Source organism: Lachnoanaerobaculum sp. (genome assembly GCF_057250505.1).
In genome coordinates, this window is sequence record NZ_DBHIEQ010000009.1 from 1 (window position 1) to 48,081 (window position 48,081).

42 protein-coding genes, 1 tRNA gene and 2 pseudogenes are annotated in these 48,081 nt (G+C 38.0%); 35 read left to right on the forward strand and 10 right to left on the reverse strand.

Annotated features, from left to right (window positions below; all coding sequences use genetic code 11):
- Positions 1–153: 153 nt before the first annotated feature.
- From ACO6FI_RS05340 to ACO6FI_RS05360, 5 genes are all read left to right on the forward strand, one after another.
- Positions 154–498: a cupin domain-containing protein gene (locus ACO6FI_RS05340; RefSeq protein WP_485456445.1), complete on the forward strand. Its 345-nt coding sequence runs from the start codon at positions 154–156 to the stop codon at positions 496–498.
- Between the two features lie 12 nt (positions 499–510).
- On the forward strand, positions 511–1,119 hold the full coding sequence (locus tag ACO6FI_RS05345; RefSeq protein WP_485456446.1) for a hypothetical protein: 609 nt from the start codon (positions 511–513) through the stop codon (positions 1,117–1,119).
- 1 nt (position 1,120) lies between these two features.
- Positions 1,121–1,684 carry a hemerythrin domain-containing protein gene (locus tag ACO6FI_RS05350; protein ID WP_485456447.1) on the forward strand — a complete coding sequence of 188 codons (564 nt, stop codon included), beginning with the start codon at positions 1,121–1,123 and terminating at the stop codon, positions 1,682–1,684.
- 132 nt (positions 1,685–1,816) lie between these two features.
- Positions 1,817–2,740 carry an adenylylsulfate kinase gene (locus ACO6FI_RS05355; protein ID WP_485456448.1) on the forward strand — a complete coding sequence of 308 codons (924 nt, stop codon included), beginning with the start codon at positions 1,817–1,819 and terminating at the stop codon, positions 2,738–2,740.
- A 9-nt stretch (positions 2,741–2,749) separates the two neighbouring features.
- Positions 2,750–4,459 carry an alpha-amylase family glycosyl hydrolase gene (locus ACO6FI_RS05360; protein WP_485456449.1) on the forward strand — a complete coding sequence of 570 codons (1,710 nt, stop codon included), beginning with the start codon at positions 2,750–2,752 and terminating at the stop codon, positions 4,457–4,459.
- A gap of 59 nt (positions 4,460–4,518) precedes the next feature.
- Here ACO6FI_RS05360 and ACO6FI_RS05365 read toward each other — a convergent pair whose 3' ends face one another.
- Together ACO6FI_RS05365 and ACO6FI_RS05370 are read right to left on the reverse strand one after the other, a co-directional pair.
- Positions 4,519–6,096: a vWA domain-containing protein gene (locus tag ACO6FI_RS05365; RefSeq protein WP_485456450.1), complete on the reverse strand. Its 1,578-nt coding sequence runs from the start codon at positions 6,094–6,096 to the stop codon at positions 4,519–4,521.
- Between the two features lie 114 nt (positions 6,097–6,210).
- On the reverse strand, positions 6,211–7,062 hold the full coding sequence (locus ACO6FI_RS05370) for an AraC family transcriptional regulator (protein WP_485456451.1): 852 nt from the start codon (positions 7,060–7,062) through the stop codon (positions 6,211–6,213).
- Positions 7,063–7,214: 152 nt separating this feature from the next.
- Here ACO6FI_RS05370 and ACO6FI_RS05375 point away from each other — a divergent pair, with 152 nt between their 5' ends.
- From ACO6FI_RS05375 to ACO6FI_RS05425, 11 genes and pseudogenes are all read left to right on the forward strand, one after another.
- Complete coding sequence (locus ACO6FI_RS05375) at positions 7,215–8,591, forward strand: MATE family efflux transporter (protein ID WP_485456452.1); 1,377 nt, start codon at positions 7,215–7,217, stop codon at positions 8,589–8,591.
- Positions 8,592–8,609: 18 nt separating this feature from the next.
- A complete protein-coding gene (locus ACO6FI_RS05380) occupies positions 8,610–9,959 on the forward strand; it encodes an ABC transporter substrate-binding protein (RefSeq protein ID WP_485456453.1) in 1,350 nt (449 codons plus the stop codon).
- A gap of 74 nt (positions 9,960–10,033) precedes the next feature.
- Positions 10,034–10,940 (forward strand): annotated as a pseudogene (locus tag ACO6FI_RS05385) (carbohydrate ABC transporter permease).
- Between the two features lie 2 nt (positions 10,941–10,942).
- A complete protein-coding gene (locus tag ACO6FI_RS05390) occupies positions 10,943–11,800 on the forward strand; it encodes a carbohydrate ABC transporter permease (RefSeq protein WP_485456454.1) in 858 nt (285 codons plus the stop codon).
- Position 11,801: 1 nt separating this feature from the next.
- Positions 11,802–12,953, forward strand: a complete 1,152-nt coding sequence (locus ACO6FI_RS05395; protein WP_485456455.1) for a glycoside hydrolase family 88/105 protein — start codon at positions 11,802–11,804, stop codon at positions 12,951–12,953.
- 125 nt (positions 12,954–13,078) lie between these two features.
- Positions 13,079–14,524, forward strand: a complete 1,446-nt coding sequence (locus ACO6FI_RS05400; RefSeq protein ID WP_485456456.1) for a glycoside hydrolase family 28 protein — start codon at positions 13,079–13,081, stop codon at positions 14,522–14,524.
- On the forward strand, positions 14,521–15,546 hold the full coding sequence (locus ACO6FI_RS05405; protein WP_485456457.1) for a pectinesterase family protein: 1,026 nt from the start codon (positions 14,521–14,523) through the stop codon (positions 15,544–15,546). The genes ACO6FI_RS05400 and ACO6FI_RS05405 overlap by 4 nt, the downstream gene beginning before the upstream one ends.
- Positions 15,547–15,567: 21 nt before the next feature.
- Entirely contained in the window at positions 15,568–16,377 is an 810-nt protein-coding gene (locus ACO6FI_RS05410; protein WP_485456458.1) for a sugar phosphate isomerase/epimerase family protein, read from the forward strand.
- 228 nt (positions 16,378–16,605) lie between these two features.
- A complete protein-coding gene (locus tag ACO6FI_RS05415) occupies positions 16,606–17,010 on the forward strand; it encodes a YbgA family protein (RefSeq protein WP_008755262.1) in 405 nt (134 codons plus the stop codon).
- The gene (locus ACO6FI_RS05420; RefSeq protein WP_485456459.1) at positions 16,994–17,362 is read left to right on the forward strand and encodes a TIGR02328 family protein; all 369 of its coding nucleotides are present in this window, start codon (positions 16,994–16,996) and stop codon (positions 17,360–17,362) included. The genes ACO6FI_RS05415 and ACO6FI_RS05420 overlap by 17 nt, the downstream gene beginning before the upstream one ends.
- A 23-nt stretch (positions 17,363–17,385) precedes the next feature.
- Entirely contained in the window at positions 17,386–17,934 is a 549-nt protein-coding gene (locus tag ACO6FI_RS05425) for a GNAT family N-acetyltransferase (protein ID WP_485456460.1), read from the forward strand.
- Between the two features lie 44 nt (positions 17,935–17,978).
- On the opposite strand, the gene ACO6FI_RS05430 is transcribed toward ACO6FI_RS05425, so the two are convergent.
- Positions 17,979–19,022, reverse strand: coding sequence for a cell wall-binding protein (locus tag ACO6FI_RS05430; protein ID WP_485456461.1), 1,044 nt, complete (start codon positions 19,020–19,022; stop codon positions 17,979–17,981).
- 348 nt (positions 19,023–19,370) lie between these two features.
- Here ACO6FI_RS05430 and ACO6FI_RS05435 point away from each other — a divergent pair, with 348 nt between their 5' ends.
- Genes ACO6FI_RS05435 through ACO6FI_RS05450 form a run of 4 tightly spaced genes read left to right on the forward strand, consistent with a single transcriptional unit; the run spans position 19,371 to position 23,682 of the window.
- Positions 19,371–20,297 (forward strand): metal ABC transporter solute-binding protein, Zn/Mn family, encoded by a 927-nt coding sequence (locus ACO6FI_RS05435; protein ID WP_485456462.1) that lies wholly within the window; start codon positions 19,371–19,373, stop codon positions 20,295–20,297.
- Positions 20,298–20,314: 17 nt separating this feature from the next.
- On the forward strand, positions 20,315–21,025 hold the full coding sequence (locus ACO6FI_RS05440; RefSeq protein WP_485456463.1) for a metal ABC transporter ATP-binding protein: 711 nt from the start codon (positions 20,315–20,317) through the stop codon (positions 21,023–21,025).
- Between the two features lie 3 nt (positions 21,026–21,028).
- Positions 21,029–21,916, forward strand: coding sequence for a metal ABC transporter permease (locus ACO6FI_RS05445; protein WP_485456464.1), 888 nt, complete (start codon positions 21,029–21,031; stop codon positions 21,914–21,916).
- Positions 21,913–23,682, forward strand: coding sequence for a metal ABC transporter permease (locus ACO6FI_RS05450; protein ID WP_485456465.1), 1,770 nt, complete (start codon positions 21,913–21,915; stop codon positions 23,680–23,682). Before ACO6FI_RS05445 ends, ACO6FI_RS05450 begins: the two co-directional genes overlap by 4 nt.
- Before the next feature lie 79 nt (positions 23,683–23,761).
- Here the strand turns inward: ACO6FI_RS05450 and pckA are convergent, their stop codons facing one another.
- From pckA to ACO6FI_RS05465, 3 genes are all read right to left on the reverse strand, one after another.
- Positions 23,762–25,369 (reverse strand): phosphoenolpyruvate carboxykinase (ATP), encoded by a 1,608-nt coding sequence (gene pckA / locus ACO6FI_RS05455; RefSeq protein ID WP_485456466.1) that lies wholly within the window; start codon positions 25,367–25,369, stop codon positions 23,762–23,764.
- Between the two features lie 199 nt (positions 25,370–25,568).
- Positions 25,569–26,249 carry an adaptor protein MecA gene (locus ACO6FI_RS05460; RefSeq protein ID WP_485456467.1) on the reverse strand — a complete coding sequence of 227 codons (681 nt, stop codon included), beginning with the start codon at positions 26,247–26,249 and terminating at the stop codon, positions 25,569–25,571.
- A gap of 95 nt (positions 26,250–26,344) precedes the next feature.
- Positions 26,345–26,415: transfer RNA gene (locus tag ACO6FI_RS05465), tRNA-Gly, on the reverse strand.
- A gap of 222 nt (positions 26,416–26,637) precedes the next feature.
- Between ACO6FI_RS05465 and ssnA the strand changes: the two genes are divergently transcribed.
- The 11 genes from ssnA to moaC all read left to right on the forward strand — a co-directional run bounded on the left by ssnA (position 26,638) and on the right by moaC (position 39,716).
- Positions 26,638–27,981, forward strand: coding sequence for a putative aminohydrolase SsnA (gene ssnA / locus ACO6FI_RS05470; RefSeq protein ID WP_485456468.1), 1,344 nt, complete (start codon positions 26,638–26,640; stop codon positions 27,979–27,981).
- Positions 27,981–30,968 carry a putative selenate reductase subunit YgfK gene (gene ygfK / locus ACO6FI_RS05475; RefSeq protein ID WP_485456469.1) on the forward strand — a complete coding sequence of 996 codons (2,988 nt, stop codon included), beginning with the start codon at positions 27,981–27,983 and terminating at the stop codon, positions 30,966–30,968. Before ssnA ends, ygfK begins: the two co-directional genes overlap by 1 nt.
- A gap of 59 nt (positions 30,969–31,027) precedes the next feature.
- Positions 31,028–32,419: a dihydropyrimidinase gene (gene hydA, locus ACO6FI_RS05480; RefSeq protein ID WP_485456470.1), complete on the forward strand. Its 1,392-nt coding sequence runs from the start codon at positions 31,028–31,030 to the stop codon at positions 32,417–32,419.
- Positions 32,420–32,625: 206 nt separating this feature from the next.
- Positions 32,626–33,657: a molybdopterin-binding protein gene (locus ACO6FI_RS05485; RefSeq protein WP_485456471.1), complete on the forward strand. Its 1,032-nt coding sequence runs from the start codon at positions 32,626–32,628 to the stop codon at positions 33,655–33,657.
- Between the two features lie 17 nt (positions 33,658–33,674).
- Entirely contained in the window at positions 33,675–34,703 is a 1,029-nt protein-coding gene (locus tag ACO6FI_RS05490) for an XdhC family protein (RefSeq protein WP_485456472.1), read from the forward strand.
- A 2-nt stretch (positions 34,704–34,705) separates the two neighbouring features.
- Positions 34,706–35,677 (forward strand): GTP 3',8-cyclase MoaA, encoded by a 972-nt coding sequence (gene moaA / locus ACO6FI_RS05495; RefSeq protein ID WP_485456473.1) that lies wholly within the window; start codon positions 34,706–34,708, stop codon positions 35,675–35,677.
- A 1-nt stretch (position 35,678) separates the two neighbouring features.
- The gene (gene mog / locus ACO6FI_RS05500) at positions 35,679–36,608 is read left to right on the forward strand and encodes a molybdopterin adenylyltransferase (protein ID WP_485456474.1); all 930 of its coding nucleotides are present in this window, start codon (positions 35,679–35,681) and stop codon (positions 36,606–36,608) included.
- 26 nt (positions 36,609–36,634) lie between these two features.
- On the forward strand, positions 36,635–37,546 hold the full coding sequence (gene modA, locus ACO6FI_RS05505) for a molybdate ABC transporter substrate-binding protein (protein WP_485456475.1): 912 nt from the start codon (positions 36,635–36,637) through the stop codon (positions 37,544–37,546).
- Entirely contained in the window at positions 37,539–38,207 is a 669-nt protein-coding gene (gene modB, locus ACO6FI_RS05510) for a molybdate ABC transporter permease subunit (RefSeq protein ID WP_485456521.1), read from the forward strand. The genes modA and modB overlap by 8 nt, the downstream gene beginning before the upstream one ends.
- 1 nt (position 38,208) lies before the next feature.
- Entirely contained in the window at positions 38,209–39,240 is a 1,032-nt protein-coding gene (locus ACO6FI_RS05515; protein WP_485456476.1) for a sulfate/molybdate ABC transporter ATP-binding protein, read from the forward strand.
- Between the two features lie 11 nt (positions 39,241–39,251).
- Positions 39,252–39,716: a cyclic pyranopterin monophosphate synthase MoaC gene (gene moaC / locus ACO6FI_RS05520; RefSeq protein ID WP_485456477.1), complete on the forward strand. Its 465-nt coding sequence runs from the start codon at positions 39,252–39,254 to the stop codon at positions 39,714–39,716.
- Positions 39,717–39,762: 46 nt separating this feature from the next.
- Here moaC and ACO6FI_RS05525 read toward each other — a convergent pair whose 3' ends face one another.
- From ACO6FI_RS05525 to ACO6FI_RS05535, 3 genes are all read right to left on the reverse strand, one after another.
- Positions 39,763–40,641, reverse strand: coding sequence for an SH3 domain-containing protein (locus ACO6FI_RS05525; protein WP_485456478.1), 879 nt, complete (start codon positions 40,639–40,641; stop codon positions 39,763–39,765).
- Between the two features lie 157 nt (positions 40,642–40,798).
- Positions 40,799–41,824 (reverse strand): hypothetical protein, encoded by a 1,026-nt coding sequence (locus tag ACO6FI_RS05530; protein ID WP_485456479.1) that lies wholly within the window; start codon positions 41,822–41,824, stop codon positions 40,799–40,801.
- 72 nt (positions 41,825–41,896) lie between these two features.
- Positions 41,897–42,265 carry a RidA family protein gene (locus ACO6FI_RS05535; protein ID WP_060930289.1) on the reverse strand — a complete coding sequence of 123 codons (369 nt, stop codon included), beginning with the start codon at positions 42,263–42,265 and terminating at the stop codon, positions 41,897–41,899.
- A gap of 191 nt (positions 42,266–42,456) precedes the next feature.
- Between ACO6FI_RS05535 and ACO6FI_RS05540 the strand changes: the two genes are divergently transcribed.
- Positions 42,457–43,752: an SPFH domain-containing protein gene (locus tag ACO6FI_RS05540; protein ID WP_485456480.1), complete on the forward strand. Its 1,296-nt coding sequence runs from the start codon at positions 42,457–42,459 to the stop codon at positions 43,750–43,752.
- Positions 43,753–43,868: 116 nt separating this feature from the next.
- Here ACO6FI_RS05540 and ACO6FI_RS05545 read toward each other — a convergent pair.
- Positions 43,869–45,143 (reverse strand): annotated as a pseudogene (locus ACO6FI_RS05545) (IS110 family RNA-guided transposase).
- Between the two features lie 291 nt (positions 45,144–45,434).
- On the opposite strand from ACO6FI_RS05545, the gene ACO6FI_RS05550 reads away from it, so the two are divergent.
- The 3 genes from ACO6FI_RS05550 to ACO6FI_RS05560 all read left to right on the forward strand — a co-directional run.
- Positions 45,435–45,911 carry a methylglyoxal synthase gene (locus ACO6FI_RS05550; RefSeq protein ID WP_009446670.1) on the forward strand — a complete coding sequence of 159 codons (477 nt, stop codon included), beginning with the start codon at positions 45,435–45,437 and terminating at the stop codon, positions 45,909–45,911.
- Position 45,912: 1 nt separating this feature from the next.
- Positions 45,913–46,248, forward strand: a complete 336-nt coding sequence (locus ACO6FI_RS05555; protein ID WP_298051491.1) for a zf-HC2 domain-containing protein — start codon at positions 45,913–45,915, stop codon at positions 46,246–46,248.
- A gap of 10 nt (positions 46,249–46,258) precedes the next feature.
- The coding region (locus ACO6FI_RS05560; protein WP_485456481.1) for a DNA polymerase at positions 46,259–48,081 on the forward strand (1,823 nt) is incomplete at its 3' end.

Genomic DNA, 48,081 nt, shown 5'->3' on the forward strand with positions numbered 1-48,081 from the left:
AAAGATTTATAGCACAGTACTTAATTTAAATATTGTATCGTGAATAATTCAGGATAAATTTATATATTTAACATATGTTACGGAAAAAGATATTTAAAAGGGTTATACTACAGTAGCAATAGAGATTTGGATTTAACCATAAAGGAGGACTATATGGATAAGTTTTTAAAGAATATAAATCATGAAGAAGTTTTAAAATTAGCTGATTTGGTTGAAGCAAGTGAAGGTCAGGTAGTTTCAAAGACATTGGCACAGAATAAATATGTAAGTATTACAGTTTTTGCATTTTCAAAGGGTGAGGAGATATCCACTCACGAATCTGACGGTGATGCTTTGGTGACAGTGCTTGAAGGTAGCGGAAAGTTTATAGTGGACGGTAAGGAATATATACTTAATACAGGTGAAAGCCTTGTGATGCCGGCAAGAAAACCGCATTCAGTTCATGCGGTAGAGAGTTTTAAGATGCAGCTTACAGTGGTTTTTCCGCTTGAGAGGTAAAAGGAGAGAAAGATGAGTGCAATTTTAGGACCAATACATCATTGGCTTTTTAGAAAGATTAAAATACAAAACGATTTGACAAATGCTATTATAGACGTAGCAAAGGATAAGGAGCTTAATGTGGCCCCTCTTGCAGATATAGATGAGAAATTTTCTTCACTTCCTGAGGGGGACCTTGGAAATATTATAGACCCGACCAATATCCACGGTTGGTTACAGGATAAGATAGCTATAGTTGAGAGAAGATTGGCATATGTTACAAAGACTCTTACAGACAACAATCCTGATGCGATAGGAATTATATGTGAGTGTGCAAGGATATTCGGTGTGGAAAATGCGGTAGAGCCTAATGCGACTCCGGCAGACGGATTTGAATACTATGAGAATACTTTTGTCAGCGGAATGCCTTGTGACGGTGTAAATATGGTTGTCAATGAAGACAGCGATGAGATTACATGGCAGGAGACTGTGGATATTCATAAGCAGTACTGGGATGAAGTAGGTGTGGATGTGGCATTGTTTTATGAGATAAGAAATGCCATGATTGAAGGAGTCTTTGCAGGCAGTGATTTGTCATACTATAACCTCGGCAACGGCTCATATAAGTTGGTTAAGGAGTGATATGTACGGAATAGATATTTTAGTTGAAGAACATAAGAATATAATAGAGTTTTGTAAAAGCATGAAGTCTATGTGCTGTTCTATAATAGAGGGAGAAGATGTAGATGTAAATCTTGTAAAGGCATGTGTAGCATTCGGTAAGAACTATGCAGACCACCTTCACCACGGCAAGGAGGAGAAGATTCTCTTTAAGGTAATGCTTGAAAAGCTCGGCCCTGTAGCGGATAAGCTTATAAGAAACGGTATGCTTGTAGAGCATGACCTTGGAAGACTTCATATGAATGAGCTTTTAGAGGCGATAGACAGATATGAGAAGGATCCTTCCACACTCAATAAGCTTGATATAATCACAAATGCCTCAGGATATGCCACACTTTTAAACAGGCATATCGGAAAAGAAGACGAGGTGGTTTATACATTTGCGCAGAGAGCTCTCTCGGATGAGGACAAGGAAAGAGTGAATGCAGAAACAAAGGAGTTTGACGAAGCTCCTGAGAATAAGGCCGACGTAGAAAAATACTTGGATTGGCTGAAAAACTTTAAGGAAAAGTATCCTGCAAGATAGACTCCTGTTTAAAAATACATAGAAAAACCGGCAATATTATGGTACACTCCGTGTGAAAGGATTTTCATACGGAGTGTTTTTTGGATACTTGTACAGTCCATTACAGCACAGTTTAGTATATGAGGTGAGCATATGCAGGATTTAAAAAATTGGAAGCCGCCGGTACTGCCTGAGGAAATTGAGCAAGCTGATGTGCCGGGAAGTAAGGTTGTAATAACCGAGTATCATATTGACAGAGCGGGAAGGATTTTTCCTTATTTACTTGAGGAGATTGAAAAAGTTAAGAGCAAAAATGACAACGGAAAGGTAGTTGTATCCGTGTCAGGATGTTCAGGTGTGGGAAAATCGGGAATATCGGCAGTTCTGTCCTATTATTTAAATGATATCGGGATAGGAAGCTATATATTGGGAGGAGATAATTATCCGCGAAGAATCCCTGAGTACAATGATGCGGAACGTTTACACCTGTTTAGAGAAGGCGGATTAAAAGGACTGGTAAAGGACGGTGAGTATACAAAAGAGCGTTTTGACATAGTTCATAAGCTGCAGGAAGACGGAAATGATGCAGACCCTGAAAATATAAAAAAATATCCATGGTATGAATCATATATAAACGGCGGACGTAATGCGCTGAAGGAGTACCTCGGTACAGCAAATGAGCTTGCATTTAATGAAGTTGAAGATGTTGTCAAGCAATTTAAATCAGGTGCCGACAAAATCTGGTTAAAGAGAATGGGAAGAAGCGACACACAGATATGGTATGATGATGTGAATTTCAAGGACATCGGAGTTCTTTTGATTGAATGGACACATGGAAACAGTGATTACTTTGAAGGTGTAGATATACCGATACTTTTACACAGTACCCCACAGGAAACTTTGAAATACAGACTTTTAAGGAATCGAGACTGCGGAATAGACAGCCCGTTTACGGCAATGGTACTTAATATAGAACAGGGAACACTAATAGAACAGGCACATAAGGCAAAGATAATTATTCTTCCGAACGGCGACAGACTAAGCTACGAAGAATATTGTAAATATATAGGAATGTAGGTGAAGAGCATGAAAAGAAATGATAACGGCCCTATGCTTAATGCATACCCTGACAGCCTTGGCGGAAGCTTAAGTGATATTGTAAATTTCCTCGGTAAAAAAGAATTAAAGGATGTTTTCTCTTCATTTTACATTCTTCCGAGTCTGTTTAATACAGATTTAGACAGAGGATTTTCGGTTATTGACTACTCTTTGAATGAACTTTATGCAAAAAGAGAGGATTTGGAAAAACTTGAAGAACTTGGAATAGATTTAAAACTTGATTTTATTTTAAATCATGCTTCGGTACTTTCCGAGCAGTTTCAAGATATAATAAAAAACGGCGAAAAGTCAAAGTATAGAGATTTCTTTATAGACTGGAACAAGTTTTGGGAAGGCTGCGGTGAAATGACTGAGGAAGGCTATATACAGCCAAGGGCCGATCTTATAAAGGATATGTTCTTTAGAAAACCGGGACTTCCGATACTTATGGTTCGCTTCCCTGACGGAAAGGAAGTTCCTTATTGGAATACTTTTTATCAGGAAGTAAGGTATCCGACTTTGGATGCTGTAGATATCAGAAATATTACAGGTGTACAGTATAGCATAGCAGACGGATTGGTAAATTTATTAAATAAAGGTCTTTGTGAGGGCAAATCTCCTGCAAATATTTTAAACGAGTCAAATATCTACGCAGATAAGCTAAGCGATGATAAAAAGAAAGAGCTTTGTGAAAGATTGGAGTCTGAGAGAAAGTATCTCGGACAGATGGATCTTAATATCAAGTCGCCTCTTGTTTGGGAGTTTTATGACAATACTTTAAAGACTTTGGCAAATTACGGGGCCAAGATTGTAAGGCTTGACGCATTTGCCTATGCTCCAAAGGGAGTCGGCGAGAAAAACTTTTTAAATGAGCCTGCCACCTGGGATGTGCTTACAAAGGTGAGAGAGTTGGCTGATAAGTACAATGTGAGATTACTGCCTGAGATCCATGCAAGCTATGAAGAAAAAATCTATGAGAAGATAGCAAATAAAGGCTATATGACTTATGATTTCTTCCTTCCGGGACTTATAATAGATGCATTTGAACAGCAATCAGGCGAAGTCTTAAAAAAATGGGCCGATGAACTTGTGGAAAAGAAAATACAGGTAGTAAATATGCTGGGTTGCCACGACGGAATACCTTTGCTTGATCTTAAGGGACTTATAAGTGAAGAAAGGATTCAATCTGTTATAGATACTGTAGTAAAGCGAGGCGGATATGTAAAGGATTTACACGGTCAAAAGAATGTATACTATCAGGTGAATGCAACTTATTACAGTGCACTTGGAGATGATGATAAGAGAATGCTCCTTGCCAGAGCTATCCAAATCTTTATGCCGGGCAAGCCTCAGGTTTGGTATCTGGATTTATTTGCAGGAAAGAACGACCATGAAGCGGTAAAGAGGGCAGGAGCCGGAGGCCATAAGGAAATCAACCGTACAAATCTGACTGCTAAAGAGATGGAAGACGGTCTACAAAGAGAAATAGTAAAAAAGCAGCTTGAGTTATTAAGACTTCGTTCCACATTTGCGGTATTTTCAAATGAAAGTGAGTTTACTATGAAATGTGATGAAAGTAAAATATTTATGGAGTGGAAGAATAATGAGGAAAGAGCGGTACTAAAAGCCGACCTTGCCGACTGTGCTTTTGAGATATTTGTCGAAAAGAACGGTGAGAAAGTTTATCAATATAAATAAGATTTAGTAAAAAAGAGTAAAACCGACGGTGAAGGTTTTACTCTTTTTATAATTATATGTTATTGTTCTTTCACCAATGTAGCCATCTTTTTTACAAGTAATAAAAATTCCAACTTACTTGTATCATTTTTGATATCGGGAATTGAATCAAGTAATGACACAACGCTGTCATAACTTGAGCTACCCTTAAACTCCGAATCACGAAGCAACATGCCGGTCTCTGCTACTGCAGCGGCGAACTTCATATTATCTGACATCTCGGTTTTGATGGATTCAGTTGTAACAGGGTAGTTCAGCTCCTTACTTGTTTCGGAATCAGGCTCCTTATATCTTACTGCAATATTTAAAAGATCATTTGAATCATTGGCGACACCGGTTTGATATTTAAGGTCTGAACCTATTTCCATAGGTGAATCATTGTCAACTATTTCATATAATACGGTTACTCTATGTCCTGAGCCTATTTCACCGCCATCTTTGGTATCATCCTTAAAGTCCTCATCATCCATGATACGATTTTCGTAGCCTATCAGTCTGTATCCCTTTATAAATTTAGGGTTGAATTCCAACTGGAACTTTACATCCTTTGCTACAGTAAAGAAGTTTGCACCAAGCTCTTCTGAAAGTACTTTCTTTGCTTCAAATCTTGAATCGATATATGAATAATTTCCGTTTCCGTTGTCAGCAAGTGCTTCCATCTTGTTGTCCTTTATATTCTCAGTACCGAATCCCAGAACGGAAAGAAAGACACCGCTTTCTTTTTCTTTCTTTATAAGCCTTGTAAGTTCGCCTTCACTTGTGATTCCGACATTTAAATCACCGTCGGTAGCAAGTATAACTCTGTTATTTCCGTCTGCTTTAAAGTATTTTCCGGCAATTTCATAAGCTGTCTTTATACCTTCAGATCCTGCAGTACTTCCGCCTGCTTCCAAATCCTCTATAGCAGCCATTATTTCTTTTGAGTCGGAACCCTTTGCACCTTCAAGCACAACCTGATCGCTTCCTGCATATGTAACTATGGAAACTGTATCATTTTCTTTTAACTGCTCACAAAGAAGTAAGAATGCATTTTTAACAAGAGGTAATTTGTCGGGTTCTTCCATAGATCCTGATACATCTATAAGGAATACAAGGTTTGAAGGTTTCTTTTCAAGTTCATCCATGCTTTTAGCCTGCATTCCGACCATCATCAGCTTGGTGTCGGGATTCCATGGACATGCGGAAATCTCAGTAGTTACAGAGAAAGGCTCACCATCATTTGGCTGCGGATAGTCATAGTGGAAATAATTGAGCATTTCCTCAATTCTTACCGCATCAGCCGGCGGTAATTCTCCGGAATTTATGAAACGCCTGATATTTGCATAAGACGCCGTATCCACATCAGCTGCAAATGTGGAAAGTGGTGAAGTATCTACAGCTTTGAAGTTACTTTCATCAACAGCATTGTATTCCTCTGTATTATAATTTGCATCATAACTTACATAAGGAGTGGCATATTCAGCCACCTTTCCGGTATCATAAATTGCACCTTCGGTTTTAGGTTGTGGGCCTGAACATCCTACAAGTAAGGCAGGGGTGCTGAGGGCAAATATCAACATACCTGTACTTACCTTACAAAAACTTGATCTATTTTTCATATACTCATCCTCCTAATAAAATAATCAAGTGTAAAGCTTATAATAATAGTAACATTAAATACAATATAATAAATGTAGAAGAGCGTAAGTATTTATTAAAAATTTGGACATAATTTATTCATTAATCTGTGCTTCGCTTGATTTTCTGTAATGTCTTGGAGAAAGACCGTAGGTTTTTTTAAAGGCGTCCTTAAAGTAGTTGCTGTCATTGAATCCGCAGCTGATTGCTATATCTGTTACAGTAAGTTTTGTGGTGGCAAGCTTGGTGGCGGCCTGTTTTAATCGTATATAGTTTAGATATTCTTTAAATCTCATTCCTGTGGTATTTTTAAATTTTTTACTGAAGTAGGTATAACTTAGACCTGCCATATCTGCAATATCATTCAGAGTTAAAGGTTTATCATAATTGTCCGTGATATACTTTGCCAAGGTCAGCATATGCTCGTCAGTGGTATTTATAATAGCCGGTGTAGAGCGATTAAAAGAGCAGAGTCTGATACAGTAAAGAAATAATTCTTTTAATAAAAGTCTGAGAGTTTTTGAGCTGTGTTCATCATCAAGTTTATCCTCAGAGAGCATACTTTGAAGATGTTCATTTATTTTAGCTTGATAGGCTGTAGGAACATGGAATACCTCTTTACTTGAAAAATAGTTTTTAAAAGTGTCATTGTTCATATAAATATTGTCGACAAGGTCGCTGTATTTAAAGTAAATATTTATCCTCACACATGGTGTATCTGAAGTATACTTGGTATAATGCATTTCTCTTGGTGGAACAAGCAAAAAATCTCCGGCATTCATCTCAAGCATTTGATTTTCTATAAAGAATGTGCATTGTGAAGTTTTGCAATAATACAGTTCATAATACATATGAAAGTGATTGTCAGGCATATTAAATTTATAGCTGTTATTTCTGGTAGCGATGTTCACATAAATTCTGTCAATATCGGAATTAGATACTCTCATATAGCCTCCTCAAATTAGTATTCAAAAACATTATAACACAGTACTTAAACTTAAAATAACAAAAAAACAGTACTTTGCTTTGTTTTGCACTATTTTTAGTTGGTTTTTAAGCTTAAATTATTGTATAAATTAGTTAAATGAAAGGCAAAAGTATGAGTGAAAGTATCAAATGTAGCAGGGATGAAGCATTTAGAGAGAGAAGTTTAAATGGTGATATGCTTGCATTGGTTATTTATACAGGTATGCCACCGGCGATATATCAGGGACTTAGTCAGTTGTTCAAAATATTTGACACAATAATGGCGGCGCATATAAATGCCGAATCGGTGTCTGCGGTTGCATATTTGTCACAGCTTATAGCTTTATTGTCTGCCATATCCGGAGGTCTTTCAGTAAGTGCAGGAATAAAAATTTCAAGCGCGTTTGGAGAGGGCGACTATGATATGGTCAAAAAAAGAGTAAGTACTGTTTATATGACAGCTGCAGTATTTGCGGTTTTGATGTTGGCTGTATTCATTCCGCTGACAAAACCGTTTTTAAAACTGGCGGCAACACCTGATATACTTATAAAAGCAGGTGTATCATATTTCAGTATTGAAATTTTTACCATGGCTGTCAGTTTTATAAATAATATTTATATTGCAGTGGAGAGGTCAAGGGGGAATACATCAAGAATACTGTGGATGAATATGCTTGTACTGGTGTCAAAGCTTATACTTACAGCAATATTTGTATACATATTCAACGGCGGATTGCATATGATTGCAATTGCCACCTTATTGTCTCAGAGTATATTGCTTATATTTGCAATATACAACAGTCTTGGAAAAGAAAGTATTTTCTCATTTGATTTAAAGTTTGTAAGCTTTAGAAAAAATGTGGTAAATGATATGTATCTACTTTCAATTCCTGTTGTGGCGGAAAAGATATTCTTTTCTTTGGGAAAGACCCTTATAAACAGCATGAGTACCGTATACGGAGCTTTGATGGTTGGAGCATTGGGAGTATCAAATACTCTTGGAGGAATTACAACATCACCGCAAAACGGATTTCAAGACGGCAGCAGTGCAATAATAAGCCAGAACTTCGGTGCAGGCAAATATAGGAGAGTGTTAAGCGCATTTTATAATACTGCAATTGTAAATACCGTAATGGGATTTATAATATGCACGGCAACTTTACTGGGACTGGATTTCTTGAGTAATATTTTTGCAGGAGGAGATATTCATTTTGCAAAAATGATCAAAGAAGTTTACAGATACGAAGCCGTAGGCTCGTTATTCATGGGAGTCAATGCGGCAGTGATGTCATTACTTTACGGTTTGGGAAAGACAAGGATAACAATGATTCTTAATATATCAAGAGTCTTCGTATTCAGAATACCGGTACTTTACTTTCTTCAAAATTTTACAAATTTAAAAGATGCAAGTATAGGTATAGTAATGATGGTAAGCAATGTTTCTATAACAGTGATGTCTGTGACAGTGATTTGCTTTGTTATAAGAAATTATAAAAATAAATATTTATAATAAAAAAAGAGGAGAATTATGATGAAAAAGTTAAGTTTGGCAATGGCTGTTTTATTGGCAGGTTCATTAACAGCATGTACCGGAAATGCAGGTAAGGATGTTTCAAAGGAAGCACAAACCGGAGAAACTACAACAGCAAAGAGTGAAGACGGATCTTCAGGTCCTGTTACAATCACATTTAACTGGTGGGGTGGAGATTCCAGACATGAGGCAACAAAAAAGGCTGTAGATGCTTTCATGGCAAAGAATCCGGATATCAAGGTTGAAGTAAACTTCGGTGCATGGACAGATTGGGAGACAGCAAGAGCCTTGGAGTTCCAGTCAGGTACTGCAGCGGATCTTTCACAGATAAATATGGACTGGATCAGCAACTATGATGCAAACGGTGATACATTCCTTGATTTAAATACTGTATCCGATATTATCGACCTTACCCAGTATGACAGCGCACTTCTTGACAGATCAAAAGACTCAAAGGGTGGTCTTGCAGGTATACCTATAGCCGAGACAGGAAGAATCTTCTATTGGGATAAGACAACCTTTGACGAGGCGGGAATTGATACACCGAAGTCACTTGCAGATCTTAGAGCGGCAGGTGCCACATTTAAAGAGAAACTTGGAGATGACTATTATCCTTTAGCAATGGATTATTATGACAGAGCAATTTTTATGACATACTATCTTCAGGCTAAATATAAGGAAGCAATCTTCAGTGATGAAGGAAAGTTCAACTTCACACAAGATCAGATAAAGGACGGTATAGAGTTTATACAGTCACTTGAGGCGGATCATGTTATTCCTTCAATAAAGACTGTAGACGGTGACGGTGCCGCAAGCTTTGATGTAAACGAGAAGTTTATCAGCGGAAAATATGCAGGTATTTTAGAGTGGGACAGCTCGGCAAGCAAGTTTAAAAAGGCATTGGGAGATGCGAGAGAACTTGTTGTAGGTGAAGAGTTTAAGGATCTTGCAGACGGAAGCAATACAGGTGTATTCACAAAGATATCAATGCTTTATGCAATATCTGCAAAATCACAGCATCCGAAGGAAGCTGCAAAGTTGCTTAACTTCCTTGTAAACGATCCTGAAGGTGTAGAGATAATCGGTACAGAAAGAGGAATACCGGCTTCAAAGGCGGCTCTTGAGCAGCTTACAAAGGCAGATAAAATAAATCCTATGACAGGCGAAGCACATAAGAAGGTGCTTGAAGCGACAGAGTTCAGTATGAGTCCTAAGTTTGACGATTCATTCCTTAAGGGTTCAAGCGGACTTTATAAAGAAGTATTCGGCGGCGTAAGCTATGGAGATTACAGTGCCGAGGACGGAGCAAAGACGCTCTTTGACGGATTTATCAAAGTAAGCAACTAAGTTTACAAAATAAATATTTTAATCTGACAAAGGGGGCCGTAGTTTTACAGCTCCCTTTTATAAGGAGAATAGTTTTGAAAAATAAGACATTTAAAAAAGTTTTGAAAAATAATATAGGTTTTCTTTTTATATTACCGTGGCTTATAGGATTCTGCGTTTTTAAGCTCTATCCTTTCGCATCATCACTTTATTTCAGCTTTACGGATTTTCACCTGTTTAAGGGAATATCAAAGTATACTGTAGAAAATTATGTAGATGTATTTGCAAATAAAAACGAGCTTAAGGCTTTGATTGTGACTTTTAAATATGCATTTATAACGGTACCGCTAAAGCTTGTGGCTGCATTGTTTATCGCATATATATTAAACTTTAAGATAATTTAAGATAAAGGGTGTAAACATTTTCAGAACCGCATACTATATCCCTTCAATTCTTGGAGGTTCTGTAGCTATTTCAGTACTTTGGAAAGCACTTTTTAAAGATGAAGGACTTATTCAGACAGCATTTGCAATGGTTGGACTTCATGCACCAAGCTTTTTCTCTGATCCGAACTGGGCATTGTTTTCAATCTCACTGCTTAGAATGTGGCAGTTCGGTTCGGCAATGGTAATATTCCTGGCAGCTTTAAAGGGAGTTCCGGCAGAGCTTTATGAGGCGGCATCAATTGACGGTGCAGGAAAGTGGAAACAGTTTTTCTCCGTTACGGTACCGCTTATCACACCTGTAATATTTTATAATCTGATAACTCAGCTTGTACAGGCATTTCAGGAGTTTAACGGACCTTATATCATTACACAGGGTGGTCCCAGAGGTTCAACTACTTTAATGTCACTTTTGATATACAACAATGCATTTAAAAACTATCAGATGGGTAAGGCAAGTGCACAGGCCTGGGTGTTATTTGTTATTTTACTTGTTTTGACAGCGATAGCATTTTATTCACAAAAACGTTGGGTTTACTATGCGGATGAGGAGAGATAAAAATGAGCCTGAATACAAAAAGAACTATACAAATTGTGATAAGGTATACTGTTTTGATAGCGGTAGGATTATTTATGATATATCCGCTTTTATGGATGGTCGGAGCTACATTTAAGCCGAATAATGAGATATTTTCAGGGCTGAATATTTTTCCTAAGAAAGCTACATTTGAGGGATATATAAATGCAATGAAGAACTATGGCGGTGATATAAATATATGGAAGGCAATGTTAAATACCTATTCATATGTTATACCTGCTGTAATATTTACAATAGTTTCATCCACTTTGACAGCATATGGCTTCGGAAGGTTTAAATTCTTCGGAAGAAGTGTATTATTTGCAATACTGATGTCTACACTCTTTTTGCCACAGGTGGTTTTGAATGTACCCCAGTATATTATGTACAATATTTTCGGCTGGGTAGGCTCAAAGCTTTATCTGCCTCTTATTGTTCCTTCAATGTTTGCTACCGAGACGTATTTTGTATTCATGCTTATTCAGTTTTTAAGAAATATACCCAAGGAACTTGAAGAAGCGGCAAAGATTGACGGATGTAATGAAATACAGACTTTGATAAAGGTAATAGTGCCTATGTTAAAGCCGGCACTGGTTTCATGTGCACTTTTTAAATTTATGTGGGCAAGTAATGATTTCCTTGGACCGCTTTTGTATGTAAACAATCCTGCAAAATATCCGGCAACAATATTTGTAAAACTTGCTATGGACTCGGATGCGGGATTTGCATGGAACAGAATTCTTTCAACATCACTTATTTCCATTTTGCCTTCAATAATCATATTCTTTATAGCACAGAATCAGTTTGTAGAGGGTATATCGGCAGGTGGAGTAAAGGGCTGATATGGTAAAAAAAGAAAAATATATATTACTTGATAAATATATTGATTTTTTATTGAAAAACTCGGATGCCTCTTCACCAATGTGGAATATAGAACAGATTAGAAGCGGGCGTAAAAACAAATGGAATTATATTGACGCCTGTATGATAAGCGCATATCTTGAACTTTACGAAATAAAGAAAGATAAAAAGTATCTGAACTTTTGCGATGATTTTGTATCTGCATTTGTAAATGAGGATGGAAGTATAAATACCTATGATATAGAGGAGTATAATATCGACAATATAAGACCGGGCAAGAATCTTTTTAAGCTTTTTGAACTTACATGTAAAAAAAAGTATAGAAAAGCTTTGGATACGGTGTACTCTCAGCTAAAGTCAATGCCAAGGACATTGGAAGGAAATTTCTGGCATAAGAAAATTTATCCCTATCAGGTATGGCTTGACGGACTTTATATGGCACAGCCCTTTTATATGGAGTATGAGACCAAATATAACAGGATGAGATTTTGTATTGACAGCTTTTCACAGTTTGAAAATGTGGAAAGAATAATGAAAGATACAAAAACCAGACTGTATTATCATGGCTATGACGAGTCAAGGCAGTCGCTTTGGTGTGATAAGAAAACGGGATTAAGCAAAAATTTTTGGTTGAGGTCAATAGGATGGTTTATCTTAAGCCTTGTGGATACGGCACTTGCCATTGATGAGTCATTATATTATGAATTCAGAAGATTAAAGGAGATGCTTTATAATCTTGCAAACGATTTGCTTAAGTTTCAGGATGATAGCGGTATGTTCTATCAGCTGGTAGACAGGAAAGGTGATAAAGACAATTATCTTGAGACATCAGGGAGTGCGCTTATTTCATATGCTTTTTTGAAGGCCGTTAGAAATAAACTTTTACCGAAAAGATTTGAAGATATCGGAAAGAAGATATTTGACGGTATTTTGGACAGGTATCTATGTGTTGAGGGAGAAGAGCTCTCACTTGGAGGAATTTGCCTTGTAGCCGGACTTGGAGGCAAGGAAAACAGGGACGGAAGTGCAGAGTATTATTACTCGGAACCGGTTGTAAAAAATGAAGCCAAAGGTGTGGCACCGCTTCTTATGGCATATACGGAAATAATAAGGTTGGGTATGGCATATGATTGACTTTGAAATTGTAAAGGTGTTTAAAAGGAGTATAACAATTGAAGTAAATTGTGATACTCCTTATGAAAATAAAAAAATATATGATGTTTTTATAAACGGTGAAAAGAAAATCTCAACAAATAAAAATGTTATATCAATTTTTAATCTTCTTCCCGACAGCGATTATAATATATATCACTTGTGAGAATAAGAATTCTGATACAAAGAGTTTTCATACCGGATATGAATTTGTACTTCTTAATGTAAAAGATTTCGGTGCAGAAGGTGACGGAGTAAAGACTGATTCGGTATATATACAGGCTGCAATAAATGCCTGTCCTAAGAACGGTACCGTTTTTATTCCTAAGGGAAAATATTTATGTACTCCGGTATTTTTAAAGAGTAATATAGATCTGTGGATAGATAAGGATGCCATACTTATCGGTGAAAAGGACAGAAAAAGGTATCCGATTCTGCCGGGTATGACACAGTCAAGTGATGAGAATGACGAGTACAATATAGGATCATGGGAAGGTAATCCGCTGGACTGCTTTGCCGCACTAATTACAGGAATAAGTGTGGAGAATGTACTTATATTCGGTGAGGGTATACTGGACGGTAATGCAAGTATGATTGACTGGTGGAAGGATGCAAAGAAGAAAAATATAGCATGGCGACCTAATACGGTATTTTTACATAATTGTAAGAACATAGCAATGCAAGGGCTTTGTATAATGAATTCACCTGCATGGACATTGCATCCGTATTACAGTGAAAATCTTTTGTTTTTAAACAATACAATTATGAACCCTGACAATTCACCAAATACTGACGGACTTGATCCTGAAAGTTGCGAGAATGTCCTTATACTTGGTGCGGATATTTCTGTGGGAGACGATTGTGTTGCAATAAAGAGCGGAAAATACTATATGGCACTGAAGCATTATAAGCCTGCAAAGAATATAGTTATCAGAAACTCAATATTCAGAAAAGGTCACGGAAGTGTGACTATCGGTTCCGAGGTTGCGGCAGGAGTATATGATGTAAGCGTGGAAAAATGTATATTTGAAGGTACGGACAGAGGACTTAGAATAAAGACCAGAAGAGGCAGAGGAGAGAAGTCCGTACTTGATAATATTTGTTTTGAGAATATTCTTATGAAAGATGTATGCATGCCTTTTACCGCAAATATGTTCTATTTCTGTGATCCTGACGGACATTCCGATTATGTACAAAATCAGGATAAGATGGAAGTCAATGAAAAGACTCCGAAAATCGGGAAAATAGCGGCAAGAGATATCAGATGTGAGAATGTAAAAAATATATTTGCATGTTTATATGGACTACCTGAGATGCCTATTGAGGAAATTGCACTTGAAAATATTACCTTAAACTTTGATAGGGATGAGAATATAAAGCCGGTTGTTCCGATAATGATGGACAATTTCCCTACAATGTGTAAAAGAGGAATATTTGCAAAAAACATTAAGAAACTTATATTAAAGAATATAGAAATTACAGGCAGTAAAGATGACAATCCTTTTATGGAAAATATTGAGGATTGTGAATGTATAGGGGTGAGTTTTAATTGATAATAGAAGACAATAAAATAATAATCAAAGTCGGAAAAAGAGACGGTGATTACAGCAGTTTAAGAGAGTGTATGCACTCTCTTAATTTGATAGATACAGTTAACAAGAAGATAGAGATAATACTTACAGATGAAAAATACTTTGAGCAGGTGATTATTACAAAACCTGATATCTTATTGAGAGCAAAAGAGGGGATAAGTCCTACAATAAGCTTTTACTATGGAATAGGCTATAAATATAAAAGCATAGGAGAGTCGGGCTATTTTGAGGAAAATAAAGGAGAAGAAAAGCATTTTACAAAAAGATGGGGAGCAACTGTTATAGTTGAAAAATCTGCATATAATTTCAGAGCCGAGAATATAAACTTTGAAAACTCTTTTAATCTGTATATGACGGAGAGTGAAATAAAAGACGGCATTGAGAAAATCAGCAGTGAAGAATACGGACAGAGCAAATGTGAAACAAATGAAGAGAGATTATCCCTTGAAATTAAAGTTGGAGAGTATCATAATAAAGAGAGAGCGGCGGCTTTGGTCTGTGAAGCTGATAATTCCGTATTTGTAAACTGTAATTTCAAATCAAGTCAGGACACATTATATGCAGGACACGGCAGGCAAAGATTTGTCGGTTGTAATATTTTCGGGAATGTGGACTATATTTTCGGTGAAGAAGATGCGAGAGCCGATTTTATAAAATGTAATCTTATATGGCTCGGATATACTGGAAAAGAGGCATCTCCCGGAATAATATGTGCTCCGAAGGGAGTATTTTTGTTTTATAAATGTAGGATTGAGAAGAATAAGGATGAAAAATTTAAAAGTCTTCCGGGATATCTGGCAAGACCTTGGAGAGCAAGCGGTGCCGTATTGTTTTATAAATGTGATATAGAAAAAGATTCGGTATGTAAAGATGGATTTACAGAAATGAATAAAGTTACCCCTGAGGAAGTGGCTTTTTTTGAGCATGAAAATATTTGCGAAGGGCATACTTTTGTTACAGAAAGAGGAAAGTCTTTATTTTAGTGAGTTTATGGAGGTGAAAATTTGAAATTCGGAGTAAGAGTACATGACTTTGGAAGAGACGATGCGAAAATCCTTGCAAAAAAGGTAAGAGAGTTAGGATTTGAATCAATACATTTGGCTGTAAAAAAGGCCTTGCCGGGTATAAGCGGAAATATTGATATAAAGGAAAAAGATATTGAATATATAAAAGATGCATTTAAGGGAATTGAACTGAGTGTACTTGGAAGCTATATTGATTTTACAACAGATGATGATGAAATATGGCAAAATCATAAAACTGAGTTCATTGCCGCGATGAAAATAAGCAAGCCGCTGTCTGCGCTGTATGTAGGAAGTGAAAGTTCATATGGAAACATAAGTATGGAAGATAAGATAAGACTTTTTCCAAAACTTATAAAAAGACTTGATGATATACTTAATGAAGCACAAAAGTATGATGCAACTGTGGCTATGGAACCTGTAGCGGCACATACACTCTATTGCAGTGAGTGGACAGGGAAAATGATTGATAAGCTTGGAAGTGAGAGGCTGAAAATTATATTTGATCCTTTAAATGTTCTTACAAGAGAGCGTGTAGACTCACAGGAATCATTGTGGAGAGAATGTATAGATGCCTTCGGTAAGGAGACTGAGATTATTCATCTGAAGGATGGAGTTTTTCCGGATAAAGGCAGGCATATACCATGTAAACTTGGAGACGGAGTAATGAGATATGAGATTATTGCAAAATGGCTTAAGAAAGAAAAGCCTGATATATCTATAATAAGAGAAGAAGCAAGATATGAATATGCTAAAGAAGATTTGGTGTTTATGAAAAGATTATTTATATAAAAAGCCAATAATGCTGCCACTGATATGTTGAATTTCACAAAACTGTACGATTTCCTAAGTTTCTGAAATATCTGTCAAGGTTATAATATTTCGGGCAACTACGACTTTAGTATTTGAATTATATGAAACAGAATCTTTTTATGAATTCAAAGAAAAAATAACAATAATATCGGATTTATAGATAAGATACTAAAGTTTATGTATGAATATTTTTAAAGAGGTGTTAATATGAGACATAAAGATATAAGAAGAGAATGTGAAGAATTATGGGCAAAAAATAAATATTATGTACTAAGCAAATCTCATAAAGCATATCTGGAGATAAGGGCGTATTTGAGAGAAAAAGAACCGGATGTTTTATGGGTAAATAAAAAAATACAGGAAGCAAGAGATATGAAGGAGAGTAAAAAAGATTTTAGTAATGCCGTTCTTCATATATGGGGATATTTCAAAAAAGAAACAAGCATAATGGAAAAGCAGACATTATTTGATATATTAAATGAATATATGGAGGGAAAAAATAACAGTGAAGTTGTAATTGAATACCTTAATACTTTACTGAAGAAATACCCTAATGAATATTTAGAAAAATCAACCTTGTTAACAGGAGAACAAGATGAGACTATGGCATGAAGAACTTATCCACTTATTACCCAAAAATCAGCTTCTTGGACAACATAGGGAATGTTGTGCTTTGAGGGGTAACGGATGGAAAAAGAAACATAAAACTGTGGACTATGTGTTTTCATATTCCACATATCATCTATTCATGTATCATTTATTAGTTATGGAGGAGATGGAGAAAAGAGGATATAATGTTTCTGTAGAATGGAAAGATAAAAATTATAGAGGAAAAGCAGCAGAAAAGTATGATAATCTTGAAGAGGAAATTATAGACAGCCCGATTTACAAAGAGCATAATATTGAATATCTGGCTGAATGCATAGAAAACTTAGAAAAGAAAGGTATACATTTAAAAGTATAGTTTCTTAGAGAGGATGGCAAGAATTGAAATATTATGAAAACATAAAACTTAAAAATAATATGGTTTGTATTATAAGGAATGCAACAATTACCGATGCCAAGGGAGTGCTTGAGAATACTAAGAATGTCCGTGAGGAAACAGACTTCCTTCTTTCTTATCCGGATGAAATAAACTTTAGTATTGAGGAAAAAGAGGAATTTTTGGAAAATAAAGAAAACAGCCCTTGTGAGATACAAATTTGTGCGCTTGTTGATGATAGAATTGTCGGTTTAGCAGGAATTTCTGCGGTTGGATCAAAAGATAAGGTAAAACATCGTGCAGAGTTCGGGATAAGTATTGAAAAAGCATATTATGGGAAAGGTATAGGTACTGCATTAACAAAGGCATGTATTGAATGTGCAAAAACTGCCGGCTATAGGCAATTGGAACTTGAGGTGGTTGCTGAAAATAAAAATGCTATTGCACTTTATAAAAAATTCGGATTCACGGAAACCGGTCGTAATCCGAGAGGATTTTGTTCTCGTTATACCGGATGGCAGGAACTTATATCTATGTTATTGGTGTTGGATTAAATAACTATAAAAAGAGGATGTCGCATGCGACATCCTCAAATTTATTATCTGCTCTGTGTCCAAACACCGCTTCCGTCTACATAGTAGCGGTTGTTGTCAACCCACTGGCTTGTAAGCATCTTACCGAGATTGCTTCCGTCCTCTTTGCTGAGCCAGTACCACTTGCCTGAATATGGGCTCTTTAACCAACCGGTCATCATATAACCTCTGTTATCGAAATAGTACCAGTTGCCGTTAATCTGCTGCCAGTTGTTTATAGTGTAGCTTCTGTCGGCATTTATATACCACCAGCCTACATTATCCTTTAACCAAGCACCTGTGCTGTTTGAGCTTGCACCGTTAGGACCTGCGTTACCGCCGTTATTGTTGTTACTCTGTCCGCCGAGATTTGATAAGATATCGTCATCTACATCAAACTCATCAGACTCTGTCCAATTACCCTTAGTACCGTTGCTTGCAACTGCACGAATCTTTACAGTGTAGCTTCCCTTGCCGTTCTCACGGATTTTGCTGCGGAAATCATAGCTTGTTCCTGATGTTGTTATATTATCTTTGATTGAATTGTTACGATAAAGCTTTACTTCATACTTGCTTGCATAGTCGGCCTTGTCCCAAGATATGATAGGGCTGTCATCGTCACCCCAGTTGATATCGCTTACTTCAAGTGCGCCGTTGTCACCTGCGCTTGTCTTTGGAAGTGTAACTGTTACGGACATGCTTGTTCCGCTTGCAGAAATCTTTGATATTGTAGCGCCCTTACCTGTTTTATCATTAAGACTGATATTACCGTTTGGTGTACCCTTGAAAGTATAGTCCTCATCAGACTTTAATTTAAGTGTAACCTTCGGCTTCTTGCCGTAGTCCGTATTTGTAATAGCTGAAACCTTTATATCATTGACACCTGTGCTGTCACTGTCAACATCAATATTTCCGGCATTCATATTAGGTGCCAAATCATAATCTATATTGATTTTGACATTCTGTACTACTGTTCTTGTGTTCTTCGCAAATGCCATACTTGACATTCCAAGAATCATTGATGTTGTCAAAACAACTGACGCCATCTTCTTTAAACTTCCTTGAATCATACAATCCTCCATTCTGCAGGCTCTCCTGCAAGATAAATGTTTTAATGTTATGATTATATTCTAAAGCATTTTTTGTAGAAAATATAGTCCTTTAGACTTAAGTTTATCTTACTTAATTGTAACTAAAATTGAATATCTTCAGAAAATGTAGAATAAATTTTGAAGATTTACAGAATATTATTAACAAAGTCAATTTATTGCAATTATTTGTATTCACATGAATAATTAAATTTATAAAATATTCCGGTATGTACTTGATTTCCCGGATGAAATAAGGTATATATAAAAATATAGTTAGTTTAACCTAATTATATAAATAAAATAACCTAATTCATTAGGAGGGGTAATATGTTTAAAAGAAATTTAAGTATACTTATTGCAGCCGCAGGAATGGCTTTATCACTTTGTGCATGTTCGGGAGGAAAAACCGCTAAAACAGATAAGAAGAACGTAGTCGTTACAACTTCGTTTTTACAGGATATGGTGGAAGAGCTTGCAGGTGACACTGTTAATGTAGAGCTTATAATACCTGCCGGAGAGGATCCGCATCTATATGTTGCAAAGCCTGAAGACTATACAAAACTTAGTTCTTCAGATCTTACTCTTTATCACGGACTTCATTTTGAAGGGAAAATGGTGGAAGCACTTGAAGCTAAAGGTGAGGCTGTAAGCAGAGATTTTCCGAAAGATCGCATAGGAACAATGGATGAAGACGGTCAGGTTATTACAGATCCTCATTTCTGGTTTGATATAGGACTTTATAAAATGGCGGTTGAAGCTGCAGGTGAGTCACTTGAAAATTTAAATCCGGAATATAAGGATCAGTATGAAGAGAATAAGACAAAGTACTTGGAGGAACTTACAAAGCTTGATGAGTATGTAAAGGAGAATATTTCTTCAATACCTAAGGAGAGCAGATATTTGATCACGCCTCATGATGCATTCAATTATTTCTCAAGAGCATATGATATAGAAGTAAAAGCACCTCAAGGTGTAAGCACCGAATCGGAGGTGGCAAATCAGGATATACAGGAAACTATAGATTTTATAGTGGAACATAAAATAAAAGCTATATTTGCGGAATCTACAACCGATCCTGCCCGTATGGAAAAGTTAAGAGAAGGTGCGGCTGCAAAGGGAGCGGATGTAAAGATTGTAAGCGGTGAAGGAAATGAGCTGTTCTCGGATTCATTGGCACCGAAGGGAGAAGACGGCGATACATATATTGATATGTATAAGCATAATGTAAAACTGATTACCGATAATTTAAAATAGTACCTTTGAGGTTTGATATGGAAAAAGTATTGATACATTTGGAAGACTTTACAATGGCATATACAGATATTCCTGTGATATGGGATATGGATCTTGATATCTATGAGGGGAGTATTACCGCAATAATAGGGCCTAACGGAGCCGGAAAATCCACTTTGATGAAGGGAATACTGGGGCTTATGAAGCCTATTTCAGGTAAAGTAAGTATTATGGGTAAGTCTTACAAGGAGGTATATAAGCAGATTGCTTATATACCTCAGACCACTACTGTAAATTGGAATTTTCCTACTACAGTAATTGATGTGGTGACAATGGGAAGATATGCAGGGCTTGGTTTATTTAAAAGAGTAAATGCTTCTGAAAAAGAAAAAGCTTTGCAAGCATTGAAAAAAATGAAAATGGAAGATTTTGCATCCAGGCAGATTTCGGAACTTTCAGGGGGACAAAAACAAAGGGTATTCATAGCAAGGGCGATTGCTCAGAATGCCCTTATTTACTTTATGGATGAACCGCTTGCAGGAGTTGATAAGAAAACCGAGAATATAATTATAGAAACAATGAGGGAGTTTAAAAAAGAGGGGAAGACCATTATAGCGGTACACCATGATTTAAACACCCTATGCGAATATTTCGATCATGTGGTTATGGTGAATAAACAGCTTATAGCAAGCGGAAGAACCGAGGAAACCTTTGTAAAAGAAAATATAGACGCGACATATGGGGAGTAGGCTATGAATATAAGTATTATTACACAATATTCGTTTATTGTGGTTGCGATAGGAACAATGCTGCTTGCCATGGCAACAGGTATAGTCGGAACGATAAGTATTTTAAAGGGGCAAAGTCTGATAGGTGATGCTGTAGGGCATGCATCACTTCCCGGCATAATTTTGGCATTTATGATATCCGGAAGAAAAAGTGCGGTTATTTTAATGCTAGGTGCAATAGTGGCAGGTATAGTTGCTTTTATGCTGATTCAGATTATTTCAGAAGGTTCCAAGATAGAAGCGGATACTGCAATGGCGGTAATTTTATCCGCAATGTTCGGTATGGGTATGGTATTAAAAAGTTATATACAGGGCAATTCGAAATATCAGGGCGCTTCGCAGTCGGGGCTTGCAAGCTATATATTCGGACAGGCGGCATATATACTGAGAGAGGATGTTTATATAATACTTGCAGTATCGATTATATCTCTTGCCCTGTTTATACTGTTTTACAAAGAGATAAAGGTATATGTCTTTGATATGGTTTATGCGTATACAATAGGGATAAATTCAAGACTTACATCTCTTCTTATAATGATAATAACAATGATTTTGATTGCGGCAGGTCTAAAGGCGGTGGGTGCCATTCTTATAAGCAGTATGCTTATAACTCCTGCCGTTACAGGTTTGCAATGGAGTAATAGCTATGAGAAAGTCTTGGTGATTGCGGCGGTAACGGGAGCCGTATCTGCATTTTTCGGTACTTTTATAAGCAGTGCGGTTAAGGGATTTTCTACAGGGCCAAGCATAATACTTATTATGTCTGTTATTGCACTCTTTTCTGTATTGTTTGCACCGAGAGGTATTGTGAGAATGCTTTTAAATATTAGGAAGATGAGGGCCGGGAAATGATCGAATCTTTGTATATTCTTATAATAACCTCACTTGCCTGTGCCGTTTTGGGAGTGTTTTTAGTATTAAGAAGACTTTCAATGGTTTCCGATGCGATCTCGCATTCCGTACTTCTTGGAATAGTTATAGGATATTTTGTCACTAAAGATATAGGGAGTGTTTTATTAATAATAGGAGCAAGTCTTTTCGGTGTATTGACGACTGTTTGTATAGAGTTGCTGATAAAAAGTAAAAGAGTGACGGAAGATGCTTCTGTAGGTATAATTTTCCAACTGTTTTTTTCGATAGCTGTTATACTTATTACAAGATATGCAAGAAATGTGCATTTGGATACCGAGGTGGTTTTGATTGGAGAAATTATACTTGCTCCGCTTCATAGAATAAATTTCATTGGTATCAGTCTTCCCAAGGCTTTGGTGCAGATGAGTATTGTGCTTTTGATAAATGCAGCATTTATAGCGGTATTTTATAGAAAACTTAAAATAAGTTCATTTGATCCGGTATATGCGGGAGTGGCAGGTATTGCAGGTACAGGCCTTTATTATGTTTTTATGGCATTGGTTTCATTTACCGCAGTTTCGGCATTTGAATCTGTAGGTGCAATACTTGCAATTGCTTTCTTTATTTCACCGGCTGCAAGTGCATATCTGATATCAAAGGATTTGAAAATAACTATATTTTTGGCAGCTGTATATGCTGTAGTTAATTCTTGCATTGGATATTTTCTTGCTGTAAAATTTAATGTATCCATGTCGGGAATGTGTGCCGTGGTTTCGGGCTTAACATTTATGATAACCATTGCAGTATATCCCGGCGGAATTATCACTAAGATGATAAGATATATTAAAAACAAAAATCGTTTCAGTAGAGAACTTTTGATTTTACACATAGATAATCATACAGGAAAGAAAAATGCTCTCGGTGAACTGGGATACAGTACAATAAGAGAGCATATTGCCTGGTCCGACAGAAAGCTCAAATATGTTTTGGACAAGCTGATAAAAAAGGGATATGTTTATCGTGCAAAAGAAAGAGGTGTATATTCTCTGACTGAAACAGGTAAAAAATTAAGTGATGATATAAGAAAACATTACGGACTTAGAGTAAGGGAAAATGATATGGCTAAGATAGACACCGGCAGAGATGATTATATATCAGCAATTTATGAGCTTATTGAAAAAAAGGAAATCGCAACAAATAAAAAGATTGCAGAGATTTTGGGGGTAAAAGCTGCATCTGTAAGTGAGATGTTGAAAAAACTGACAGAAGAGGGTGAAGTATATACTGAGAACAAGTCGATTCTTTTGACGGAGAGCGGTAAAATAAGAGCAAGAACATTGCTTACAAAGCATAGATTGTGGGAGTTGTTTTTAGTGGAATATCTGGGGTATTCATGGCAGGATGTTCACGAGGATGCAAAGGCTTTGGAATATGTCACTTCAAACGGACTAAAGGACAGATTAAATGAATTTTTGAAAAAGCCTATGCACTGTCCGCATGGAAATGAAATATACGAAAATCATCCTGAGACTGATAAAGTAAAAAAACTTTCGGAGGTATCAAAGGGGAGTTCATGTCGCCTTCATAAAGTTGATGATGACAGAGATTTGATTGAGTATCTGGAAGAAAAAAAGATTGCTATAGGTGATGAATTTGTAGTAAAGGATATTGATGATTTTGACAGTTCTATACTTGTAAGCTCTGCAACTGAGGATAAGCATATTGCGGGGAAAGCGGCTGTAAGGATGATGGTCGAAATTGTTTGATATCGCTAACAGGTTGTATAAAAACGGAGCTGCAGCTTTTGCCGCAACTCCGTTAAAATTTTATAAAATATTTAAAGTACTAGTCTGCCTTAGGTCCTGCAGCTACTAAAGCTTTGCCGGCCTCGTTTGTAGTATATTTCTGGAAGTTCTTTGCAAATCTTGAAGCAAGATCCTTTGCCTTGATTTCCCAATCATTAACATTTGCGTATGTATCTCTCGGGTCAAGAATCTTTGAATCAACACCCTCAAGCTCTGTAGGAACCTCAAAATCAAAGTATGGAATCTTCTTTGTAGGAGCGTTCTTGATAGCACCGCTTAAGATTCCGTCGATGATACCGCGAGTATCCTTGATAGAGATTCTCTTTCCTGTTCCGTTCCATCCTGTGTTTACAAGATATGCCTTTGAACCGTTCTTTGTCATCTTCTTTACAAGCTCCTCGGCATACTTTGTAGGGTGAAGCTCAAGGAATGCCTGTCCGAAGCAAGCTGAGAATGTAGGAGTAGGCTCTGTAATACCGCGCTCTGTACCTGCAAGCTTAGCAGTAAATCCGCTGAGGAAGTAGTACTGAGTCTGCTCAGGTGTAAGGATTGACACAGGAGGAAGTACTCCGAATGCATCAGCTGAAAGGAAGATTACATTCTCTGCAGCAGGTCCGTGAGATATAGGCTTAACGATATTCTCGATATGGTCTATAGGATATGAAACTCTGGTGTTCTCTGTCTTGCTGCCGTCTTTAAAGTCTACCTTACCGTTTGCATCAAGAGTAACATTCTCTAAAAGAGCGTCTCTTCTGATAGCGTTGTAGATATCAGGCTCGGACTCCTTGTCAAGGTTGATAACCTTTGCATAGCAACCGCCCTCGTAGTTGAATACGCCGTTGTCATCCCAACCGTGCTCATCATCACCGATAAGAAGTCTCTTAGGATCTGTTGAAAGAGTTGTCTTTCCTGTTCCTGAAAGTCCGAAGAATATAGCTGTATGCTCACCGTTCTTGTCTGTATTTGCAGAGCAGTGCATTGAAGCGATACCCTTAAGCGGAAGATAGTAATTCATCATTGAGAACATACCCTTCTTCATCTCACCGCCGTACCATGTGTTGAGGATAACCTGCTCACGACTTGTGATATTGAAAGCAACGGCTGTCTCAGAGTTAAGACCAAGCTCTTTGTAGTTGGCTACCTTTGCCTTTGAAGCATTGTATACAACAAAGTCAGGCTTGAAGTTCTCAAGTTCTTCCTTACTCGGCTTGATAAACATATTTGTAACGAAATGTGCCTGCCAAGCAACTTCCACGATGAAACGAACCGCCATTCTTGTATCTTTGTTTGCTCCGCAGAAAGCATCTACAACATAAAGCTTCTTGTTTGAAAGTTCGTTCTTTGCAAGATCCTTTAAAACAGCCCATGAAGACTCTGAGAGCGGATGGTTGTCGTTAGGATATTCCTTTGTAGTCCACCAAACTGTATCCTTTGAGTTCTCATCCATTACTATAAATTTATCTTTAGGTGAACGACCTGTGTATATACCTGTCAATACATTAACTGCACCAAGCTCACTTACCTGTCCTTTTTCGTAGCCTGACAATGAAGAATCTGTCTCGGCTGCAAATAATTCATCATAAGACGGATTGTGTACTATCTCTGTAGTGCCTGTGATGCCATATTGTGTTAAATCAATATTTGCCATAATAATCCTCTTTTCTATAATTTTGATATTACAATGTTTTAAATCCTTATCAACATTGAGATCATCTGCTTAGAGCAATGCCAAGCAATATCTTTTAATAAAGCTATGCACTCTTTAAAGTACAATTGACCTTATTAGAATATACATAACAATCCGCAAAAAAGCAATAATATTTTGAGGTTTGTTAAAAAAATATTTATTAGATTTTAGCCATCTGTGTTATTGCATTCTCTCTTACCAAAATCTTAAAATGCTCCTTATAATAGTCGTCACTGAAAGAAGTGGCGGAAAGTTTGTTGCCGTACTCCGAAAGAATGTTTGTGGCAGCTGAAAAATCCTTTTTATTAGCATTCTTTTTTAGAACCAGTATAAATTTATTATTGGTTTCATCCTTATATAGAGTGTTTTCGCCCGTGTAGCTTCCGACAGCTTTTGCGGCTGTGATAAATTCGTCCAGGCTGTTAAATGAAAATGCCCTTAAATAGGATTCATTCATACTGCTTAGTGAGTTTGGTGAATCGTTTAATTCAATTGCACCTTCAAGCAGGTTATCAAGTCTTATATCAAGTGTGGAAATTATATCATCAGATATGGCAGGTGCAAATTTTGCAAATCTGGTATCCAGTTCATCCGGGTCGTCAACCTTTGTAATATATATGACGATATTTTCGCCTGACATCGGTACCGCCTCTATCATAAGAGGAGTGTCGTCCGTATCAAATCCCACTTCATAAGAAGCTTTATGTAACATCTCTCGAAACAGTGCCTTTGCGTTGTCACTTCCGTATGCCAGCTCTATAACATTTAAATTTCTGTTTTGTAAGTCAATACTTGACAGTGTGCATCTTATCTGATTGGTACTAATCCTTTCAATTCTCAAGGTATCACCTCCTTTAGATGTAATTATATTTTAATACATTTAGCAATTATGTAAAGTATGATAAATGCCTACCGGATATCGGTAGGCACAAAAAAAGCAGGTGATGGGAATCGAACCCACGTATTCAGCTTGGAAGGCTGATGTTCTACCATTGAACCACACCTGCAAAAAATTACATTGCAATAGTATCAAAATTTTGTGGAGTTGTCAATAAAAAAATCGTTTGAAAATGTACTTATTTTCGTACATTCGTTCTATCTAAATAATTTTTAGAAAATTGAAAATAAAGTTAGATACCTATTGAAAACCCTAATGAAAAATGATACTATAAGGGTACATTATTATGTTTTTGTTATTAAAACTGCATAATTCAGAGAGGAGATTTACAATGCTACTAATTGGTAATGGAAGGGTAGTTACTGGAAATCAGGAACAGCCATTGATTGAGGATGGGTCTGTAGTACTGGATGGCAACACAGTTTTAGAGGTTGGAAACTACCGTGATTTGAAGGCAAAGTATGCGGATGCAACTTTTGTGGATGCGAAGGGCGGGCTCATAATGCCGGCATTCATAAATACACACGAGCATATTTACTCAGCTATGGCAAGAGGCCTCAGCATCAACGGTTACAACCCGCATGGATTTTTGGAGATCTTGGACGGCTTATGGTGGACCATAGACAGAAACTTAGACAACGAGCTCACATATCTGTCTGCTATGACCACTTACATTGATTGTATCAAGAACGGTGTTACAACTATTTTCGATCATCATGCAAGCTTTGGAGAGATCGAAGGAAGTCTTTTCGCTATAGAGAAGGCTGCAAGACAGACAGGAGTCAGAAGTTGTCTTTGCTATGAGATATCCGATCGTGACGGTGAAGATAAGATGAAGGCGGCTGTTAAAGAGAATGTTGATTTTGCAAACTATGTGAAAAAAGACGACAGCGATATGATTGCCGCTATGATGGGAATGCATGCAAGCTTTACCATTTCAGACAAGTCAATGGAATACGCTATGTCAAGAAAACCGGAAGATATCGGTTGCCATATTCATGTTGCAGAGGGTATTGAGGATTTGCACTCATGCTTAAAGGAGCACAGCCAGAGAATAGTTGACAGACTTTATGACTGGAAGGTACTTGGTAACAAGTCATTGCTTGCTCACTGCATCTATGTTAATCCGCATGAGATGGATTTGATTAAGTATACGGATACCTGTGTAGTACACAACCCTGAGTCAAATATGGGTAATGCCTGCGGATGCCCTCCTACAATGGAGCTTGTTCACAAGGGTATAGTATGTGGACTTGGAAGTGACGGATATACACATGACATTACAGAGTCATGGAAGGTTGCAAATGTGCTTCATAAGCATCATTTATGCGATCCTAATGCAGCTTGGGGCGAAGTTCCGAAGATGCTCTTTGAGTACAATGCAAATATTGCAAACAGATACTTTAAGAAGCCTCTCGGAGTATTAAAGCCGGGTGCTGCAGCCGATGTTATCGTTGTTGATTATGTACCTAACACACCTATGACCGCTTCAAACATCAATAGCCATTTATTGTTCGGAGTATGCGGAAAAGATGTCAGAACTACAATTGCAAACGGAAATATCCTTATGAAGGATAGAGAGCTTCTTAACATTGATGAGAAAGAAGTACTTGCTAAGGTTAGAGAAGGCGCAAAGAGACTTGCGGATAAGATCAATGGAAGGAGCAACGCATAATGGGCGATATAATGACACCTATTCCTTTTAATAGGATCATGGAAAGACTCCTTGAGGAGAAGGAAAAAGAAGGCTCTTGTTACGGAGTAAAGAAAGCTTATAAGGCTGATAAGAATAAATTCTACACGATTTTCGGAAGAAAATTGGAGACACAGATAGGTCCTGCAGCAGGTCCTCATACACAGCTTGCTCAGAATATCATTGCAGGATATTATGCAGGCGCAAGATTTTTTGAGCTTAAGACGGTTCAGAAGATGGACGGTAGAGAGCTTGCGGCATGTGTTGCAAAACCTTGTATTACAGCAGAAGATGAGTGCTACAACTGTGAGTGGTCAACAGAGCTTACAGTTCAGGAAGCATTTGACGAGTATATCAAGGGTTGGTTTGCACTTAAGGTTATCTCAAAGGAATGGGATCTTGGCGGCAGCGACGGCTTCCAGTTCAATATTTCAGTAGGATATGATCTTGAGGGTATTAAGCTTCCTAAGGTTGACAATTTCATCAACGGGATGATGGACGCTTCAGAAACACCTATATACAAAGAGTGTAAGGAATATCTTGAGAAAAACCTCGGTAAGTTTAAGAACTTTACAAAGGCAGATCTTGATGCAATCACTCCTGATATTGTAAATTCGGTTACAGTATCTACATTGCACGGATGTCCTCCGCAGGAAATTGAGGCTATTGCGTCATATCTTATCACAGAGAAGGGATTGAACACATTTGTAAAATGTAACCCTACACTTTTAGGATACGAAGTTGCAAGAGAGATGCTTGACAGCATGGGATATGACTACATCGCGTTTACAGATCTTCACTTCAGAGAGGATCTTCAGTATTCTGATGCGGTTCCGATGCTTGAGAGACTTATGGCACTTGCTTCATCAAAGAATCTTGAGTTTGGTGTTAAGATAACAAACACATTCCCTGTAGATGTAAATAACAATGAGCTTCCTTCACAGGAAATGTATATGTCGGGAAAGTCACTTTATCCGCTTTCAATGTTGGTTGCAAGAAATCTTTCAAGAAGCTTTAACGGTAAGCTTAGAATTGCATACTCAGGCGGTTGTGATTATTTCAATATAGATAAGGTTATAGACAGCGGAATCTGGCCTGTAACAGTGGCAACCACTATCCTTAAGCCGGGCGGATATCAGAGATTCGATCAGATGGCTAAGAAGCTTGAGAAGTCTGAGATTAAGGCTTGGTCAGGAATTGATGTAGAGGCTCTTGAGAAGCTTGTTTCAGACGTTAGAAGCGATAAGCATCATGTTAAGCCTGTTAAGCCGCTTCCTAACAGAAAGGCCGATAAGAAAGTTCCATACCTTGATTGCTATATGGCACCTTGTGTAAACAGATGTCCGATCAATCAGGATATTACAACATACGGAATACTTGTTAATGAGGGAAGATATGATGACGCTCTTAATGTAATCCTTGAGAAGAACCCGCTTCCTTTCATGACAGGTCATATCTGTACACATACCTGCCAGAGTGCTTGTACAAGAAATCACTATGAGACAGATGTACAGATCAGAAGAAACAAGTTTATTGCGGCACAAAACGCCTTTGAAAGCGTTGTACCTACATTAAAGAGCGCAGATAAGAAAGATTTAAAGGTTGCTGTAGTAGGTGGCGGTCCTGCAGGTATCGCAGCTGCATTCTTCCTTGCAAGAGAAGGTGTGGATGTTACTGTATTTGACGAGAGAGATACCATGGGCGGTGTTGTTGCAAACATCATTCCGGGGTTCAGAATTCCTGCAGACGATATCCAAAGAGACGTTGAGTTTGCAAAGGCTTACGGAGCAAAGTTTGTTGCAAACAAGAGAATTGAAGATATAGCGGCACTTAGAGCTGAAGGGTTTGACAAGGTTATACTTGCAATCGGTGCTCATAAGGAACTTCCGCTTGAGCTTAGCGAAGGAAAGGCAATCAATGCACTTCATTTCCTTGAGGATTTCAAGAAGTCTGAAGGAAAGATGGAGCTTGGTGAGAATGTTATCGTTGTAGGTGGCGGAAATACTGCTATGGACGTTGCAAGAGCGGCAAAGAGAGTTCGGGGTGTTAAGAATGTATACCTTGCATACAGAAGAAATGCAAGATATATGCCTGCCGATGAGGAAGAACTTAACGAGGCAATTGAGGACGGCGTAGAGTTTGTTACACTTGTTTCTCCGAAGTCATTTAAGGACGGCAAGCTTGTATGTGCAAAGAACGTACTTGGTGAGCCTGATGCGAGCGGCAGAAGAGGTGTTAAGGAGACAGACGAACTTGTTGAATTACCATGTGATACACTTATCGCATCAATCGGTGAGAGTGTAAGAGGAGACTTCTACACAAGCAACGGTATCAATATAGATAAGAAGAATCTTCCTGTACTTGATCCTGTTACCCTTGAGACAAATGTTAAGGGAGTATATGCTGCAGGTGACGGTGCAAAGGGTGCATCAGTTATAGTTAAAGCTATTGCAGACAGCAAGAAGGTTTGTGAGGCTATCTTAAATCATGCTATCGGAGAACTTAAGGTATCTGATACTACAGACGAGAAGGTTTATGACTACAGAGGAACTTTAGAGGAGCCTGTAGAGAAGAAAGGTGACGACAGATGCTTGGCTTGTGACTATATATGTGAGAATTGTACAGAAGTTTGTCCAAACAGAGCTAATGTATATGTGAATGTAAAGGGTAAACATCAGATAGTTCATGTGGATTATATGTGCAATGAGTGCGGTAACTGTGAGACATTCTGTCCATACGCTTCCGCACCGTATAAGGATAAGCTTACATTGTTTGCAAGTGAAGCGGATATGCTTGACTCAAAGAATGACGGCTTTGTAATCACAAGAGGATGCAAGGATGTTAAGGTAAGAATCGACGGTCAGGAACTTGTATATAGAATAGGTGAGTCAAATGATAAGTTGAACTACAGATATGCTGAGCTTATCGACACAATCTATAACGAGTATGATTACTTACTTCTAAAATAAAATAATTTTTACAGATATGCCACCCTAAAAAGTGGCATATTTACTTTTAAGGAGAACATATGAAGAAAGTATTTATAAAAGGTGGAACTATTGTAAATTCAAAGGAAAGTTTTGCGGGAAATATACTTATTGAAGGTGAAAAGATCAAAAAAGTATTAAAGCCTGACGAGTTTATAGAACTTGACGATGATACAAAAGTGGTGGATGCAGGCGGCAAGCTTGTATTTCCGGGATTTATAGATGCACATACACATTTTGACCTTCATGTTGCAGGTACCGTAACCTGTGATGATTTCTACTCAGGTACAAAAGCTGCTGTAAGCGGCGGTACCACAACCATCATCGACTTCGGTACACAGTACAAGGGAGAGACTCTTAATGAAGGAATGGACAATTGGCTGAAAAAGGCAAAAGACGGAGTGTTCTGTGACTACGGTATACATATGTCTATAAGTGACTGGAACGAAGAGGCGAAAAAAGAGTGTCAGGACATGATGGACAGAGGAGTGACCACCTTTAAGATTTACCTTACATATGATATTCTCCTAAAGGATGATGAGGCTTTTGAAGTAATACAAAGACTGAAGGAAGTGGGTGCCATCACAGGAGTTCACTGTGAGAATGCGGGACTTATATTTGCACTTCAACAGGAGTTTGTAGAAGCAGGATTACAAAAAAATGTTTCATCACATTATAAGACCAGACCGGCTGCAGCCGAAGCTGAGGCTATAGGCAGAATTCTTCACCTAGCCGAGGTGGCAGGCAGTGACATCATTGATGTGCATCTTACCTGTAAGGAAGGTCTTGATGAGATAAGGGCTGCCAGAAAAAGAGGACAGAAAGTATATGCGGAGACCTGTCCTCAGTATCTTACTATGACAAACAAACTCTATGAGTTGCCGGGATTTGAGGGAGCAAAATATGTTATAGCACCTCCTCTCAGAGAACAGTCGGATGTTGATGAGCTTTGGAAAGCGCTTGCAGACGGTGAGATACAGACTGTTTCCACAGATCACTGTGCATTTACTTTCAAGCAAAAAGAGCTTGGTAAAGATGATTTCAGAAAGATTCCGGGAGGAATGCCGGGAGTTGAGACCAGAGGTATTGTAATGTACTCCGAAGGTGTTACAACAGGCAGAATAAGTTTGGAGAAGATGTGTGAAGTACTTTGTGAAAACCCTGCAAAGCTCTACGGACTTTATGACAGAAAGGGATTCATAGAGGAAGGCTTTGATGCGGATATCGTCATACTGGACCCTAAGTCACAGACTAAGATTACCGCTGCAACTCAGGTTTCAAAATGTGACTACGCTCCGCTTGAGGGTAAAGTACTAAGCGGACATATCGATAAAGTGTTCTTAAGGGGCAGTGAAATAGTTGACAATGCAAAAATCAAGGATACTCCTGAGGGCAAGTTCCTTGAGAGAAAGCCGTATAAGAAGTTTTTATAGGATAAAATCAAACTGAAGTGTTTGCCTTTTATACAGATTTATAAAAAGCACATGATTTAAGACAATAAGAGTTCCATCCATTTATCGAAATATTAAATAAATGAATGGAACTTTTATGATTTATATAGTATAATGCTTTGGTATAAACAAATTTTAAATGTATAGTTACAGCTCATAATATACAAACTTTACATAGAAGGGGAAATATGCGACTTATTGATACAAAAGATGCCGTAGGGCATATGCTCTGTCATGATATAACACAGATTATAAAAGGAGAAAAGAAAGGTCCCGTATTCAGAAAGGGACATATAATACAGCCTGAGGATGTGGAAGTACTGCTTTCTGTAGGCAAGGACCATATCTATATCTGGGAAGTAAATGAAAATATGCTGCATGAAAATGATGCGGCACTGATGCTTTATGATATGTGTAAGAACGATCACCTTACAAGAGATCCTGATATAAAAGAGGGCAAGGTGGAACTTATTGCGGAATGTGACGGTCTTTTAAAGATAGATAAGGAAAGAATAAATAAGCTTAATTCACTCGGTGAGATGATGATTGCAAGCATACATGACAACTTTCCTGTGAAAGCCGGTCAGCACCTTGCAGGCATGAGAGTCATACCTCTTATTATAGAAAAAGAAAAAATGGAAAAGGCAAAGAAAGTTGTGGGAGATAAGCCTCTCTTTGAGCTTTTGCCTTACCAAAAAAAGAAAGTCGGAATAGTGACTACAGGTAATGAAGTTTACTATGGACGAATCAAAGACAATTTTACTCCGGTGGTTATTGACAAGGTAAAGGCTTTCGGTGCAGAGGTAATCGCACATGAGATAAGCAGTGATGATGTGGAGATGGAAATTGATTGTATCAAAAAAGTCATAGCAGCAGGAGCCGATATTGTGCTTTGTACAGGCGGAATGAGTGTGGATCCTGATGATAAGACGCCTTATGCTATAGGACAAAATGCAAGCAGAGTTATTACTTACGGTACACCTGTACTTCCGGGTGCCATGTTTATGCTTGCCTACGGCGGTGAGAATGAGAACATAACATTTATGGGGCTTCCGGGCTGTGTAATGTATGAAAAGAGAACTATATTTGATATAATCCTGCCGAGAATAATGGCGGGAGAAAAGGTGGAAAAATCGGATATTGACAGCTTGGGTGTAGGCGGATACTGTATGCACTGTCCGGTGTGTATCTTCCCTAATTGTTCTTTCGGTGTATCATAAATAAAAGGAGCGAAAATATGGACAAGGAATTATATAAAATAATAGACGAATCAAAGAAAAAGGGCTTAAGAACATTTGTATTTACATCATTAGGCGATAAAGATTACGGCAGTAAGGCTGTTTTAAGAGAGGGTGAACTTGTTTGGATAAGTCCGGATACAAGTTTTTTTAAAGACAATTTTGATGAAATAAAGAATATAACAAAGGCCGGTATAACGGAAATAGCAGGCAACAGAGTATATGTGGAGCATATATGTAATGTAAGCAAGATAGTAATCTGTGGAGCCGGACATACAAGTATCGCACTGATAAAGATGGGTCAGATGATCGGATGTGAGATGATTGTTATAGAAGACAGAGAAGAGTTTGCAGCCAAGGTAAAAGATGAGGGTGCCGACAGAGTTTATTGTGAGGATTTTTCGTCGGCACTGAAAAAATTTGACTCGGACTATGACACCTACTTTGTAGTGGTAACCAGAGGACATCAGTGGGATAAGGAATGTATCAGAGAAATTTTAAAGAAGCCTTATGCCTATGTAGGACTTATGGGTGCAAAAAGAAGAGTAGGCTTCGTACTTGATGCCGTAAGAAGTGAAGGCTATCCTGAGGAAAAGATTGAGGAAATCTATACTCCGATAGGACTTGATATAAAGTCTGAGACTCCGGCGGAAATCTCCATATCAATTCTTGCAGAGATAATATCTGTAAAAAATTCAAAGACCAGGAATGTAGGCTATGTTGAAGGAATGCTTGAAAAGATTGAAGAGAGCAATGAGAGAATGGTTATGGCGACTATCGTAGATAAAAAGGGCTCGGCGCCTAGAGGAGTGGGAGCGAAGGCACTGTTTTTAAGAGACGGAAGCTTTATCGGAACTATCGGAGGCGGAAAAGCCGAACATGATATTATGGTTAAGGTGGATGAGGTATTAAAAAGCGATGAAGAGATAAAGCCGTATCTGTTACATGTCAATCTTACAGACAGTGAAGCAAGTTTGGAAGGCATGGTCTGTGGAGGAAGAATAGAAGTACTTATAGAACCGGTTTAGATATGAGAGATTGTTACAACAGAGAGATAGACTATATGCGTATCTCGGTTACAAACAGGTGCAACTTCAGATGCACCTATTGTATGCCTGAGACAAAAAAGGTTGATGAAACACTGAGCCTTGACGAGATATACGAAGTGGCGCTTGCGGCAAGCAAATGCGGCATAACCAAGTTTAAGATAACGGGCGGAGAGCCTCTTATAAGAGACGGAATAGTAGATTTTATAAAAAGGCTTCATGATATAGACAGTGTAAAAGATATCACCATGACAACAAACGGGTTCTATCTTTGTAAATATGCAAAAGGTTTAGCCGATGCAGGACTTTCAAGTGTGAATGTGAGTCTGGATTCTCTTAAGAAGGACAGATTTTTTAAAATCTCAGGGGTCGATGCATTTGATGATGTTATAAACGGTATCTATGAAGCGGAGAAGTCGGGATTAAGTACAAAGATAAATACTGTCTTACAAAGAGGAGTGAATGATGATGAACTCTTTGATATTATAGGACTTGCAAAAGATAAAAATATAAATATAAGATTTATTGAAATGATGCCTATAGGTCATGGCAAAGAGTCTGACGGTGTTTCAAATTTTGAAGTATCGGAGAAAATAAAAGAGAGATATATTGTACACGAGGATAATAAAAGACACGGTAACGGTCCTGCAAAGTATATAAAGCTTGAAGGTTTTAAAGGTTCAATAGGATTTATCAGCGCAATACACGGTAAATTTTGTGACGGATGCAACAGAATAAGGTTTACATCTAACGGAAAACTAAAGCCATGTCTTTGTTACGCCTCAAATATAGATCTGAAGGATATTATAAAGGATAAAACAATAGAATCCGATAAAAAGATAAAACTACTTGAAGATAAAATAAGAGAGTGTATAACGACAAAGCCGAAAGCACATGCCTTTGAAGATTTATCCAAGGTAAGTGAACTTAAGGACATGGTAGAAATAGGTGGATAAGATGGAAGTAAAAGCTGAAGTTTTGGCAGTATGTATCAGCGAGAAAAAAGGAACAGAGAAAAAAGAAATAGAGAAGGCCGTATTAAAGCCTGACTGGGGTATTGAAGGAGATGCACATGCCGGAAAGTGGCATAGACAGGTCAGTCTTTTGGCATTTGAAAAGATAGATGATTTCAGAAAAAAAGGAGCCGAAGTGGACTTCGGCGCATTCGGAGAGAATATTATTGTAGCCGGTGTTGACTTGAAAAGCTTACCTGTGGGAACCGTACTTGAAATAGGAGATGCAGTGTTAAGGGTAACACAGATAGGCAAGGAATGTCACAGCCACTGCAATATATATCATAAAATGGGAGATTGCATTATGCCAAGAGAAGGTATATTTGCAGAGGTTTTGAAGGGAGGCTGTATACAAAAAGGAGATAAAATAAATGTAATTGAAAAAGAAGTCGGACCTTACAGGGTAGGTGTTATCACTGTTTCGGACAGGGCGTCACAGGGAGTATATGAGGACAAATCAGGTCCTGTTATAAAAGAGCTTGTTGAGGAAGCCGGAATGGAAGTGATTGACTGCCTTATCGTACCGGATGAGAAAAGTGAAATAGTAAAAAAGCTGCTTCACTTCAGTGATCAGAGACAGGCTGATCTTATATTTACCACCGGCGGAACAGGTTTTTCAAAAAGAGATGTTACTCCGGAGGCTACAAAGCAGGTGGTTGAAAGAGAAGTTCCGGGTATCGGAGAAGCGCTTAGAAGCTATTCGATGACCATTACGCCTAAGGCAATGCTAAGTCGTCAGACTGCCGGAATAAGAGGAAACACTCTTATAATAAATTTGCCGGGAAGTCCGAAAGCCTGTAGAGAGAACATTGAATATATTATGAAGCCGCTAAAACACGGACTTGGAATTCTTAGCGGCAGAGAGAGTGACTGATATTATAAAATTAAAGGAAGACGGTTATGAAGTTGAAAAATATTTGTAAAGTATTAGGTGTTGTTGCGGCAATCGCGCTTACAGGATGCGGTGGCGCAAAGACTGCAGAGAGTCAAGTTGCGGATACTACCGCGCAGACAAGCGCAGCAAAGTCGAGTGCGGAGTCAAGTGAGCAGACAAGCGCACAGGAGAGTAAGGCTGCAAGCGACCCTTCAGCGGTAAATGTATTTGCGGCGGCATCACTTAAGGGTGCGATGGATGAGATAATCTTGGAGTACAACAAGGCAAATCCTGATGTAAAGATAAATTTAAATACGGATTCATCAGGTAAGTTACAGACTCAGATAGAAGAAGGATTTGCTTGTGATATCTTCTTCAGTGCCGGTAAGAAGCAGATGGAGAAGTTGAAAGAAGAGGGACATATAAAGGACGGTACGGATGTAGATTTATTGCACAACAAACTCTGTATTGTAGCACCTAAGGATTCGGACACAAAGGTTACAGGAATTGCAAATATTAAGGAAGCAAAGTCAATATCAATAGGTGAAACAAGCGTACCTGCAGGTGCATATGCAAGAGAAGCACTTTCAAAGGCTTATCCTGACCTCGGCATTACAAAAGAGAGTACAGGTGCGGAGCTTAAAGATAAGCTCGGTATGGAGATAATAGAGAACTCAAATGTTACAAAGACACTTTTATCCGTAGTGGACGGATTCGGTGAGGTAGGATTTGTATATCTTACAGATACATACGGCAATAATGATGTCAAAGTTATTGAAAAAGTGGATGAGTCACTAAGCGGTAAGATTACATATCCTATAGCAAGAGTAAACAATGATGAGGCTGATGAGAAGGTAAGTGCGGAGGCTGATAAGTTCTATGACTATTTGAAGTCCGACGCCGCAAAGAAGGTATTTGAAAATTATTTATATGAATAATGTTTTAGCACATTTGGATTGGAGCCCTTTTTTTATAACCCTAAAAATAGGGCTCTTTTCTACAATAATATGTTTTTTTCTGGGTGTGGGACTTGCATATGTAAGTCTGTATATGAATAAAAGGATAATGGCGGTATTTGACAGTATACTTACACTTCCGATGGTACTCCCGCCTACCGTAGTAGGATTTTTTCTGCTGCTTATATTCAGCAGGAGAAGACCTGTAGGAATTTTCTTATACGGACATTTCCATATTAAGATAGTTCAAAGTTTTGCAGGATGTGTAATCGCAGCCTTTATTATCGCTTTTCCGCTGATGTATAAAAATGCCAAGTCCGCATTTTTACAGCTTGATAAAAATTTGATATATGCAGGCAGGACTTTGGGGCTGTCGGAGTTTAAGATTTTTTTTAAGATAGTATGTCCTGTTGCATCGCCTTCGCTGTTTTCAGGAGCAATACTCAGTTTTGCAAGGGCTATAGGTGAGTACGGTGCGACTTCAATGCTTGCCGGTAATATATCGGGAAAGACTTCGACCATATCACAGCAGATAGCGATTCTGGTGCAAAACCAAAATTATCTTGAGGCGGGTATATGGGTAGCTATTGTACTTTTTATTGCATTTCTTATAATGCTTTTGATGGAATATATACAGAGGTAGTATGCTTGAACTTAATGTAAAAAAGAAGCTGAACAGCTTTACTTTGGAAATAAATTGCAGTCTTGACAGCAACAGAATAGGAATTTTGGGCGGCTCGGGTGCAGGAAAAAGTATGATCTTAAAGATGATTGCAGGTATAGAAAAACCCGACTCCGGTTATATAAAGCTTGACGGTGAGTTGTTGTTTGACTCACAAAAAAAGATTGATATAAAGCCGCAGGACAGACATATAGGGTATTGCTTTCAAAATTATGCACTTTTCCCGCATCTTTCAGTGTATGAAAATATAACTATAGGACTTAATAATGCCGGCAAAAGTCTTGCTGATGAGTTTTTGGAAAAATTTGAATTGACTCAGATAAAAGATGCCAAGCCGAACAGGATAAGCGGCGGTCAGGCGGCCAGAGTGGCGATGGCAAGAATACTTATAAGAAAACCTGAAGTGTTACTGTTTGATGAGGCGTTTTCGGCACTTGATATATATCTCAGAGATCATATACAGGAAGAGATAGCGTCAATACTAAAAGACTTTGAGGGCAGTGCAATATTTGTATCACATTCCAGAGATGAGATATACAGGCTTTGTGAAAGCATGATAGTTATTGACAGGGGAAAGATGACCAATCTTGGAAATACAAAGGAAATATTCAAAAATCCTAAGACGAAGAATGCCGCAATACTTACAGGTTGTAAAAATATTTCCGATATAAGATATATTGATGAAAATACATTGGAAGCTCTTGACTGGGGAGTAAGATTGAAATTTTCAAATAAATTACCTAAGGGAGTATCTTCAGTAGGAATAAGGGCACATGAATTTCATCCTGTATGGGGCGAGCCTGAAGGAAATATAATTGATTTCAGATTAAAGAGTAAGGCAAAGTTGCCGTTTGAGGACAATTATTATATAAAGACAGGCGGCGGACAGGATATAACCTGGCTTGTTCAAAGAGAGATGGAAGAGTTGATAGAAAAAAAGGGGTTACCTGATTTTTTGAAAGTAGATGAGAGAGATATATTGTTATTAAAATAGATTGGAGAAAAATGGAGTTTACACATTTTGATGAAAATAAGAATGCCGTGATGGTGGATGTATCGGATAAGGATATAACAGACAGGGTTGCCGTTGCGACGGGCAGAATTACACTATGTGATGAGGCTATGGAAGCGATAAAGGGCAGAAAGATAAAAAAGGGAGATGTGCTGACCGTAGCACAGGTGGCAGGTATTATGGGACAAAAAAGAACCTCGGAGCTTATTCCTATGTGCCACAATATCAATCTGACAGGCTCCAAGATAACCTTTGAGATAGAAGGCAATGATATAGTGGTATTTTCAAAAGCGAAGACTGCCGGTAAGACGGGAGTTGAGATGGAAGCGCTGATGGGGGTCAATATTGCACTTCTTACAGTCTATGATATGTGTAAGGCTATCGACAAGAGGATGCTTATAAGTGATGTGCATCTTTTGGAAAAGAAAGGTGGAAAGAGCGGAGACTTTTTCTTTTAATAAAAAGGCTAATCGGGCGATAACCTGATTAGCCTTTTGAGTTATATTATTGTGCAGGCTTAATATAAGCGCTTGCTACATAAGCCTGTCCGCCGTTGTAGTTGATGATGGCCCAGTTGGCATCCTGTGCTCCGACATATTCGACGCTTACACCTACATTCAGTGTAGCCAAAAGATCGCCGTCTTTTGAAGGTGAAGAGCGAACATTAAGCTTGGTTGTTGTAATGTATTTTGTGGTTGTCGCCTGTGCACTTGTTGTTTCCGAGCTGCTCTCCGAGCTTTCACTCCCTTCACTTGTAGCAACGGTAGTAGTGGTTGCAGTCTTTGTTTTGGTACCTTTGCCTCCCTTTAGAGGGTTGAGCGATCTGAATAAAATTATCAAAATGAACAGAATAACCACACCTATAAGTACTTTTATCAAATCGGGTGTGTTTACAGTCGGCTTTTTCTTTTTAGGAGTCTTCTTTACGACCTTTCTTTTTTGAGCGGTCTCACCGCTTTTTGTAACAGGTCTTCTTTGTACATTGTCATTGCGTACCGGAACCGGAGTTATCTTGCTTTTTTTAGGTGAGTAGTCGCGTATAAAAGCCTGCACTTCCTCTGTGAGCAACTGATATGCCGTAGTGGCATTGAAGCCGTCGTCATTATTTTCGTGTACGGCTTTATTGCTTATAACACAAATCTTATGATAATGTTCACATGATTTTTCTGAAATGGTTTTGTTTTCGCATAAGGAATTTATAATGTCTGTCAGGCTTTGATCGTCATAGTCGTCTCGTCCGCTAAGCTGCTTTATCATAATCTCCAAGGTCTGTCTTGCCTTAATCATGGCAAGATTATATTCCTGACCGGATAGAAGCTTTTCTGTATCATAAACCCCTGCCTGAATCTGCTGCCAGGCACTGTGAGTGGTTGAGTTTGCCATTAGGTAAACCTCCTATATTCTTTGTGTATCTGTGAATAAAAGTGTAAATACGAACTTCACAGAACCCTAAACTTATTATACAATAAGAAGCTTATAAAAGACAATATTTAGCAGATTTTTTTATAAAATATCTTATAAATCACTGAGAATTCTAAGTCTATTGATCTCTTTGCAATCCGTACTCAACTACATTACCGTCAGCATCATATGTAAAGAAAAGATAGTCATTTAATCCTGAACTTATTCTGTAATAATCGGTATTGTTCTTACTGAATTTTGGCGTACCGAGATAATTTTCCACTTTTGTTTGTGTTAAGTATTGGCCGTCATCAGGTAAAAGTCCGATATTATATAACATTTCAGCCCCACCGATATCATCCTTACTTGGGTGTACAACTATAGATGTAACAATCGGTTTATCGGAGCTCTTTATTCTTTTTAGGACAAATGAAGTATAACAGTTATTGTCGCCATAGGTGTATATTAAATCCGAGTTTTCACTAACTTTTTTATCAGGGTCACCGTTTCGATAAATTATGTCATCTTCGGTTGCTCCTAGTTTTATACGATTATAAAATAATCTGTCTGCATACACGGCGTCATTAAGGTTTAACAGTTCATTGTAGGAATTTTCATCTGCTTTTGCTGTGTCAAACAGATCTGATTCATCTTCAAGTTCGTCGCGATTAAACTCTATAGTGACAGGCTCCGTATCAGGGTATTCTTTCGGAACGGATATTTCAATATTTACAGAGGAAATATAATCATTGGCAAGTATTAAGAGTATTGCGGTATTGGTTGCTCTTGAGAATAAATATGGTGATGTATAGAGCGGATTGTCACTTAGTCCTATATTTTTTGATTTTTCATAGTCCTCGGTATACTTTAATATAAGAGTGTATGTATTATCATTTGTTTCCAATAAAGCATTGTTTAATTCTATATAAGGCAGTATTGCAGGCGTCTTTGAAACAACATCTGTTATATATGCATTGCCCGCTTCTTTATCAATCGTTAAATCTTTCAGTTTTGAATATGGAAAATAAACATTGGCGGTTATATCATTTTTTGTATAAACTGAGCTTTGAATCGAATCGGTATTTTTTATTGCTTTATTACAAGCTGTAAAACATAAAACCGTCAAGGACATTAGAGTAGCAGCTATAATATATTTACCTTTCATTTAAGTCCCCCACTTTCAAATACAAAAAAGGAGTGTTACAAAAGTGCAACACTCCCAAATATTACTGTAAAATTATGCCTCAGCGATGCACTCAATCTCACAAAGAACGCCCTTTGGAAGATCCTTTACTGCGAAACAGCTTCTTGCAGGCTTTGATGTGAAATACTTTGCATATACTTCATTGAATGCTGCAAAATCTGCAATTTCTGCAAGGAAGCAAGTTGTCTTTACAACCTTGTCCATACCTGAACCTGCAGCCTCAAGGATAGCAGCCACATTCTTGCAGCTCTGCTCTGTCTGTGCGGCAATACCCTCAGGAACTTCTCCGTTGGCAGGGTTTACAGGAATCTGTCCTGATGTGATAACCAAGCCGTTTGTGATAAATCCCTGTGAATATGGTCCGATTGCACCCGGTGCATTTTTTGTATCGATTACTTTCATGATAATCTCCTTTTTTCTTTTTCTTATATTTTATACTAATTTCCGGATTTGTACAGTCTATTTTTTTATAAGGAAATCTTAAGTCATTGACATAATATATATTTAAGAATTGTATTACTGGTATTACATATGAAAAATTGATATAATTAACTAAATGACGGCTTTAAATAAATAAACAGGAGGGTATAATTATGGGACTTATTTCAGCTATAGCAGGTGCGGCAGGAGGAGTGCTGGCGGACTCATGGAGAGATTTTTTCTATGAAGATTCAATGGATAATGAGCTTCTTGTAACCAAAGGTAAAAAAAGAGTGGACCAAAGAGGTTCAAACAATAAATCTACAAACAATGTTATTACAGACGGCTCCATTATCGAAGTTGCAGACGGACAATGTATGTTGGTGGTGGAAAACGGAATGATAAAGGATGTCTGTGCACAACCCGGAAAATATGTCTACAGTAATACTGATGAACCTACTATTTTTGCAGGTAATTTAAAGGAAACTGTAAAAAGAACCTGGGAGCAGTTTAAGAACAGATTGGTATTTGGCGGCGGTGCTACAAGAGATACAAGAGTTTATTATGTAAACACAAAGGACATCTATGGAAATAAGTACGGTACAGCAGAACCGATTCCATACAGGATAGTGGATCCCAATATCGGACTTGATATAGAAAGTGCGGTAAGGTGTCATGGAGAGTTTGCGTTTAAGATTGTGGACCCTATACTTATGTACAAGGAAGTGGCGGGAAACACAGGCGGAGAGTTCAGAATGGATGAAGCATTCAGAAGACAGATGACTTCAGAACTGCTTACTTCACTTCAACCTGCACTCGGAAGACTCTCAGGAATAGGGGCAAGATACAGCGATATCCCGAATCATACCAAGGAAATTGCAAATGAACTTAACAGCGTAATGTCAAGTGAATGGGGAGATAGATACGGTATTGAAATAAGTTCATTCGGAATAAGCAGTATTACAATATCAAAGGAAGATGAAGACCTTATAAAGCAGCTTCAAAGAACGGCGGTATTCCAGAGAACATCAATGGCGGCTGCAAACTTAAACGCCGCACAGGCTGACGCTATGAGAGATGCTGCAAAAAATACAGCAGGTGCAATGATGGGATTTGCAGGTATGAATATGGCAAATCAGATGGGCGGTATGAATGCAAATCAGCTTTTCCAAATGGCACAAAATGAACAGATGCAACAACAGTACGGTCAGCAAAATAATATGCAACAACAGTACGGACAGAACAATATGCAGCAGCAGTACGGACAAAACAATATGCAGCAGATGAATCAGCAAGCCGGAAATACATGGACTTGCAGCCACGGACATGGCGGAAATACAGGTAAGTTCTGCTCCGAATGCGGTGAAGCAAAACCTTCAGGCGTTGTAAGCTGTGCTTCATGCGGATATACACCTGCGGATCAGTCACATCTGCCTAAGTTCTGCCCTGAATGCGGAAAGCCGTTCTAAACCTATATAAGATGGAGTTAGTGTGAAAGAAAGTAGAGGTAAGCCGTAAACCGGCGCACTTAAATAAGCTGTCTTAAGTAGGCAACTTATTTGAGGATATAGATTTAGTAGATTGATCAAGAAGCTAAAGGTTCATCAGGAGGAAGCAGTCCTTCCTTTTGTAAAAGTTTTTTGGCTTGCTTGATAGCCTTAGCCTTCTGTTTTTCAGCTAAAGGTGCAGGCATATCGATTTTGTAAAGATCGCTTGGATTCCATACCTCTCCGGTAGACAGCATCCGGTAGATGGCTGTAAGAATCATACGGGCAATGGCAATAACAGCTCTTTTCTTGCCACGGCGTTTAACAAGGGATTCATATTTCGTTTTGTAGTAAGGAGACTTGTCAGATTTCACGGCTGCATGAGCACACTGTACTAATGCAGGTTTGAGGTAGACACCGGCACGTGTAATACGGACAGATTTCTTCTTACCGGCAGATTCATTGTTGCCGGGGGTAAGACCTGCCCAACAACATAAGCGTTTAGAATTACAAAACTGAGACATATCAATACCAATTTCGGAGATGATAGTAATTGCACTATCACGTTTGACACCCGGAATGGTAGTTAGTAACTGGATGGCTTTATCATAATCAGGATCGGAAGAAACCAAAGATTTAATCTGTTTATCTACATCATTGATTTCAGCTGTGATATAATCTATATGTGCACGAATTAGGCGCATACGATATTTCTGGGCATCAGTCATCTGATATCCTTCGATAGATTCAATCACAGCATCTTCTTTGGATTTGAGGCTCTTAAGAAGTTTTGAAGCGATTTCTTCATGGTTAATCGTAGTACCTGATTATTCAAGCAGATAATCGATGATGGATGAGGATGACTTCCCAAAGATATCGGATACAACAGAATCTAATGCGATATTACAAACAGTAAGAGCATTCTGATATCTATTCTTTTCACTTGAACGGCAAGAAACAAGCTTGTAACGATATCTTGTATATTCTCTAAGAATACGGATCAACCTACAAGGAATGTAGCTGCTTTTCACAAGTCCCAGTCGGAATAAGTCTCCAATCCATTTAGAATCTTTGGTATCGTCCTTGTTACCCTTAACAGCTTTAACCCATTTGGGATTAGCAATGGTAACGTTGATTTGATCTTCGAGAAGATTAAAGACAGGAACCCAGTATTTACCTGTGGATTCCATACAGACATCATGGCATTCATTTTCAAGAAGCCACGATTTAAAGTCTAAAATAGAATTGTTGAAGGTAGAGAATCGCTTCTTTTGATAAGAAGGTTCAATACCGGCGGTAGTTTTGATGATTGTGGCAACGAGAAAAGATTTGTGAACATCGACACCACAACAGGTTTGATAAGTGACTTTCATAGTGTAACTCCTTTCGTAAAAGATAAGAAGCCATTGACTGAACTGCCACACAATAAAACAAAGAGCTTCAACAATTCTTAGTGTACGGATTCATGATACCACTTATTTGTGCTTGAAAAGACAGAACTTACACTGATTTTTATGCTGTCTAAAACAGATAAAGTTTTTACAACTCCACCTCCCGTGCTTTGTAGTATAGCTTCTTGCTATCTATTTTAAATCACAGAGTTGAGATGTAAAACACTTTCATTACTATTTGTGCCGCGGCTTGTCCGCGGAATGGAGATTTTTATGAATAATATAGATAAGGTAACGCTTACAATACCGAAAGAAAAAAATATTGCATTGATTGCACATGACGGCAAAAAACCTGATATTATCAAATGGTGTGAGGAGCATAAGGAAGTTTTAGCTAAGCATAAGCTGTACGGAACGGGAACCACCGCCAGACTTATAACTGAAAAGACAGGACTTACAGTAAAGGGATACAACTCGGGTCCGCTTGGCGGAGACCAGCAGATAGGCGCAAGAATAGTGGAGGGAAAGATAGATTTTGTTATCTTCTTTACAGATCCGCTTACGGCACAGCCTCATGACCCTGATGTGAAGGCACTTTTACGTATAGTACAGGTATATGATGTGCCTATGGCTATCAACAAGTCAAGTGCGGACTTCATTATCACATCATCTCTTATGGATGAAGAGTATGACCATGATGTGATAAACTTTAAAGAGAATGTCTCAAAAAGGGTAAAGGAAATGTCATAAAATGACTTGCAAGGAAGCAAGAAAGCTCATCATACCTTTTATACATGATGAGCTTTCTATGGAAGATACAAGAGATTTTTTGCAGCATGTAAGAGGCTGCAAGGCCTGTATGGATGAGCTTGAAATATACTATATAGTTGAGGTGGGACTTGATGGCAGCGGTAATGACGATATCAACTATAATATGACGGCGGCTCTACACAGCCATATAAGAGAGGCATATCAGAGGATATTTATAATATTCCTCGGGCAGGTGTTTAAGTATGTGGTAAATACACTTATGATTTTCGGTGTGTTTATTATCGCAATGATGCAATTACGAAATTGGTTCTTTTAGTAGGAGATATATGAAGAAATTAGTTCTGATAGACGGACATAGTATTTTAAACAGAGCATTCTACGGAGTACCTGAGCTTTCAAACTCACAGGGGCTTCATACGAATGCAGTTTACGGCTTTTTGAATATTATGTTCAAGATTTTGGACGAGGAAGCGGCTGATTATATAGCAGTCGCTTTTGACTTGTCTGCCCCCACATTTAGACATAAGGCGTATGCGGAATATAAAGGCACAAGAAAGTCGATGCCTGACGAACTTAGAGAGCAGGTTCCGCTTATAAAGGATGTGCTTTCATCTATGAACATACCTATACTTACAAAGGAAGGCTATGAGGCGGACGATATAATAGGAACTATTGCAAAGAGATATCAAAGTGACGATGTATTTGTCAGTATAATATCCGGAGACAGAGATCTTTTGCAGCTTTCCGATAAGCATATAAAGATAAGGATTCCGAAGACATCAAAGGGAGTTACTACAGTTCATGATTACCTTCCTGAGGATGTGATAAGCGAGTACGGTGTGACACCGAAAGAGTTTATAGACGTGAAGGCGCTGATGGGAGATACCTCCGACAATGTGCCGGGAGTCCCTTCAATAGGTGAAAAGACGGCTACAAAGATAATACAGGAATACCACTCTATAGAAAATGCAATTGAGCATGTGAGTGAGCTGAAACCTCCGAGAGCATCAAAGGCACTTTCTGAAAATATTGAAGAAGCCAAGTTTTCAAAGATGCTTGTTACAATAGTCACAGATGCTCCTATAGATACCGATATTTCAGATATGGCGGTCGGAAATCTGTATACAAAAGAAAGTCTTGAATGGATAAATAAATTAGAGTTCAAATCATTTTTAAAAAGATATGAGAATGTAGAAACCGCCGCAAGTATAGAGCTTGATATAAGCGATATTACAGATTTGAATGATTGGAACACTCTTTATGAGAAGTTAAAGTTCGCAAATGAATTCGGAATCGCCATATGTTTTGATGAGACTGTGATAAAGAGTTATACACTAAGTAATCTTTATGCAATTTCAATCACCTTGGATAATAGGACATATCTTATAAAAGATATTGTGGGAATTGATGATATTTTGGAGCGGATTATCTGTCTGGATGCAAAAAAATATATACTTTCTCTAAAGCCTCTTATAAAGCAGGTAAAGGATATGAAACTTGCAAAGAATTTTTATGATTTGTCTGTGGCCGCATATCTTATCAATCCGCTTAAGGACAGTTATTTTGTGGAAGATATTGCAAGAGACTATATGGGAAGCAGCGTTTCTTCAAAGACTGAGATGATCGGAAAGTCAAAGCTTGGTGAAGTATTAAGGTTCAATGATGAAAAAGCGAAAAAGTACTTTGCAAGTGAAAGCCATGTGGCACTGTTTGCAAGTGACAGCTTGATTAAAAAGCTTAATGAGCTTGAACTTACGAAATTATATGAAGATGTGGAGATGCCGCTTATATATTCTCTTGCCAAGATGGAAAATACCGGAGTAAGGGTGGATGAAAAGAGACTAAAATCCTATGCGGATACACTTCTTGAAAAGATATCAAAGCTTGAAACAAGTATTACGGATAAGGCCGGAGAGAGCTTTAATATAAATTCGCCTAAGCAGCTTGGAGAGATACTTTTCGGCAAATTGAAGCTCTCAGGCGGAAAGAAGACAAAGACGGGATATTCCACGGCGGCTGATGTACTTGAAAAGCTTGCTCCCGAGCATGAGATAATAAGAGATATACTTGAATATCGTCAGCTTACAAAGCTTAATTCCACTTATGCTACAGGACTTGCAGGCTATATAAGGGATGACGGACGTATACA

Excerpts from the sequence above, each read along its gene's own strand:
- ACO6FI_RS05395 (WP_485456455.1), top strand. The coding sequence starts at position 11,802 with ATGGTAAAAAAAGAAAAATATATATTACTTGATAAATATATTGATTTT.
- ACO6FI_RS05350 (WP_485456447.1), top strand. The coding sequence starts at position 1,121 with ATGTACGGAATAGATATTTTAGTTGAAGAACATAAGAATATAATAGAG.
- ssnA (WP_485456468.1), top strand. The coding sequence starts at position 26,638 with ATGCTACTAATTGGTAATGGAAGGGTAGTTACTGGAAATCAGGAACAG.
- ACO6FI_RS05550 (WP_009446670.1), top strand. The coding sequence starts at position 45,435 with ATGAATAATATAGATAAGGTAACGCTTACAATACCGAAAGAAAAAAAT.
- moaA (WP_485456473.1), top strand. The coding sequence starts at position 34,706 with ATGAGAGATTGTTACAACAGAGAGATAGACTATATGCGTATCTCGGTT.
- ACO6FI_RS05515 (WP_485456476.1), top strand. The coding sequence starts at position 38,209 with ATGCTTGAACTTAATGTAAAAAAGAAGCTGAACAGCTTTACTTTGGAA.
- modB (WP_485456521.1), top strand. The coding sequence starts at position 37,539 with ATGAATAATGTTTTAGCACATTTGGATTGGAGCCCTTTTTTTATAACC.
- ACO6FI_RS05365 (WP_485456450.1), bottom strand. The coding sequence starts at position 6,096 with ATGAAAAATAGATCAAGTTTTTGTAAGGTAAGTACAGGTATGTTGATA.
- ACO6FI_RS05540 (WP_485456480.1), top strand. The coding sequence starts at position 42,457 with ATGGGACTTATTTCAGCTATAGCAGGTGCGGCAGGAGGAGTGCTGGCG.
- ACO6FI_RS05390 (WP_485456454.1), top strand. The coding sequence starts at position 10,943 with ATGAGCCTGAATACAAAAAGAACTATACAAATTGTGATAAGGTATACT.
- ACO6FI_RS05525 (WP_485456478.1), bottom strand. The coding sequence starts at position 40,641 with ATGGCAAACTCAACCACTCACAGTGCCTGGCAGCAGATTCAGGCAGGG.
- ACO6FI_RS05485 (WP_485456471.1), top strand. The coding sequence starts at position 32,626 with ATGCGACTTATTGATACAAAAGATGCCGTAGGGCATATGCTCTGTCAT.
- ACO6FI_RS05440 (WP_485456463.1), top strand. The coding sequence starts at position 20,315 with ATGGAAAAAGTATTGATACATTTGGAAGACTTTACAATGGCATATACA.
- ACO6FI_RS05340 (WP_485456445.1), top strand. The coding sequence starts at position 154 with ATGGATAAGTTTTTAAAGAATATAAATCATGAAGAAGTTTTAAAATTA.
- ACO6FI_RS05355 (WP_485456448.1), top strand. The coding sequence starts at position 1,817 with ATGCAGGATTTAAAAAATTGGAAGCCGCCGGTACTGCCTGAGGAAATT.
- hydA (WP_485456470.1), top strand. The coding sequence starts at position 31,028 with ATGAAGAAAGTATTTATAAAAGGTGGAACTATTGTAAATTCAAAGGAA.
- ACO6FI_RS05530 (WP_485456479.1), bottom strand. The coding sequence starts at position 41,824 with ATGAAAGGTAAATATATTATAGCTGCTACTCTAATGTCCTTGACGGTT.
- ACO6FI_RS05430 (WP_485456461.1), bottom strand. The coding sequence starts at position 19,022 with ATGATTCAAGGAAGTTTAAAGAAGATGGCGTCAGTTGTTTTGACAACA.
- ACO6FI_RS05360 (WP_485456449.1), top strand. The coding sequence starts at position 2,750 with ATGAAAAGAAATGATAACGGCCCTATGCTTAATGCATACCCTGACAGC.
- ACO6FI_RS05555 (WP_298051491.1), top strand. The coding sequence starts at position 45,913 with ATGACTTGCAAGGAAGCAAGAAAGCTCATCATACCTTTTATACATGAT.
- ACO6FI_RS05450 (WP_485456465.1), top strand. The coding sequence starts at position 21,913 with ATGATCGAATCTTTGTATATTCTTATAATAACCTCACTTGCCTGTGCC.
- ACO6FI_RS05420 (WP_485456459.1), top strand. The coding sequence starts at position 16,994 with ATGAGACTATGGCATGAAGAACTTATCCACTTATTACCCAAAAATCAG.
- ACO6FI_RS05535 (WP_060930289.1), bottom strand. The coding sequence starts at position 42,265 with ATGAAAGTAATCGATACAAAAAATGCACCGGGTGCAATCGGACCATAT.
- ACO6FI_RS05345 (WP_485456446.1), top strand. The coding sequence starts at position 511 with ATGAGTGCAATTTTAGGACCAATACATCATTGGCTTTTTAGAAAGATT.
- ACO6FI_RS05445 (WP_485456464.1), top strand. The coding sequence starts at position 21,029 with ATGAATATAAGTATTATTACACAATATTCGTTTATTGTGGTTGCGATA.
- ACO6FI_RS05370 (WP_485456451.1), bottom strand. The coding sequence starts at position 7,062 with ATGAGAGTATCTAATTCCGATATTGACAGAATTTATGTGAACATCGCT.
- modA (WP_485456475.1), top strand. The coding sequence starts at position 36,635 with ATGAAGTTGAAAAATATTTGTAAAGTATTAGGTGTTGTTGCGGCAATC.
- ACO6FI_RS05435 (WP_485456462.1), top strand. The coding sequence starts at position 19,371 with ATGTTTAAAAGAAATTTAAGTATACTTATTGCAGCCGCAGGAATGGCT.
- ACO6FI_RS05490 (WP_485456472.1), top strand. The coding sequence starts at position 33,675 with ATGGACAAGGAATTATATAAAATAATAGACGAATCAAAGAAAAAGGGC.
- ACO6FI_RS05380 (WP_485456453.1), top strand. The coding sequence starts at position 8,610 with ATGATGAAAAAGTTAAGTTTGGCAATGGCTGTTTTATTGGCAGGTTCA.
- pckA (WP_485456466.1), bottom strand. The coding sequence starts at position 25,369 with ATGGCAAATATTGATTTAACACAATATGGCATCACAGGCACTACAGAG.
- moaC (WP_485456477.1), top strand. The coding sequence starts at position 39,252 with ATGGAGTTTACACATTTTGATGAAAATAAGAATGCCGTGATGGTGGAT.
- ACO6FI_RS05400 (WP_485456456.1), top strand. The coding sequence starts at position 13,079 with ATGTTATATCAATTTTTAATCTTCTTCCCGACAGCGATTATAATATAT.
- ACO6FI_RS05375 (WP_485456452.1), top strand. The coding sequence starts at position 7,215 with ATGAGTGAAAGTATCAAATGTAGCAGGGATGAAGCATTTAGAGAGAGA.
- ACO6FI_RS05415 (WP_008755262.1), top strand. The coding sequence starts at position 16,606 with ATGAGACATAAAGATATAAGAAGAGAATGTGAAGAATTATGGGCAAAA.
- ygfK (WP_485456469.1), top strand. The coding sequence starts at position 27,981 with ATGGGCGATATAATGACACCTATTCCTTTTAATAGGATCATGGAAAGA.
- mog (WP_485456474.1), top strand. The coding sequence starts at position 35,679 with ATGGAAGTAAAAGCTGAAGTTTTGGCAGTATGTATCAGCGAGAAAAAA.